This is a genomic window from Dysgonomonas sp. ZJ279 (assembly GCF_011039205.1).
Classification (GTDB): domain Bacteria; phylum Bacteroidota; class Bacteroidia; order Bacteroidales; family Dysgonomonadaceae; genus Dysgonomonas.
The window spans coordinates 1-45,152 of the sequence record NZ_JAAKEL010000024.1; the positions used below are offsets into that span (position 1 = coordinate 1).

A 45,152-nucleotide genomic window follows, 5' to 3' on the forward strand; every position below is an offset into this window, starting at 1 on the left:
GTATTGAACGAATCAATACATAATTCCCTTGTACTACTTTTTATTGTTTATTGTTATCATTTAGTCAAAGATCGCTTCTTTTTTTATCAACTTCAGGCGCTGCGTTCAGCGGTGAAGCGGGTGCAAAAGTAGAAAACTATTTGTTATGCTCCAAATGTTTTTATGACTTATTTTGAATTTTTTTTGAGGAGAATATCTAAATACCTAGTATGAAAGGTGTTGGGAAATACAGAAATCAATACATATTAAGAAAATCAGGTCTGATAACGATACCTAAACGGATTCTTTGTCGGTACTCATTGTAAAATAACAAAGACTCACCATACCCATCATAATACTCAAGGAAGAGGTATTGATTATCATCACTAAATAATCTAATCGAAAAATTGAGTATAATATTGGCATTTAAATTGGCACCCCCACGTTTTACAACAACACAGCTCGCATTATATTTCTTTTTAGCGCTCGAATATTCCATTCCCATTTGACCCCATCCGGCATAATGAACGATATCTTTATTATTTTCACTGTCTACGATAGGTACCCATGCTTTAGAATGAAATGTCCAGCGATCATCCAAATTGAAGGTTGCTCCAAATGTCACTTTATTCCAGCTTCGAGAATCAAGACCATCTTTCCCATTCGATTCATGTTCGAATTGGAAAGAGAGAAGGCCTAAAAGCCTGTTATTATACACAAGGGCTTTACCCAAACCAAGCGAAGGATTAAAATTAAGATCCTGAAAGGGGAATGATTCCTGAAAAACACCCCAAAAAGCCTTTTGTGTGTAAGTCAGAAAGAAATAAGTCTTAAATGGTAATGTACTATTCGTTAATCGATGTCGGATACTAACTTGAAATTTAGCATCTGAATTGTATTCCGTAGGTTTCTGAAACAGTTCTGTCCCCACGACTATATAGTTATCTTTATATATACCAAAAGATGGCATTGCGTCCAATTGATTAATGATACTATCTGCATTGTTCAGTTTTCTCGATTCACCAAAAATGGAACTAACAAGCACTTGTGTTCCATGCTGTATAAAAGAGGGCTTAATGGAATCTTTATTACAATATAAATGCGAAATAGAATCCTCGCTATGTCTATATGGAGAAATAGAATCAAAATGACATTTTAAACTATCTTGAGAGTAAAGAATATTGCTCACTGCTACTGATAGCATCAACAAAAAAAATACTTTTTTCATTATTTATTTTACTTACTTATTAGCTGTGTCAACACTTCGAAAGCGATGGGGCATGTTGACGTATTTTTTACTGTTAGCTTATATATCTGGCTAAACTTTTTCCTGTCGGTATGAGGATATTCCCGACAAGCCTTTGGTCGAGATTCATATATCGAACAATAATTGTCCGGCATTAAAAATGGACAAGGCATAGTTTTAAAAACATAATCTCCATCTTCATCTATTCTCAAATAAGATGATACAACATCAGAAGGTTTTATTCTCAAAGCTTTTGCTATACGATCGATATCTTTATCGTAAATAGCGGGACCCAACGATTTACAACAATTGGCACATGAAAGACAGTCAATTGCAGATGATACCTCATCATGTAATTGATGGACAACATTATCCATTTTATCCAATCGTTTTTTGTTCTTTTTATAAAAAAGCAAAAAATCAGGCTTGGATTTCTCTGCTAATATTTGCAGATTATCATATTTTTTCATTCGCTCTATCTTCCGGTCGGGTTATTTCGCCTGCTAAAGGCACTCTCATTCTTACCTTGATTTCTTCTTTTCCGTAGTGATGACCAATAAGGAACATCAATTTTGTTATGGCCGCCTCTATTGTGGAGTCATAACCGCTGATAACACCAGCACGCAATAATTCTTGTCCGGTTTCGTAGATTTGCATATCAACACAGCCGATTTCACATTGGGTAATATTTAAAATAATTACTCCTCGCTTTACGGTCTCCCGTATCAAATCGAGAAACCATGCTGATAAAGGAGCGTTTCCGGAACCGTAAGTCTCGATTATAACGGCTTTTATTCCTTTAATATTTAAAATTGTTTCGACAGTCTGGCGATCAATTCCGGGGAATAATTTCAGTATTGCAATACGCCCATCTAAACGATAGTGGAAATATACTTTCTTTTCGTAATTAGGTTGCAATATGACTTTACGATCATATCTGATCTGAATTCCTGATTTCCCTAAATTAGGATAATTGTATGACTTAAAAGCGTTAAAGTTATCTGCATTTACTTTGGTCGATCTGTTGCCTCTAATTAAATCGTTCTGAAAGAATATGCAAACCTCAGGCACAATCGGATTACCTATCGCATCTTTATCTGCAGCAATTTCAAGAGCTGTTATTAAATTTTCTTTTGCATCCGTACGAAGTTTACCAATAGGTAATTGGGCTCCTGTTAACACAATAGGTTTAGACAGATTCTCTATCATAAAACTTAGGGCAGAAGCGGTATACGACATAGTGTCTGTACCATGGAGAATTACAAATCCATCATAATCGTCATATTTGTCTTCAATGATTCTCACCATCTTGCGCCAATGATCGGGTGTTATCTCCGAAGAGTCTATTGCAGGAGAAAAAACAATATGATCTACCTGAAATTTAAATCTCTGTAGTTCAGGCAAGTTACTATTTAGGTGATCGAAATCGAAGGACTCAAGCGAGCCTGTCCCCGGATTCTCAACCATCCCGATTGTCCCCCCTGTATAGATCAATAAAATATGTGCATTTGCATCAATCATGTCTTATCTCTATTTACAACACGTAAAATTAATAAAATATACTTTACCTAAAAGTGCATTTTACATTATGCGCTATTATTGTTGACAATTTGTCAACAGTTATATTCAAAACTTCTGCTACCCTTTGATAGACTCCGTATATAGAAATTACTGATGTATCTGTCTCACAGAATAGAGAATCAGAAGGGATACTCTTTATTGTTTCGTCACTACACATCTCTCCTACCGACAGTTTAAATCCCAAAGCCGCCAATTGCTTAGCTTGCTCAGGTTTTCCTCTATACCCATGAATAATCCAAGGAATAGTTGTTGTATATTCTTTATATAATGCAATTAACTCGTCCCAAGCTTTTACGCAATGTATTATTATGGGCTTATGTGTTCGCATAGCTAACTCTATTTGTCTACGGAACACATCCGTCTGAATAACTAAATCTGGCCCTTGCAATTTATCTAAACCAGCCTCACCAATAGCAATGACTCGCTTATCTTGTGCAATTTCAGTCAAAAGTTGCAAATCAGATTCAGTATTCAAAGAATACCAGGGGTGTACACCACAAGAAAAAAGACTATCTACATCCTTCTCTGCATTCTTGAAATCTTCTGGATATATATTCAATATATACCTAATCTCATAGCCGTTGGCTACAGCTAAAGGCTTTTTATGTGTATGTACATCGAATAATTCCATCCCAATTGCAATTTTTATTAAACCAAAAAACGAGGAAACCTCTTTATCCGGACACCTCGTTTCAACTAAAACTCGATTTTGCCTTTAATATTATCGGATAAGATTAATAAATTCTTCTCTTGTTTTAGCCTGATTAAAAACACCTGTAAAATCGGATGTTGTAGTTGTTGAATTTTGTTTTTCTACACCACGCATCTGCATACACATATGCTGAGCTTCTATGACAACCATCACTCCTAAAGGGTTTAGGGTATTTTGTATACACTCTTTTATTTGCAAAGTAAGACGTTCCTGCACTTGTAAACGACGGGCAAAAACATCTACTACTCGTGGAATTTTACTCAAACCTGTTATATAACCATTAGGAATGTAAGCTATATGCGCCTTACCCCAAAACGGAAGCATATGATGTTCGCACAGTGAGTAGAAATCTATATCTTTTACTATAACCATCTGGCTATAGTCTTCTTTGAATAAGGCTTTTCTCAAAATATCCTCAGGACTTTCATTATAGCCTTTTGTCAAAAACTGCATTGCTTTTGCAACTCTTACCGGAGTATCCAATAAACCTTCACGATTGGCATCTTCGCCTAAAAGATCTATGATTTTTTTATAATGTACCGCCAGTAAGTCTATATTTTTTTCTTCTTGCATTTATGAAGATTATTGAGGTCGGAGACCTATTTATTACTTTTCCTAGTCAATATCGTAATAAACGATTGAAAGCAGGAAAGTCGTATTAAGTACTTTACTTAATCTATCCTAATAATTTTGTGATTATTCTGTGGGCCGTTTTACAACATCCTGAACTACATATAACTCGCGTCCAAGAGATGGAAGTGTTTTTTTCATCTCGCTAAGAGTTGCTTCCGCATCCTCTCTGCTTAGAAAATTCCCCACACGGAGACGCCAAACAGGAGCATTATATGTAATTACAGTTTCCAGTTCTGGATAAGCAGCTCTTATCTGAGCCTGTTTTGATTCAGCCTCTTGCTTCGATCTCTTCTGGTTGTTACCTGAATAAGCCTGAATTTTAAAACCTCTGACTCTCACGAAGTTTGTAGACGAACCTAAGCTACCGCTATTGTCAGAACTTGTGCTGGCAATAGCAATATGATGTACGCCAACTAACTTCTGAATAGATTCATCCTGTAATACTTTAACATTCCCTTGTCCACTCTTAGATGTATTCAAATCATCAATAATAGTTTTTTGACCATTCTGAGCCAAAACTATTCCCGATAAGAAGAAAAGGGCGAAGAAAATATAAAGATTTTTTTTCATGTTATTTATCTCTAAATAATAAAAACGTAGCGGGTATGTATTAAATACCCGCAACATTAATATCTGATATTTTTAATTAGAATCCTTCAATAACAGGGATAAATTTGTCAACTTCGAGAGAAGCGCCACCAATCAATCCACCATCGATATCAGGACAGCTGAATAGTTCTTTAGCATTACCACCATTAGCGCTACCACCATAAAGGATAGATGTATTATCTGCAACTTCCTGGCTGTATTTATCAGCTATAGTTTTACGGATATATGCATGAATTTCTTGTGCTTGAGCAGATGTAGCTGTTAAACCGGTACCAATAGCCCAAACAGGTTCGTATGCGATTACGATTTTAGAAAACTCATCGGCTGAAAGATCGAATAATGCTGCTACGATTTGTTTTTTAACAACATCGAAGTGTACATTGCTTTCTCTTTCTTCTTTAGTTTCGCCAATACAAAAAATTGGAGTAAGACCATTTGCAAGAGCCAATAAAACTTTTTCTTTCAAAATAGCATCTGTCTCACCATAATAAGCACGACGTTCAGAATGGCCTAGTATTACATATTTAGCTCCTGTAGAAGCAATCATAGCAGCCGATGTTTCGCCTGTATATGCACCCGATGCTTTGTCTGCACAGTTTTGAGCTGCAATACCGATTTTTGTAGTATCAATAGCAGAAGCTACGCTAGCCAAATGAATAAAAGGAGTACTGATAACAACATCGCAATTGATAGTTTTTCCAGCTAGAGCAGCTTGTAAATCTTTAGCAAAAGCAACACCTTCTTGAAGGTTTTTATTCATTTTCCAGTTTCCTGCAACGATATTCTTTCTCATAATTTTAATATTATTTTATTGTAAAAAATTAATTAATTTCATCTTCATGCGATTCATCCACTTCTTTTTCTTTTCTTCTTCTGAAAAATAGCAGATCCATACCCTTTAGTCCCAACAAAGGTAATACAAATAGGGCACTTATATAAATCCAATTCTTTTTATCTTCATTTTTAGTATTTATTGGCTGACCATAGGACAATTGATCTATAGGTGCAGTCAAATCTTCTTCGGCAGGAACATTTATATCTGCCCATTTATTTATGATTACGCCATTCTTCAATAAAAGCAATCCCGGATTAGAACGTATTATAGTCTTCAGAGTTCGTTCGTCTGTATTACAGAAATTAAAATCTATAACGTTTGTCTTCGCCCAAATCATAATATCATCAGGACCGGATGCCGTTAGACAGTAAAATTTGTACTGATGATCGTGGGCGTAATTCTCTACATCCTCAAAATTACTAAGGTAAGATTCATTCATTTCTGTCAGGGAAGGAGAGATCATGAGAAAAACATAGTCACTATCAGATAACACATCAGCTGTTATATCCGACTGGTCTACCAATTCTGTTTTACCCTGATTAAAAAACAATCTACTTATTGTAAAGTCTTTTATTAACGGAATTTCGCCTTCCGAAATAAGTTTCGTCTCCAGCCTCACATATGTCCATGTACTATCTTTCCATGGAGCATTTTGGTCAGTAAACTTTTCCTCCACGCCATTTTTAGCATATACCAAAATCATTTCTTCCTGGTGACCCTTACCCTCATCAACGCTCATCAGTTCGGGTATATTTGCGCCAATCTTGTATGGTCGAAAATCAAATATAGGGTCGAATAAATAGTTACGGAAAACAAATATGCTTATAAAAATAAGGATGTATAAGAAAGCCAGCCAATAAGTTTTACCCGTAAAAAAATTAGATATTCGCTCACGATGAAATATTATAAATATAGCACATGCCAGAAGTACTATATTCTTAAAGAACGTTTGCCAGTTCGTTATTATCAATGCATCTCCAAAACAGCCACAATCTTCTACGGGATTAGCAATAGCCAAATAGAGAGTAAGTGGAGTCATAAAGCACATAGTGAGTAGTACCAAGCGCGAATTCCAACGACGATAAATACCAAATAGCATAAAAGCTCCCATCGCAAATTCGAATGCGCAAAGAAAAGCAGATGTGGGTAATGCCAGAAATGAAAGTGAAGAAAGATGGAATGAAGACAAGTAGTCCTCTATTTTATAAGCTGTACCAAATGGGTCTACAGCTTTAACAAACCCGGAGAAAATGAATGTAACCCCAATTATAATGCGGGAAACCTCTACAAGGACTTTTGTTACAATATCTTTTTTACTCATAGACATAATTCTGTTAATCCTTAGTGTCGGGATACTCAAGCTTAATAAGCCCAAATAGTGAATAATTAATCATATCCATATAGTTGGCATCAACACCTTCTGATACGATAGTATGCCCATTATTCTCTTCTATCTGTTTTGTACGATAAATTTTTGTTAGAATAAGATCTGTATATGAGCTAACACGCATCGAACGCCATGCCTCATCATAGTCATGATTCTTAGCAAACATCAATTCTTTAGTTTGCGTCATGTGCTTATCATATAAAGTAAGCACTTGCTCTTCATTAAGATCTACTGTATCCGAAAAGCCTAATTCTAATTGTATCAGTCCAATGATACCATAATTGACGATAGCTATAAATTCGGGCATAATACCCTCGTCTATAAGACTAACTCCTTTTTCTTCGATACTTCTTATACGCTTAGCTTTTATCAGAATCTGATCTGTAACAGATTGTGGACGAAGTATACGCCACGATGCACCGTAGTCTTTTAGTTTTTTCGCAAAAAGGCTGCGACAAATGCCGATTACATGTTCAAATTGTTGCTTTGTATCTAACATAACTAAGTATCTCTATTTTTGAAATACAAAGGTAGGAAAAAAAATAATATGCCAATTGTTTAATCGATTGATATACTAAGTAAAATATGAAACCTAAAGACCTTAGATAATACCTTTCGCAAAATCTACACACCCAGAAGGATAAATTATAATAATATCATTACTCAATCAAGTGATTAATCAATAAATTACATTTGAAATAGACATAAACACAATTTAATTGTTAATTAATCTTTAATTTAAACATTAATTAATTAATTTAAACACAAAAACAGTACTTTTGTGAACTATATAGACAATTATTTTATTAACAAAAACAAAACTACTTATGAAAAAACTATTTTTTTCTCTTTTTTCTGCAGTAATGCTTTTATCATGTAGCAGTAATTCTGAAGATGAATTAGTTCCCGGCGGTGGAAATCAAAAAAGCTACCCTGTTACCTTGAATATTTCAGGTTTCAAAGCCGAATCGACACCTCTTAAATCTATTGATCCAGGCAGTGAGACTATCCCAACTACTAATTATTGCCAATATATTATCTACAAAGCAGATGGCAGTGTTTTAACAAGCCAAAGAATACTCCCTGAAGATATTGACAATAACAGAATTACAATAACAGAAGAACTGCCTGCCGGAACATATAACATAGCAGTATTATCTGCACCGTATGTGCCTGTACTTGGACAACCTCTTTCGTATCATACACACATAGTTCCTTCAAATTTCAACACAGACTATTGTGATAATAATAGTAGTATAACAGGACTAAGAAATAATACAAATATCTTTTTCGAAACAATCGGATGCACAATAGATAGCAATTCGGGAGCAAATATATCTGTGGATATAGTATTGAAACCGATGTGGTCTTTGATAGATATTAACGTTACGGATGCCGCTAAATGTTATCTTCCTACAGGAACTACTCATGTCATGCTCTCGGTAACACCATTGACATCTGGATTTTATCTGAAAACAAGAAAATCATATAATAACCACCATCCTTACGGTCTTGATCTAATTATACCTGTAGCCGATTTCAGAGCCAACACCGGATTTGTGAACTTACCTATATGCCAAACCAGTGATGCTACAATCGTTTTATGGTATATGGATGCCCCAATGTATGGCAATATGTTAGGTATGAAAACAATTTATACCGGAGATATTGAAGGATCAACACACACTATATTTAAAGGTGAAATTGGTAGTGAGAAAAACCAAAATCAATCTTTCGGAATGTCTGTTGCAAAACTTGAAACTGTTGAAATTCCATTTGCAGAATAATAAACGGAAAGTTTAATAATAAAAAAGCGAGCTAAATAAGATTAGCTCGCTTTTTTTATTCAATATATAAGAATCTTTTATATCATAAAATGCAAACGGTTTTGTAAATTAACCTCTGCAATACCACCATCTATATCGAGATACAAGATATTCATATTCGGATAGATTTCTTTGATCCGTTTTTCCACTCCTTTAGCCACAATGTGATTGGCAATACAGCCAAACGGTTGAAGACACACCACTTTATTCACACCTTTACGCGCATAATGGGCTATCTCGCCGGGTATGAGCCATCCTTCACCAAACTGGTTAGATAAATTCAAGACTTCTGCCGCCGCTTCTGCTTTAGAGTAAATAGATTCGGATGCCTCATAGAATTTAAAATCCTTCAGAATTTTTTCCGACTTCTTCACTTTACTATTTATATACATCCAGATAAGCGGTTTCAATGATTTCTCAAAAATAGTAGGTTCTTCCAATCCTATTTTTGCATTCACCTTGCTATTGACAAAGAATTGAAGCAGGAAATCCAACAAGGGAGGAGTAGATACTTCTACATCTTTCGATCGAAGCCACTCGGTTATATTCGATTGAGCATAATTGTTATACTTCACAAATATCTCGCCTATAAGCCCAACCTTAGAATATATTTTATCAAAGATAGGCACACTATTAAAGTCGGCGACAGCCTCTTTCAACAGGCGCATCAATGTTTTGGGATTATTTGCCCTTACAGCATCGATACCCCGCTCAATATAAAAATCGAATACGCCCAGCGACGAACCTTCTTTCTTTTCTCTTACCGAAATAGCACCGTGCATTTGCTGTAAGCCATCGCCATAGAGAACCAAAGGAATAGCGATTTTAGCAATCTTTTTCCAATCGAAGAAAAATTCACTCTCTCCATTCTGATATGTCTCTCCGGCACTTAGAGCAATGACAGGTATGTCATTAAATCCGGCATTAAACAATCCTGATTTAATCTGAGCAATGTAATTTGTCGCACGGCATTGTCCGCCCGTTTGTGTAATAGCCAGTACTACATCTTTGACATCGTACTGCCCCGATTGAAGCGTATTTATTATATCGCCTAATATGAGTGTGGATGGGTAGCAAACTTCGTTATTACCATACATCAGACCCAAATCGGCAGATATTTTATTCGATTTTGGTAAATTCTGAACTTTCAACCCAAGTAAATCTCCCAATGCAGGTGCAAATGGTGATAAAAAGTCAGCCAACCAAGGAATCAGAATCGTTTTACACTTGTCTGATTTCTTATAAGGAACAGTATATGCTTCGTAAGAAGCCGAAGCTATTTGCGATGTAAATTTCGTAGCATTGAGCGATTCTACCAACGAGCGAAGACGCAAACGTATGGAACCCGGACTTGCAATCTCATCGATACGAAGAACTGTAATATTTTTGCCTACCGCTTTCAGTATATCACGTGTTTCGTCCATAAAGAATGAGTCGGGACCACAACCGAATGAGTTTAGTTGTACCAGTTGTACATTTTGAGGGAGTTTAGCAACTTCCATCGCAGCTTGTACTACACGGTTGGGGTACGACCATTGCGATACGATGTTCAGTTTGCCGAAACCCTTACTCTCAGGTTTGCGGAATACATCATCAGTCAATACAATTACACCCAGATCGGATAAAATCTGTCCTACCTTTTGGTGAATCAATGGGTCTGCATGATAAGGACGTCCGGCCACAACAAATACCAGTTCGCCACTCTCTACGGCTTTATCTAATAACTCTTGTTGGTAACTTAGCAATTCCTGTTTCAACCCATCTTTCACTACGACTGCCTTTTTGTAAGCAGCATCGAACACCGATTTAGAGACCCCTAATTCAGATATATAATTAAAACAGCCTTTATATAAAGCCTTATCACTACTAAAATTAATAACAGGATTATCAAACGCTATATCATATTTTGTCTGAGGATCGATCGAGCTTTTTATAACATCGGGATAGCCACTCACTACAGGGCAGTTAAACGAGTTGGAAGCTCCACCGAATTCATTCTCTTCTTTCGGCACAAGCGGATAGAATATCCGATCTACCTTTTGTTCTATCAATGCCAGAACATGCCCATGCACCAACTTAGCAGGGAAACAGATATTGTCCGACATTACCCCTCCTACTCCTTTTTGATAAAGAGGAAAAGTAGATTCGGGCGACAAACGTACATTGTAACCACATTCTGACAATAATGTATGCCAGAAAGGGTAATTGTCGAACATGTTTAACACACGAGGGATACCAATAGTACGCCCTCGCTCTATATTTTCAGCTTTTACAGGACGATCGAATAAGATGTCGTTCTTCTTGTCAAAAGCATTATAACCTTCTTTACGTGCAATATTCTTGTTGAAGAAAATCTTTTCGCATTTATTTCCGGCGTAACAGATATTCCCATTATCAAATTTGAAGCGTAGTACCGAACAAACATTTGTACAGCCTTTACACGTCAACTCTCTGCTATTGATAGTAGCAACATCAAACAAAGCCTCTTTTCCTAAAAATGACGATTCGTTTTGCTTCTTATCCCATAGTCGCTGACCATAAAGAGCAGCACCTACGGCACCCATCAACTCAGGATGATCTGTCGAACTTACCGTCTTTCCCGATAGCATTTCCAAAGCACGATACACAGCATCGTTGCGGAAAGTACCACCTTGAACAACAATATGATCGCCTAACATATTCAGATTAGAAATCTTAAGTACTTTGAACAGGCAGTTTTTAACTACCGAATAAGCTAATCCCGCCGCAATATCGTCGTTCCCTGCATTTTCACGAAGCGATTGTTTAACTTTCGAGTTCATAAATACTGTACAGCGAGAACCCAGATCGCTTGGATATTTAGCTAAACAAGCCGCACGCACAAATTCAGATAATGGCATATTCAGCATCGATGCAAAGTTCTGTAAGAAAGATCCGCATCCTGCCGAACAAGCTTCATTCAATTCTATGTTCGAGATAAGTCCGTTATTGATAAATATCGATTTGATATCCTGACCGCCAATATCCAATACAAACGAAACATTGGGGTTTACATATTGTGCACCCGAAAGATGGGCGATAGTCTCAACGATACCATAATCTAAGCCTAATGCCGATTTTATTAAATCTTCGCCATAGCCTGTTGCTGCCGAAGAAAGGAATTTTACTTTTACACCCTTTTCTTCCGCTTCTTTATAAAATAGAGATACCCCTTCTATTACTTTCTTAAGAGGATTACCTTCGTTATTACCATAAAACTTGTAGATAATGTTTGTATCTGCATCCATTACCACAATCTTGGTTGTAGTAGAACCCGAATCGATACCGAGGAAACAATTTATTTCCTTTTCTTCACCCAGATCCTTAAATTTGAGTTGCTTAATCTTACGATTGGCACTCCATTCTATATAATCTAATTCATCTTTAAATAAAGGATCAAGAGCATCACCTTGATTTGAAGTTGTAACAACTGATAGACGTTCTATTAAGTCGTTTAGATCGAAAACATTCGCTTCCTCATCTTTATACAGAGCAGCACCCCATGCCGGAAAGAATTCTCCGTTTTGAGGTACAATGAAATCTGAATCAGCTAATTTCAGTGTATTTTTAAATGCATCACGCAGCGCCGGGATAAAAGTCAGCGGTCCGCCGATGCATAATATCTTAGGCGTAATTTCGCAGCCACGTGCCAAAGTAGTAACCGACTGTAAAGCAACTGCGTGCAATATGGATGCCGATATATCTGAAACAGGAATATTGCGGCTTATAAGATTCTGAACATCTGTTTTGGCAAAAACACCGCAGCGGGATGCTATTGGATAAATCTTGTCAAAAGTCAAGGCTTTTTCGCCCAATTCGTTTATTGATATATTCATCAGACTAGCCATCTGATCGATAAAAGCACCTGTACCACCGGCACAACTACCATTCATACGAATATCAGGATGTCTGCCTTCGGCAAAGAATACCATTTTAGCATCCTCTCCTCCTAAATCGACAAGTGTATGTGTATCTGCATAGGCATTTTTCACAACTTCTACGGCAGCTACAACTTCCTGAACGAAAGATATACCAACACGTTCTCCGATACCCATACCAGCCGAACCGGTTATATTCACACCAAAAGTAGCATCAGAAAATTGTTCGATAACCTCACGCAGGCCGTCTATTAGAGTCTGCTGAATGTTAGCTTGATGTCTGCGATAGGTTTTGTAGATTATTTGTAAATCGCTATCTAAAACTACAATTTTTACAGTTGTCGACCCGACATCAACTCCCATTTTATATTGTATCTTATTCTGCATATAGTCTGTTTTAACCCATGTCCTTAGTATAAATAACTAAAGAACAGAAAGTTTTGATATTATTAATATAGTTTAATCTGCAAATTTACGAAATTAACTTAGAATAAATCCGCATCAGTCATAGATAAAATTGATATTAAGATTAAATGAAACAACTCACAAAGTTACAACAACATGAATTTCAAAGCGTTGAATAAATCATCAGGAGTATCTATTCCAATTGTTTCTTCATAAGTATACCCAACACGTATACGATAACCAGCTTCTATCCAGCGCAGTTGCTCCAACGATTCTGCTTTTTCGAGGGAAGAAGGTGGCAATTGTGTAATTTCTTTCAACACATCCGAACGATAGGCATACATCCCGATATGTTTATAAAACGTATGCTTATCCAACCATTCGGTATGATGTACATCTCTTATATAAGGAATAATGGAACGGCTGAAATAAATTGCCTCATTATTGCTATTGATTGTTACTTTTGGCGAATTAGGATTAAATAAAGCATCAAACCCATCTTCTTTTTTGAAAGGCTTAACTAATGTAGCCAATTCGACATCTTTACTATCGAAACAGGCTTTAAGGCTTTCTATTTGCTGTGGTTGTATAAAAGGCTCATCACCCTGTACATTGATAACCACATCGAAACCCTCTCCTACCTTGGCATAAGCTTCATATATACGATCGGTACCACTACGATGCTCTGTAGATGTCATTACCGCTTTTCCGCCAAATGCCTCTACTGCATCAAATATGCGAATATCGTCTGTAGCGACCCAAACCTCATCTGTTGCTTTCTTCACCTGTTCGTAGACACGTTGTATCATAGGCTTACCCGCCATGTCAGCCAATGGCTTTCCCGGAAAACGAGTAGAAGCATATCTTGCCGGAATGATTACTATAAATTTCATATCAATTACCTAATTAAAAAGATAAAACAAAGATAACTCTTATTTGAAAAATAGAGATAACCACAAATGTATATTTACTATCCATTTTTTGAATTTATAATTTAGCAGACCAGAAAAAACAAGAGAATAGATAGCTTTATTTCAATCTGAATATTCTTATTCGATACATATCAATTTTATTTATATCCTTTGCCTTGATGCTCTGTTTTATAAAATATAATTACCTTTATAGAATATTCCTTTCGTAGAATTCTCCGTTTAGGAATTGAAATGTTAACTACGACCTATTACCATTTATGAAAAAAGCACGTATTGGATCTTTATTATCCATGCTATTTGTCAGTTTATCTATTCTAGCATCATCCGGTCCCAGAATTAAAGGACGATTAATAGAATCAGGGAAAAATACCCCTATCGAATTTGCCGATGTTGTACTCTCGAAGAAAGGGAAAACAACCGCTATTGCACACGCATATTCAGAAGAAAATGGCCAATTCATATTGTCTGATATAGAAGATGGCGAATATACACTGATGATCAGAGTAGTTGGTTATGATATATATACTAAAACACCTGTCACATTAACACCTGCAATTACAATATTAGACCTTGGTGTTGTAGAGTTAAAACCTCTGGAAAACGAATTATCGGAAGTTGTAGTAGAAGCAGATAAAAGACAAGTCATATACAAACTGGACAAAAGAATTATTGATGCATCAGCTAATCTGATGGGAGCTGGAGGGTCTGCAGTCGATATACTCGAAAACACGCCATCGATAAGAATAGATGCAGAGGGCGAAGTAACATTTCGGGGTAGTAGTGGATTTGCTGTATTTGTCAATGGGAAAATAAGTATGCTATCCGGTACACAAGCACTACAACAGATACCGGCAGGGATGATAGAAAATATAGAAATAATTACAAATCCTTCGGCTCGACACGATACAGGTGGCGATGTCGGTATTATCAATATTATTACGAAGAAAAATTATCAGCAGGGATTTAATGGTATGGTAAATGTATTTGGAAGCACGGCTTTATCTAATGGTCTGGACTTCATGCTCGCCAAACAAAATAAAAATCTCCAATGGTCTCTATCGGGAAGCTGGAATGAGCCTATTCGCAAAAGCCACTTCGATCAGGATAAAACAACAATTGTAGATGGCATCACAACGATATCTCATTCTAAAGGACCTCGTAAAAGTATAACATACAATACTTTTATCAGAAACGGCTGGATCTACTCACTACCAAAAACAGCTCTAAATCTTGATCTGGAAATAGGATATAACAAAAAGACCCGCAAAGGGAATCTTGATTATACAGAGGTACGATCGGAGAATGGTAATATATTTGAAACAGGTGACGCCAACAGTAGAGATTATTACGATCTACACGCAACATATTATCAAGGTAATGCCGGATTTGATCATAGATTCAATGAAGATGGTCATAAGCTATCGGGGAGCTTTCTTCTAAGATACGAAGGTGATGCATTGGAATATTTCCAAAGCGACTTATTTGATAAGAACAACGAACGGTTGCAAGGACATAGGGCATGGGAAGACGAACACAGATGGACTGTACAGGCAAATGCCGATTATATTCTACCTTATAGCAAAACCGGAAAATTCGAGGGAGGCTATCAATACTTCTCTTATCTGGAGGATGGAGATTATAGCATGCAATTCTGGGATCCTGAGAAAAAAGAATTTTATTGGAGAGACGATATCTATAATACGTTCTATTTCCAACGCGGCATTCATTCCATATACGCGATGGGTTCAGACAGCTATAAAGCATTCGATCTTCAACTTGGCTTAAGAGGCGAACATACCCATCAGGTATTACGTAGTTCGATAGAAGGTTCGAACCGAACAGTCAATCGCTTCGAAGTATTCCCTTCTGTACATTTAGGGTATAACTTACCTAATAATCATAAGCTGATTTTTTCATATTCGTATCGCACCACGCGGCCTCAGCTATTTTACATGGAGCCATACATTACATACCGAGACTATTATACGGCTGAAATCGGTAATCCTGATATTCGTCCCGAATATATCCATTCGTACGAGCTCAATTATAAGAAGAACATTAATGAACACATCATATCATCGAGCTTGTTTTATCGATACCGAAAGGACAAAATAGAACGTCTGCGTGTGCCCTACTCAGCCGGTGTAACTTTAGACTCGATGGCCAATGTTGGCAACGATCGCTCTATGGGGATCGAATTAAACGGACAACTTAAAGCTACAAACAAATGGAATATCAATATCAATGGAAATATATACTACTATAAAGTTGAAAATAAATTTAAACTGGATGGCAAAAATGAAACCAGTACGAACTACGATATTACAATCAATAATTTAATTGATGTGCATAAAAATACACGTATCCAATTCGATGGAAATTTTGTAGGTCCTTCGGTTACCACTCAAGGGCGCTCTGACTCTTTTTGGTTTATGAATTTTGCTATCCGTCAACAGCTATTTCAACGTAAATTATTGTCAACCCTTTCTTTCAGGGATGTATTCAATACAGCCCGGTATAAGAGCGATATCAGAACAGCCAATCTGGAATCCGTTACGCATATACGTCCTCAATATCCCGTAATTATGCTTACTCTCAGCTATACTTTTAATAACTTCAAAAAGAAATCAGTTGATTCACGGGACAACCGTGATCTCTTTGAAGGAACCAATCATTAATATTATAAATCATAATTATGCCTATATCTCGTCGTAATTTCCTGAAAGCTGCCATGTGCGGCATTATAACACCCTCTGTACTATCATTAGCTGCAAACAACAGAATTCCGCACGAAGCATTTATAGACAAATTGCTTCCGGCTCCGGTAGGTGGCGGATTTTCAATGTCCGATTATTGGGTATGGGGTTCATCAGTCATCAAAGGAGAAGATGGTAAATACCACATGTTTGCCGACCGATGGGCTAAAGATTTAGGGTTTCAAGCATGGGTTACCAATTCGCAAGTGGCTCATGCAGTATCAGATACCCCCGAAGGTCCGTATACATTTGCCGATGTAGCCTTACCTGTAAGAGGTGCCGGATATTTCGATGGATTGGTAACGCATAATCCGAGAGTGATATTCTATAAAGGATTATATTATATTTATTACTTTGGTACTACATACGACTTTCCTGTACCAGAAGCAGGTGTAGCATGGGAAGACAGCTGGTTTGAACGAGCATGGATGAATAAGCGCATAGGTGTGGCATGGTCTAAATCGCTCTATGGCCCATGGAATAGATATAATAGTCCTGTCATAGAACCACGCCCCGGTAAATGGGATGCGACCATAACAACAAATCCATCACCCGTGGTGAATCCAAAAACAGGAAAGATTCTTTTAATGTATAAATCATCACCTATAAATTCCGCACCACCTTTATTACTAGGGGTTGCAGAAGCATCGGAACCGTATGGCGAATACAAACGACTTTCCGATAATCCGATATTTAGATTCGACACTGCTGCAAATAACGACAATGATGTGGAAGACCCTTTTGTATGGTATAATGGAAAAGGCTACGAACTGATAATGAAAGACCGCTTCGGTCACATCTGTGGAGAAGAAGGTGGTGGCGTACATGCCACATCAGCAAACGGGATAAACTGGAAACTGTCGTCTCCTGTGAAAGCATACTCGCGAACAGTAAGATGGGATAATGGACAGACTACCCTTCAGGCAAATTTTGAACGCCCGTTTTTATTAATTGAGAATGGGAAACCAACTCATTTATTCGCTGCCACCGGTGAAGGTTCTCAACAGTGGCAATTCGATCGAACTTGGAATATGGTTATTCCTCTGAAATAAAACAGAAAACAAATTAGTATAAGAGCACTAAGAATTAAACCAAGATTAGTCCTATTTCAAAAATGGGGTGTATATTTGCATCCGTTATGAATAAAGCACTTATTTCTATCGGGTCTAACGAAAATAAAGAGATTATTATAGTCTCCTGCCAGCTTTTACTAAAAGAAATATTTAGTAAAATTATTTATTCTAAAACGTGCATAACTGCACCTTATGGAACAAACTATAAAACTGATTTTATTAATCAGTTGGCTGTTGTATCTACCGACAAAACAAAGGACGAAGTTTCATCTTTATTAAAATCATTAGAAATTAAGATGGGTAGAACACCCGATGATAAAAAAAAGGGTAAGGTCATAATAGATATTGATCTTATCACATGGAACAATGATATATTAAAACCAGAAGAAATGAATCGCAATTATATAAAAAATATCATATCAGAACTAAATACTTATCTATAAATTCAGACCCATACCCGCACCCATCCACAAATAGAGAATAAAACAAATCGTCTTATTAAAATAAAATAACAGAATATTAAATTTAACATATATTTTGCAATTATAAAGAAAATGTTGTTACCTTTGGAATCATTCAAACACTTTTTCTTATCATATTGATTTAATTTTAATAAACAGAATGACAGTTAACCTCACAAATAATCTAGTATCAAACCTCTTTTTTCCATCTGAAAATTTGGAGATTAGCTATGTTTTATTAGAGAGAGAGAGAGAGAGAGAGAGAGAGAGAGAGAGAGAGAGAGAGAGAGAGAGAGAGAGAGAGTACACAAACACACGCACGTATAATATAAGAATTTCGCTTCACGAAGCAATTTTTCACAAAAGTTTTATTGGTAAGACAATATATACCTCAAATAGCATCATATGTTATTTGGGTTTTTCCTGTTGCCTTAAAATTCCTCCCAATCGTATGGATCATCATTCTATATGTTAATCGAACCACAACCTAAATCTATTTCTATCATGTAAAAAAGAAGCTGCTACTATTCGTATTACGATAGTGCAGGTTTGAAATCGACAGATTCTAATCCAATCTCATTGTTTTAATTAAATCTAATTTAATCTCAATCGAAAAACACAATAAAATATGGAAATGAAAAAACACTTATTTCATATGCGCAAAAACTGCTTGGGAAAAGTATGTCTCATATTATTTCTACTAGCGGGATCAGTTAACCTATATGCGCAAAACCAAAAAATAAATATTTCAGGTATTATTAAAGATGAAACAGGAGTACCTCTTATTGGGGCTAATGTTACAGAGAAAGGAACAACTAACGGAACGATGACTGATGTAGAAGGGAATTTCAGTCTAAGTGTTAATAACCGAGGAACTATACAAATATCGTTCGTAGGTTACATTGCGCAAGAAATGCCGGTAAACGGTAAATCGACGTTCGATATAATATTAAAAGAAGACAGTAGAATTCTCGACGAAGTAATAGTTGTAGGTTATGGTAGTACTGTGAAAAAAGATCTGACGACTGCTGTTACAAGTGTTAGCAGCAAGGACTTTTTACAGGGAGCGGTAAATAGCCCTATGCAGATGATAGATGGAAAAGTTGCAGGTCTATCTATCTCTAATCCTGCTGCAGCCGATCCCAATAAAAATGCAGACATTCAAATTCGTGGTGCTTCGTCAATGAAAGCAGGTAATAGTCCACTCATTGTTATTGATGGGATGCCGGGAGGAGACCTGCGAAATTTGGCTCAACAGGATATAGAATCAATCACCGTTCTTAAGGATGGATCAGCGGCAGCTATCTACGGTTCAAGAGCCGCTAATGGGGTAATTCTGGTACAAACCAAACAAGGAAAAGCCGGAAAAGTATCGATTACATACGACAGTTTTATAGAACATGATGCTGTAGCTAAACGCCCCGAAATACTATCTGCAGAAGAATTTGTCGCAAAAGGCAGAGCTAAAGACTGGGGAGCCAGAACAGACTGGTATAATGAACTACTTAATAAAAATAATTTCGGACAGAACCACAATATATCACTAGCAGGAGGTAGCGAAAGTTCTATATTTCGCATATCGGCCAATTACCGGACAAAAGAAGGGTTGGATATAGCTACAAACCGTGAGGAATACGGGCTAAGAGCGAGCTTTAAACAAACAACGCTGGAAGGTTTGCTTGAAGTAGGAGGAAACGTATCGTATCGTATTGCCGAGGAAGACTGGACGGACTATGCCGTATTTAAGCAGGCAGTCAAACTCAACCCAACAGTAGACAAAAATGAAATGAACTATTTTACAGGCCGCTACGACGAGTATAATCCGATAAAATGGCTTACAGAAAGAGAGAGGGGCGCCAGTTGGGAATACGCAACTATAGACTTCAATATAAAACTGAACCTTGCTAAAAATCTGAATACGGAGTTACAGCTAGGCCGCCAGGGAATAAACAAAAAGCAACGTGAATATTACACCAAGAATCATAAAGAATCTATTGATAATAACCGTGGAGGACGTGCGCGTTTCGAACATGAAAGTTGGGTAGACTGGACTTTAGAGTGGATAGCGAACTATGCTTTCAAAGTTAACCAACATGATTTCAAAATTATGGGAGGATATTCTTACCAAGAATTTAATCGTGAAAAACTTATTGCCGAAAATGCCGACTTCCCTAGCGATGCTTTTACATACAATCAACTGCAAGCAGGAGCATGGAACAAGATTGCCGGACGACTAGGTATGGAATCTGAAAAAGACAAAGAAAAAACAACTGCTTTTCTAGGTCGTGTTAATTACAACTTCGATAATCAGTTTCTTGTTACCGCATCTCTCCGATACGAGGGTAATTCCAAATTCGGCACTGATAATAAATGGGGATATTTCCCGGCCGCATCTGCTGCGTGGCGTTTTTCGAGATTGCCTGTCTTTGAGAATACTACATTTGTCGACGACTTGAAAGTTCGCTTTTCCTATGGACAGACCGGTCGTTCGGGATTTGATAAATATATAGCTTTATCGAAATATTCTCCTGCATCATATTCTTATGTCGATGGTAAATGGATACAAGTATATGGCCCCGGTAATAATCCGAATGCCAATCTGAAATGGGAGAAACAAATATCCTATAACTTAGGTCTGGATTACACACTATTCAATTCAAAATTAAGTGGTAGCATTGATGTCTTTATCAGAGATGGTCAAGATGTCATCGGAGACTATACATCCCCTGTACCACCTTATATATATTCAACTCTAGTAACAAATGTGGGGACCACACGCGACAAGGGAATTGAATTACAATTGAACTGGAATGCCGTTAAAACAAAAGATTTCTCATATTCAACCGCCCTTACAGCTTCATACATCAATTCTAAAATCAAATCCTTCTCCAGCGGAACATTTACCAAAGGATATGTTGATAGCGAGGGACTTCCTTCACCGGGAAATCCGGGTGCCCCCCAACGTCTTGCTGATGGAAAAGAAATAGGTTCATTCTATGGATATAGATATGCAGGTGTAGATGCCGATGGCAAGATTCTAATATATGAAGGGGGCAAGAAAAGTGGTAACACCGTATTAGCAGAACAAGCCAAAGATTCGGATAAAGCGTATCTTGGTAATGGATCGCCCGATTATGAACTAGCATGGTCTCATTCACTTGCATACAAAGAGTTTGATCTTAATTTCTTTTTCCGCGGTAAATTCGGTTTTCAAATACTGAATACTTATCAGATGTATTACGGTTTAGTTGCCGAACCGGAAGTGAATCTATTACAATCTGCCTATAATGATAACGCACACATAAAAGGAGGAAAAGTAATATGTGATTATTTTCTCGAAGATGGAAGTTATTTCAAACTAGATAATATCTCTCTCGGATGGACACCTAAAATTAAATCTAAATTTATATCTAATCTGAGACTTTATGGTACAGTAAGAAATGTATTTACAATTACTAAATATAGCGGACTCGATCCTACCACTGTTCCTACTGCCGGTCTATGGCCGGGAATAAGCTCGTTGGATGTATATCCGATTGCCCGAAACTTCTCTTTTGGTGTTCAGATAAGTTATTAATCGCCTTAAACTAATAATAGTATGAAAAAAATAAAAATATTATATCTGTTTTTAGTGTCGGTTGTACTAATGCCGTCATGTACAGATTTGACTGAAGAAGCATTTAGCGTAATTCCTACAGACAAATATTATACGGACAAGAACTCCGTTAATGCTGCCGTTATGCGTCCTTACGAACATGGCCATTGGTGTGGATGGGATGGTGATCGCTGGTATCTGCAAGAGCTTACAGCCGATCAATTTGTTTGGACACAGAAAGGTAAGCATGGATGGGACGACGGACAATGGGTGCGTCTACATAGTCATACATGGGATAACCTTCAAGGTCAGATATATGGAAGCTGGACAGGTCCATACCAAGGTATAGGCTATATCAATAACACTTTGAATGACTTCAAAACATTCGATTTTAATGCAATTGGGGTAACCGATCAGGAAATTGCAGCATATTCTGCGGAACTGAGAGCTTTACGGGTTTGGTACTATACATTCCTAATCGATTTTTTCAGACATGTACCCATCAGTGAAGACAATCTGACCATCAAGGGGCAATCATCTCCTCAAGAGGTCTTTACATACATGGAAAACGAAATCAAAGAAATTTTACCTACTCTAAGTAAAGAACCGGCTATCGGTCGATTTGGCCAAGCCAGTGCAGCATCGTTATTAGTAAGAATGTATCTGAATGCCAAGGTATGGATAGGGATTGATCGTTACAGTGATTGTGCTACAATGGCTCAGGAAATTATTGATGGCAAATATGGAGCCTATACAATTGATACAGATTACCGAGGCCCATTTCAATCGTTCTATAATGGAAGAAGATCACCCGAAAATATTTTCGAATGGCCGCATGCTAATAACATATATGATGCAGGCTGGCTATATGATGCTTTTCACCACTATAAGACCCAGTATATAATGGATACACAATCCAGAGGAACATGGAATGGTGTTCATCTTGCTCCATCCAGAGATCTTGACGGTAATATATATGACTATACATTGGGAAAACCATACGAAAAATTTGCAGATGGAGACTATCGTAAACAGAATTATGAGATTATAGACAAGGACGGAAATACTAAAGGTTTCTTCTTAATCGGACCTCAATACGAATTCGACCATACAAATGGATTTGGATATGACAAATCGAAACCCGTAGCAGGTGCCGAAGAATGGACCGGGCAACAACTGGTATTCGTTGATCAAGTAGGGCGTTTTTCGGAAAAGCCAGATGGAAGATGGAGCGAAGGTTCACATGTTACTACCGGCGAAGAGAATTCAGGGGTACGCTTAGCTAAATTCGGGCCACTATCTCTTACCGCAGGCAAGTATATGAATAACTCTATTGCTGAAATCAGATTAGCTGAAATATATTATTCATTAGCTGAATGTAAATATAGGGCAGGTGATAAAGCAGGAGCAGCAAAACTCCTGGACGCTGTCCGCAAGCGTAACTATCCCGACAGCGAATGGTCGAAATACAGCTATGTTACTAATTTATCGAAACTAACAGATCAGGAATTTATTGATGAGTTAGGACGCGAATTCCTTGGCGAACGCCATAGACGAACCGACCTGGTTCGTTGGGAACGTTTTAGTGATGCTTGGTGGGACAAGGGTATAGATAAAACAGACAAAGATTATGAAATATTTCCAATACCTTCTCGTGCTTTGAGTTCTAATCCTTTACTAAAACAAACAACTCGGGGCTGGGAATAAAATATAGCGTTTGTGATTAGTTAAAAAGGTAAAGAGGCTATTTCGATTTTTGTATTATCGGATAGTCTCTTTATTATATCTTTATCAGTGTTCAATATACTATATCTATAGGAGTTTCATAATATGCCGATATGGCAGGTGCCAAGAATTCGGTATCGCTTGTACCGAATTTTGATCGGCTTTCCAGATTTTCAAATATACAGGGTGTCTGAGATGCACTATTCTTTTCGATAATTTCTTTTCTCTCATTCCAGATATTATTGATTCTATTCACATCGAAAAAGCCTTCAATATAAAGTGCTGTAAACAATAATACAGAAAATAGAACTACAGATTGTTTAATCCGTCTCAATACAACTATCTGGCTATTTAAGCTATTAAAAATAATCCCTAAAGATATAATATTGAATGTCACTAAACCAAACCAAGCACGTGGTGGAAACTGCGGAGAAAAAATCATCACATAAACACTAACAAGTGCCCCAATTAAATATGTCAAATATAAAAATACAATCTTCTTATTAAGCACTTTGTCTTGAGAATTACTTAATAATAAGATAAGACATATTAATCCCAATAAATTCAGAGAACCTAATGTTTTTACCGTTTCTTTCGTATATGCTATAAAGTTGAGCATAACCCTCGACAAAGGCACTGGAAATTCGTCTCCAATGGTAGTGGAACGGACTATATTACCGGGAGCTTTTATCAATATTATATACCCTATAACCAATCCTATTAGTCCGATTATACTCCACAGAGGTATTTTCCACCTATTTGCTTTGTAATATAGAATAAACAAAATAACTATTATAATTAAACCTGTTACTGTATTCTCATTCGTCCAACCAGTAATAATACCTAGAATAAATATACCGATACATTTAGGGAAAGTATATCTAGCACCATTGTTATTGTACAAACGATAGAAAAGCAAAAAGAGGAGAATTATAACTGTACACCATAAATAATTAGCACTTCCTGTCAGCCAAAGGAGTGTTTCCCCTATATTAGGCTGAACTATCCAAACAAGACTGTTCACTAGAACCAATAATCCAATACTATGTTTACCACGGCCTATAATATGATAGTAAATAAGAAATGCATATAATACGTAGGCCAGCGAATTTAGAACATCGGCTATTAAAGGATTGACCCATAACAACAGTTGAGCTATTACATGAGCAATAGTTCTTCCACCCCACCCGAAATAGTGATTATATTGAAAATCGACTATATCCAGAACTGTTTGTAAAAAACCTGTATTATACCTCACTGCCGATGAATAAGCAAAGTCATCCAGCACCATTGGTGTTTTGAGATTGAGTATCAATGCACCACATCCGAATATAAAAGCCACTAGGGATAAAAAGAGAACAATTCTCTTTTTATCCCTAGTAAAGCTAGTAGTTATATCATCAAGAAAATATAATATTTTTCTTATAAAGTCAGAAAACTTATTTAACAATATAGAAAAATACATTTCAATATTTTTATTGGCGTAGAATATTATTTCTTTTTCTTATTAGCAGCTCCTTTTTTAGCATTTCCCTTCGCTTGTTGCTGTTGCAGACGTTGTGCCTCTTCAAGACGAGCCATAAAACCCGATTTCTTTTTAGGCTTAGCTTTATTTGCTTCCAACTTAGCTAATACCTTATCTTCATTTATAGCGAAACGGAAAGCTAGAGTCAACAATATAGTAATCAACAATGATATGAAGTAATAGTATGTCAATCCTGAAGGATAATCGTTAAGTACAAAGAAGAATACTATCGGCATCAAATACATCATCCATTTCATACCCGGCATTTGTTGCTGTCCGGTATTCGTTGCCTCCATATTGAACTTCGTATACACAATGTTAGTTATAGTCATCAGTATACAGAACAAACTGATATGGTTACCTATAATCCAAATAGGATTAGACCATTCTATAATTGCATCATAAGTCGAAAGATCGGGTGCCCAAAGGAAACTTTGATGACGCAACTCAATCGCATTCGGGAAGAACTGGAATAAGGCAATCAAAATAGGCATTTGCAGCAACATAGGGATACATCCACTCATCGGGTTTGCCCCTGCCCTACTATATAAAGCCATTACAGCTTGTTGTTTTTCAGTTGCCTGTTCCGGCTTAGGATATTTAGCATTCAATTCCTCTACCTGCGGTCGTAAAACTCGCATTTTAGCAGAAGACATAAACGATTTGTATGTCAGAGGTGAAATAATCAATTTTACGATCAATGTTAGTAACAATATCACAATACCCATCGACAAACCTGTTGATTTCAACATATTAAACAATGGAATAACAAAATATTGATTTACCCAACGGAACAACGCCCATCCTAGTGGAACTAATTTATCCAAGTCTAACTGTTGATTAACATCTTTTATATTGGCATCGTATTCCTTAAGATGAGAGTACGACATTGGCCCTAAGTAGTAGGAAAATCCCGCATGCATTGTACCCGCATTAATATCTACAGTTGCAGGAACATATAATACTGCTTCGCAGGCTTTCAAGTAGTCTTCTGATGCTAATACCTTAGAATCAAGCTGTGCAACTTCAATTCGGTCATCGGCAATAAGGATTGAGGCGAAAAACTGATTTTTAAATGCAATCCATTTTGTTGGCTCTTTAACCTCCTTAGACTCATTCTTATCGGCACTTAGTTCCTCAACATCGCTAGCCATATATTTGTAATAAATATGCGAATAACGTTGCTCGTTCTTTAAACTTTTTTCTTGTCTACGCATTTTTTGAGACCAGCGTAGTTCGAATAGGTCAGCTTTTTCTCTGGCTAACATAGGTTGCAACCCGACTACATTTATATCATATTTCATCATATAATCATCTTCGGAAAGCATGTATATGAAGTCAATATATTGGTCGTCAGCATATGCATAACGCATTATCAACGATTCCTTATCTTTTGCAGGAACAGGTGTAAATATAAGGTCACCCGTTCTCAATACCTTACCGTTCTTGTTAGTAAGTAATAAGTCCAGATTCGAATCCTGATTAAATAGGTATAGTGAATCATTGTCAAAACGATTATAGCCTTTTAATTGAGCTTTAACCATCTGCCCACCTTTAGTTGAGAAGCTTACTTTCACCTTCTCATTCTCTAAAGTTATAATTTGTTCTACTAAGGTAGTATCAACTACAGTATTCAATGAATCAACATTGGCAGCAACCGCTACTGAATCATTTTGAACAGGAGCTGTAACTGCAAAAAAATCATCAGCACCCTTATCTTTTGCTTTAACACTGTTAGATGACGACGCATTCCGTTGCTCGGCATCGCGCGTTGTTTGTGCGTATTCTATTGAATCACGACGAATTTGTTCTCTTTCTTTTGCAAGCTCCTCTGCCGATGGCTTGCTCAACACTGAAAATCCTATAAGGACAGCAGCGATAAGGGCAAACCCTATAATCGTATTCTTATCCATTTACTAGTTTCTGTTTATAATATATTCTTTGTTTATCACTTCTTTTTATTTGCGACCACAGCTTTTATAAAGCTAATGAACAAAGGATTAGGGGATAAAACGGTACTGTTGTATTCAGGATGAAATTGCACACCCAAAAACCATTTTTTCGTTGGCACTTCTACCACTTCCACTAAGCCTGTTTCAGGGTTAATTCCTGTACTCTTCATTCCGCTATTTTCAAAATCGTCTTTGAAATCGTTATTAAATTCGAAACGATGACGGTGACGCTCTTCTACCATAGGCTTACCATATGCCTTATATACAAGGGATCCTTTTGTCAGAGCACATTTGTAAGCACCCAGACGCATTGATCCGCCCATATTGGTAATATTTTTTTGTTCCTCCATCAAGTCAATCACTTTAAATGGACTATTAGGATTCATTTCGGTCGAATTAGCATCTTCTAGCCCTAATACATTCCGAGCGTATTCTATTACCATGCATTGCATACCTAAACATATACCAAATGTAGGGACATCATTTACACGCGCATATTTTATCGCAGCAAATTTACCTTCGATACCACGTTGTCCAAATCCGGGAGCAATAACCAAGCCATCCATAGATGACAGCATTTTTTCCACATTCTCATCTGTCAGTTTGTCAGATTGGATAAATTGAAGGTCTAGTTTGTGATCACTATATATAGCAGCTTGCAATAGTGATTCGTTTATCGATTTATAGGCATCAGGCAGTTCTACGTATTTGCCGACTAAGCCAATACGTATAGTTTCTTTTGCTTGTTTCTTTTTGTCCAAGAAATCACGCCAAGGTTTCATTTCCGGTTTTTCGCCAATTTCCATTCCAAATTTACGAAGTATTATTTCATCCATTTTTTGCTCTTGCATCTTCAATGGAACTTCATAAATAGTAGGAACGTCTACCGATTGCATTACGGCATCAACCTCAACGTTACAGAACAAAGCAACCTTGCGAAGTATCTCTTTATTCAATGGATGCTCGGTTCGTAGCACTAACATATCAGGCTGAATACCTTCCGATTGAAGTTCTTTTACTGAATGCTGAGTCGGCTTTGTCTTTACTTCCTTTGCAGCAGCAATATATGGCACATAAGTAAGGTGTACACAAAGACAATTCTTTCCTAGTTCCCAACGTAATTGACGTACGCTTTCAATAAATGGTAATGATTCGATATCACCAACTGTACCACCAATCTCCGTGATTACAAAATCGTAATTATATTTTGAGCCCAACATTTTGATGTTGCGCTTAATTTCATCTGTAATATGAGGTACAATTTGAACTGTCTTCCCCAGATAATCACCTTTACGTTCTTTACTTATCACGTTCTGATAAATGCGTCCCGTGGTGATATTATTATCCTTGTGGGTGGGTTGATTAAGAAATCGTTCGTAATGTCCCAAGTCGAGGTCTGCTTCATGACCGTCAACTGTTACATAACATTCTCCATGTTCGTATGGATTTAATGTACCGGGATCGATGTTGATGTAAGGATCTAATTTTTGGATAGTAACTTTATAACCCCTTGCTTGTAATAACTTACCTAACGAAGAGGCAATAATGCCTTTGCCTAAGGAAGAAATAACTCCTCCTGTAACAAAAATATACTTTGTATTAGCCACTGCTTTTGCGTTTTATATATTTTACTCTTAAGAAAGCACAAAAGTATAAAAATTATTTAGATTGTGCGTTGTAAAATGCGAGTTATCCGCCTCCTAAAAATAAAATAGTTGTTAACGTTTTATTGCATCCACTCAATTATAGCAAGCCAGTTATACATTTTTTTATAAAAACGATTAGAAACTTATGTTTTCAATATTTTTATATTAAATTTGCACACTAAACAGAATTATGTGCATCTTTGTTTATCTATGGCTATAAGTAAAACTCGAAATACATTAATTGATGTTGCCCGGCAACTATTTGCGAGACTGGGCGTAGAAAATACGACGATGAATGACATCGCCGTTGCTTCTCATAAGGGGCGTCGAACATTATATACATACTTCAACAATAAAAATGAAGTATATCAGGCAGTTCTCGAAAACGAACTGGAGCAGATGTACCATTCATTACAAAACGTAGCCAACAAAAATCTTCCGGCAGACGAAAAACTTCTCCTCTTCTTCTTTACTCGATTCGACACCATTAAAAATGTTGTTGCAAGAAACGGGACACTTAAAGCAGATTTCTTCAGAGATATCTGGCGTGTACAAAATGTGCGCAAGTCATTCGACAGAAAAGAGATACAGATACTCAAAGACATATTGAACAAAGGGGTCGAAGAAGGAACTTTCGAAATGCCAAGCACTGATGTCACCGCAGAAATACTCCATCACGCACTTAAAGGATTGGAAGTTCCATATATACGTGGACAGATAAACCCGATGAATCCGGCAAGCGAATCGAACAGAGAAAATATATCTTATCTCATATTTCAGGGAATAAAGAAAAAATAAATATAGAAAATCAAAATTAATTTTAATTGATATTTTAAATTATGAAATTACTAGAAGGTAAAACTGCTGTTGTAACAGGTGCAGCTCGCGGAATTGGAAAAGCAATAGCTCTTAAATTTGCACAAGAAGGTGCTAATATTGCATTCACAGATCTAGCTGTAGATGAAAATGCTAAAGCTACTGAAGCCGAGATTGCAAAATTTGGTGTAAAAGTAAAAGCTTACGCTTCTAATGCAGCGAATTTCGACGATACACACAAAGTGGTAGAAGAAATTCTTAACGATTTCGGAAAAATAGATATACTTGTTAACAATGCAGGTATCACTCGCGATGGCTTAATGATGCGTATGAGCGAACAACAATGGGATATGGTTATCAACATCAACCTAAAATCTGCATTTAATTTTGTACACGCTATCACTCCTATCATGATGAAACAAAAAGGAGGTAGCATCATCAATATGAGCTCTGTTGTTGGTATTTCAGGTAATGCCGGTCAAACTAATTATTCGGCATCTAAAGCAGGTATGATTGGTTTAGCTAAATCAATTGCTAAAGAAGTTGGCTCTAGAGGCATTCGTGCAAACTGTATCTGCCCCGGATTCATCATTACTGAAATGACAGGCGCTTTATCTGACGAAGTGAAACAAAAATGGGCTGAGCAAATACCTCTTCGCCGTGGCGGTACACCCGAAGATGTTGCTAATGTAGCAGTATTCCTTGCTTCCGACCTTTCTTCATACGTTAGCGGACAAATAATCCCTGTGTGTGGTGGCATGAATATGTAATATTCGAACATATAAATAATATATTGATTTAATAAATTCAGTATATAATAAAAAAAGGCTTTTGAGAATGATTACTCAAAAGCCTTTTTTTTCATAATTATATATAATATCCTCCTTTAACTAACTAGAGGAACCAAAGAACTCAACGATCTATAAAACAGAACAATAACTAATAATAAAAAGAACATATGAGCAAATAACTTCTAACATTCATATGCTTTAAAACATAAAATACAAACAAAACTCAAACTCAAACCCCAATATAAAATATAATCCACTAAACTTTTACAACTAACAAATGTTATTTTAAAAATGCTAAATTAATAAATAAATATTTAAATAATATTTTATATAAAAAATCAATTTAAAATTAAACATGTCATGAGAAGAGTTACTTTATCCTTATTTGCTGTGTTCAGTTTATTTCTTATAGGTTGTAGTGATGATGACGGCACAGAAACAGATCTAGGTCGAAGCAGAGACCCCAGTTCGAGTATAATAAGCCTGAAAGCCGAAGTGCAATCGAGCACTGAAGTAAAAGCCGGACCTATAAATAGCAGTTTCAGCACTGACTTCCCTATAGGTATTTATGCCTACAAGAGTGCGTGGCTGGCAGGTAGCGTCAATGTCATCAATAATGACTCAGCCACTGTAGCAGGGGCTGCAGGCCACAATATCACATTTGCCCACGGACCATATTATTATCCTGCAGATGGAACCACATTGAACTTTTTCGCCTTTTCACCTCAAGCCGCAGAATCTACAGCCGCAGGTGCAGGAACGAGCCCTGTAGTGACACATACTATAACAGGCCAAGAAGATGTTATGTGGACTTCATCAACCGGAAGCAAGGTTGGTTCTGCCCCAGCAACTGCGCCTGTGCTCAATTTTGCACATAAACTTACACAGTTGCAATTTACCTTCCAATCAGACACAACATATCCTGCATCGGGCAATAGTGTAACTTCATTAACCGTGAATGCACAACCCAATACCGTGCTGATGAATGTAGAAACAGGTGTTTGTACCTTTAGTGGCAGTATGGCTATGCAAGCTCTTTCTACAGCCAATCAATCATCCGGTATTGGCATCACAACTGCTGGTGCTAATGCCAATTCACCGGTTATGACTAATGCAGGAACTTCATATTCTCTTACAATTATAGTTAAACCTGCCGGATCACCCGCTGTTACCTATACCAATGTACCGGTTACGTTGACAACCACCGCCGGTAGCGCACATATGATAACTCTGAAATTTACAGAAACAGCAGTTACAGCTACAGCTACAGTTGCTGCTTGGGTAACAGGAACAGGTGGTAATGTGACTGTACTATAATAATACATATAGAGGAGTATCTGAATTTATACTAAACACTACACTACCAATCCGGTATTCCTCTATTCTATTTCGCAATAACTAAGAGACAAGTTTACTATTAAAATATTCGATAAGAAATATTGTGAAGAATCTGCATTTAATAATATTCTTATTTTTAATATCGATAGCTGTGTTCACCGGTTGCACTACCGATAGTATATATTCAATCGAAGAGACCGAAACTTACGACCAGACACCTGTCATGTTTTCATTAAATCATCATACACAGGATGGAAAAAACAGACGGTCTAACAGCAATATGGCTTTACCTAAAGACGGCAGTTCGGTTGCCGTATCAATGGAAGAAGAAAAATGGGAAGATAAAGAATTTTCGGAAACAAAAACGTCATGGGCCACTTCAGGCACTGCTGTAACATGGACAGCAGGAGATAAAGTAGGAATTTTCATGCGTGATGCATCCGCTATGCCTGTAACCTACTTCAACCGTGACAATGTACAATATAATATTAATACAGCGGGAACAGCATCAAGCCTATTATCACCAAATACCCCCTCATCAGCAATATATTTTCCAAACCCGTCAAGCAAAAATGTAAAATTCCTTGCATATTATCCATATTCTGCATCGAATAATTCTTTAGTACTGAATTATACTCTACCAACAGATCAATCAACAGCAACAGCATTGAGCAGTGCAGACCTGATGAATGCCACATCTACAGCAAATGGAGCATCTCCTAACATCACTTTGGCTTTCAATCACCGTATGACCTTACTATCTTTTAAAATAAACACGTTATTGTTATCGGGAACATTAAATAAAGTTTCAGTCAGCGGAACAGCAATAACAAATACAGGCACATTAGATTTAAGCAGTTCCGTACTAACACCTAATACATCCACAACTTTTTCGCCATATAAAACTATAGGACAAACTGTTGGACCCTCTACTTATGCATATGTAGATATAATAATAAACCCCTGTGTATTGACAAGCAATAGTGGCTCTTCCCAACTGAAAGTTACATTAGAGTTTAACGGACTACTCGGAACTCATACTACAAACCTGAATCTCAGTAGTTTTACTTTTGCACAAGGCACACGCTACATTTATAACTTAACCGTTACATTGTCTATCTAAGAATCACTATTATAGAGACAAGTCGAAATTTCGCAGTCTATCCAAGCACCAAAGATAATCTCAATCGATTGTATATTATTAATCAAACCAGATATTAAGACATCACTTTTTTCTATACCTTTGTCATAACATATGGAAGAAACATTTGATATACACAGAGGTAATATAAACGAGAACGAAAAGGATTTCGAAAATGCTTTGCGTCCACTCTCTTTTAATAGCTTTAGCGGTCAGATAAAAGTTGTAGAGAACCTTCAGGTTTTTGTTACTGCTGCCAAAATGAGAGGCGAATCGTTAGATCATACATTACTGCACGGTCCTCCCGGATTAGGTAAGACTACTCTATCGAATATCATCGCGAACGAATTGGGTGTAGGATTTAAAGTAACCTCCGGTCCTGTATTGGATAAACCGGGCGACCTGGCAGGATTACTAACATCGCTCGAACCTAATGACGTACTTTTCATAGACGAGATACACCGTCTTTCTCCTGTGGTGGAGGAATATCTATACAGTGCGATGGAAGACTATCGTATCGATATCATGATAGATAAAGGCCCCAGCGCCCGATCGGTGCAAATAGAACTAAATCCATTTACACTTGTTGGTGCAACTACCCGTAGCGGCTTATTGACAAGTCCTTTGAGAGCCCGTTTCGGTATCAATATGCACTTAGAGTACTATGATATGGAGACACTTACAAATATTATCATTCGTTCGGCTAATATACTAGACGTACCTTGTAGCAAAGATGCTGCGGTTGAGATATCGTCGCGAAGCAGAGGAACTCCCCGTGTAGCAAATGCGCTATTGCGTCGTGTACGGGATTTTGCACAAGTGAAAGGATCGGGTAAAATAGATAAAGAAATTGCCTCTTATTCGCTTGAAGCATTAAACATCGATAAATATGGACTTGATGAGATTGACAATAAGATATTATTGACTATTATCGATAAGTTTCAAGGTGGTCCTGTTGGAATATCTACTATTGCTACGGCATTGGGTGAGGATACGGGTACAATAGAAGAGGTTTACGAACCATTCCTTATCAAAGAAGGTTTTATGAAGCGCACACCACGCGGACGTGAGGCTACAGAATTAGCATATAGGCATCTGGGCCGAAAAAAAGAAAGCGAACAAGGCTTCTTGTTTTGAATATAAACTATGGGTCATAAGGAATATAACAACTTATAACCAGCTATATATTACAATTTGAATTTAGAATTATTTATAGCCAAACGAATCCATTTTAGCAGCAAGGAAGATCAGAAAAGAGTTTCTTCGCCAGCTATAAAAATAGCGATAGCCGGTATTGCTATCGGTTTGGCAGCTATTATACTGGCTGTATCGATAGTCGTCGGTTTTAAAAAAGAAGTTCGTAATAAGGTTGTTGGTTTTGGTTCTCATATCCAAATTACAAATTTCGATAATAGTACATCTTACGACACAAATCCAATCTGCGTAGACCAACAACTTACTGATAGGTTGAAAAACATGAATGGTATAAAACATGTTGAAACCTATGCTACCAAGCCCGGCATAATAAAAACAGACGATGCGTTTCAAGGTATTGTACTTAAAGGAGTAGGTGAAGATTACGACTGGGATTTCTTCAAACAAAACATAATAGAAGGTTCTATCCTCAATAAAGAAGACACAACCTCTGTCAACCAAACTATAATATCTCAGAATATTGCTGACAAACTCAACTTAAAAGTCGGTGATAGCTTTGTAACTTACTTTGTACAGGAACCGATTCGTGCCCGTAAGTTTACGATATCAGGTATCTACAGCACTAATTTCGAAGATTATGATAAATTATTTATCATTACCGATATCAAACTCATACAAAGGCTCAATGAATGGGAAAGCGATCAGGTAAGTGGCATTGAATTACTGGTTAATGATTACGATAAACTGGATGAAATAAAACAAGACGTATTTCTTGATATGATGCCATATCGGGATCGGGACGATAACACATTCTTCACTCGCTCGATCAAAGATATGAATCCTATGATATTCAGCTGGCTGGACTTGTTAGACATGAATGTGTGGGTTATCATAATCCTGATGCTTGCCATCTCTATATTTACAATGATCTCAGGCCTACTCATCATTATTCTCGAACGCACCAGTATGATAGGAACGCTCAAAACACTAGGTGCCCGCAATTACAGTATCCGCAAAACATTCTTGTATGTTTCGTCGTTTCTTGTGCTTAAAGGAATGTTCTGGGGCAATATTATTGCTTTCATTATTATGCTTGGGCAAAAATATTTCGGATTCATAAAGCTGGAAGCTGAAACATATTATGTATCGGAAATGCCAGTAGATATAAATATATTATACATCCTACTTATCAATATCGGTACATTAGCTATTTCTATGCTTATGATGGTAGGTCCATCTTATCTGATAGCTAAAATATCTCCTGCTAAAACTATCAGATACGAATAATTATTCGTGGTGGTAGGGTTCGTTATTCAATATAGTCATCGCCCTGTACAACTGTTCAACAAATATCAGGCGTATCATCTGATGAGAAAAAGTCATACGTGACAATGTCAGTTTCTCACTGGCTCTATCATATACCGATTGTGAAAAGCCATAAGGCCCTCCGATAACAAAAACCAAACGCTTACTTACAGTATGAGTTTTCTTTTCGATATACGACGCAAATTGCACAGACGAATACTCTTTGCCTCGTTCATCTAACAAAACCAGATAATCACCCGCCTGCAATCCTTTGAGAATAAGCTCCCCCTCTTTTTCTTTTTGCTGATCTATCGTGAGACTTTTTGTATTCTTCAAATCAGGAATTATCTGCATTTCGAAAGGGATATAGTGCTCCAAACGTTTCTGATATTCGTAGGTAGCTTCTATAAAATAACTGGCATCTGTTTTGCCTATAACGAGTAAAGTAATTTTCATAAATAAGAATTTGAGATACAAAGGTAAGACTTTTACTGTTTTAAGAAACTATTCTATATCTTTGTAGTTAATTATTAAAAAAGAATGCATTATGAGAATTATTCCAGAATCTGAGTTAATTATTAACAGTGATGGTAGTATATTCCATCTAAATATAAGACCTGAACAGTTGGCTGATAACATTATCCTGATGGGTGATCCCGAAAGAGTGAATCTGACCGCTTCGTTTTTCGAGAGTGTAGAGCACGATATACAAAATCGCGAGTTCCACTCCATTACTGGTGCTTACAAAGGAAAACGTATTACGGCCCTATCGCATGGCATCGGTCCCGACAATATGGATATTGTTGTTACTGAACTTGATGCTCTTGCCAATATCGATTTTAATACCCGCCAGGTAAAGAGTGAATTTAAGCAACTTACAATGGTACGTGTAGGCACATCGGGTGGATTACAACCCAACTGTCCTATCGGATCTTATGTTGTTGCTGATAAATCTATTGGTTTCGATGGTGTCCTCAATTATTATGAAGGCAGAGATGATATTGCAGAATTAGAATTTGAGAAAGCATTCAAAAAACATGTAAATTGGTCGCCACTGCACTGCTCGCCTTATGTAGTGAAAGCTGATGACGAGCTGGTTCAACGTATTGGAGAAGGTATGATAAAGGGGGTTACAATCTCTGCAATCGGATTCTATGGCCCGCAAGGTCGTTATGTACGTATCCCTCTTGCTAACCCTGATCTTAATTCTAAGATAGAAACTTTTGATTACAAAGGTGATGTCATAACTAATTACGAAATGGAGAGCGCCCCATTAGCAGGATTGAGTAAATTGATGGGACATAAAGCTATGACTGTATGTACTATTATAGCCAATAGACAGGCAGGCGAATCGAACTCAAATTACAAGGGATCAATAGAAGACCTGATAAAAACAGTTCTTGACCGTATCTAACTAAAAGCTTTTAGCATTTAAATTATAGATGAAAATTCGGACTAAGAGAATTTTAAAACGTATCTGTGGAATAATTTTTATTGGTATAATAATGATACTTGCTATTATAATATATGCCAATTGGAAAATACCTCACGATACTAAAAATTATATATATAATAATGTAGATAGTATTCCTGCCCAAAAAGCAGCTTTAGTACTTGGTACAGCTAAAAGTATTGGCAATCGCCCCAATATCTACTTCACGAATCGAATACAAGCCGCGAAAGAATTGTATGAAGCAGGGAAAGTAGATATTTTCGTAGTGAGTGGTGATAATAGTCGTGAGACTTATAACGAACCCCAAGATATGCGTGATGCATTAATTGAGGTTGGTGTACCCGATAGCATAATCTATATGGATTATGCGGGTTTTCGCACACTCGATTCAGTCGTAAGAATGAATAAGATATTTCAACAGGATGCGTTTATTGTTGTGTCACAAGAGTTTCATAACGAAAGAGCGATATTCCTTGCTCAGTACTACGGACTGACCGCCTATGGATATAATGCTGACGACCCAACTCTTAATCGTTATTCATTCAAGACAAAAGTACGTGAAAAATTTGCTCGCGTAAAAGTATTTGTAGATATATTGACAGGCAAAGAACCTAAATTTTTAGGAGAGCCTATAGACATTAATTAAACCTAGACAATTATATTATAAACTATCCGCATTGCGATTTATGAAAAAATCATTTTTCATGCTATTATTAAGCATGTTATGCACATTAAGTTATGGACAAGATACAAACAGTGAACTCTTAAAAAAGTTAGTAGAAAAAGAAATTCTGACACAAGACGAAGCGGACGAGATCCAGCGAGAATCGACTCTGGAAAAGCAAGAGGATACATTTACGAAAACTACCGAAAAAATAAAAGAAACATTTAACTCGCCCTATGCTCAATTCGGCGGTTACGGATTATTTTTATATAAATATAATGATATAGCCAAAGTTAAGCATACTGCTGAACCGAGAGTTATATTCTTATCGCTAAGTGGTGAATTAGGCAGTAATATCAGATATTATATACTGGGAGAAGTTGTAGACCCGATGCTCTTTGAATTTTATGGTGAATGGACACCAGTAAAGGCTTTTGGCTTAAAAGCAGGACAGATGAAGACTCCACTATCAATGGAGAATCAAATTTCGTTGACTGGCTTAGAAACAGTATCTTATACCCGATCGGTTTCTAACTTAACAGGTATGGCTGGGGATGTGTTGGTAGGTAGATTGACAAATAATAATGCAGGACGGGACATTGGTATCCGTGTTGCAGGATCGACTAAAAACGATCTTTTGTGCTATGCACTTGGGTTGTATCAAGGGACAGGGATCAATACAGCCGAGAATAATAATTCTAAAGACCTTGCCGGAAGCCTTATATTTCAACCAATCAAAGGTTTTCGCATAGGAGGAAGTGCTTATTGGGGCGAAGCTCATTATACCAAACCGGGCGACACTGAAATAGGCGACCATGTGCGAAATCGCTGGGTACTAAGCTCTGAATACAAATCGGATAAATTTTACGCGAGAACTGAATGGATTACGGGCAATGACGGAGGAACAGATAAAGAGGGTCTTTATGGTACTGCACTTTGGTATTTTATACCTAAAAAGTTCAATACAGTGGCTAAAGTAGATTATTACAATAGGAATAAAGATGTTAATAGCGAAGTTATGGATTACACTTTGGCGGTTAATTATTATTTTTACAAACAGTGCCGTCTGCAACTTAACTATGTTTATTCTGACTATTCGAAAGATTGGGAGACAAGAAACACAAATCTTGTTTTAGGTCAGCTACAGGTAGTATTCTGATATTCCATAACTAAATTTGAAAATGAAATATGCACAACAATAATATAATTGCCGCAATATCTACCCCTCCGGGCATTGGAGGAATTGCCATTATACGCCTATCAGGAAAAGGCTGTATAGAATTTGTAGATAGCGTATTTAAATCACCCGTCAATAAAAGGCTGGCTGATCAAAAAGCGAATACTATACACTTAGGATCTATTATAAGAGATGGTGTGGTATTGGACGAAGTGCTAGTCAGTGTTTTCAAAGCCCCCCACTCTTTCACCGGAGAAGATAGTGTGGAAATATCGTGTCATGGCTCTGTTTATATACAGCAAAATATATTGCAATTATTAGTCGCTCAAGGTGCTTCATTGGCTCAACCGGGAGAGTTTACCCAACGTGCCTTTCTCAATGGCAAGATGGATTTATCTCAAGCCGAATCGGTGGCTGACCTAATCGCTTCTACTTCTGCTGCAACACATCGTTTAGCAATGAATCAGATGCGGGGAGGTTTCAGTAATAAATTGATGGAACTTCGACTTGATCTTCTTAATTTCACTTCTTTAATTGAGTTAGAATTAGATTTTTCGGAAGAAGATGTAGAATTTGCGAATCGGGATAATCTGAAAATATCAGCACTACAAATTGAATCGCTTATAAATAAACTAGCCAAGTCTTTTAGTCTTGGTAATGCAGTGAAAACAGGTATTCCTGTTGCTATAATAGGCGAAACAAACGCAGGGAAATCGACATTATTGAATCTGTTATTAAATGAGGAGAAAGCTATTGTGTCTGACATTCACGGCACAACTCGTGATGTAATAGAAGATACGATCAATATACAGGGGCTGACATTCCGATTGATAGATACTGCCGGGATACGTGATACTCTCGACCATATAGAAAGTATTGGGATAGAACGCACATTCAAGAAGTTAGAACAGGCTAGCATTATTCTATGGGTTATAGATAGTGAAACTGCCGATGTACACATCGAAGAATTAGCTGAAAATATTTTACCGGCTGCCGAAGGAAAAAAACTGATTCTTGTATTCAATAAGGTAGATATCATTTCACCTGATAGAAAAATTCAGAAAGAACAGTTGTTGATAGCTAAAATAGCTGATCGTATCTTTATTTCTGCTAAATACGAACAGGGCACAAGCCAACTCGAAAGCATGCTTGTAAAAGCAGCTAATATTCCTGAAATAGGTGAACAAGACGTAATTGTGACCAACATAAGACATTATGAAGCATTGGAGAAAGCATCGAACGCTATCCATCGTGTTATTGAGGGTTTAGAGCTAAATATTTCGGGCGATTTTCTTTCGCAAGATATACGTGAATGCATGCATTATTTAGGCGAAATAACAGGACAAATATCTACAGATGAAATATTGGGAAATATTTTTGGTAAGTTCTGTATCGGCAAATAAGACTAGATAATAAGAGAAAATATTATCCTATAATAGGAAACTAATAGATTGTTTTTCATATATTTGTATGATTAATAATCTATTTTTATTTTCTCATGATAGTACTTTGTTAGTACATCTTATACATCTAAAGTACACCTTAAGAGTATAATTATTATAAAGATGGACTTATAGTACACCTAATTTTAAATATATGAAAATTACACTTAAGAAAAAGAAAATCAGTAATGGAAGGCTATCTATTTTCATCGAATATTATAAAGGAAAAGTGATTGATCTGGAAGGAAAAGCAAAACACAATCGAGATTTTGAGTACCTCAAAGAGTTTATATACGAAAATCCTAAAAATGGACAAGAAAAGCAACATAATAAGGAGAAATTAGCATTTGCAGAGAATATCTTATCTATCCGTAAAGCAGAGTATGCTCAAGGTAAATATGGACTAAAAAATGATCGTAGAGGTAAAATTAACTTTCTAGAATATTACAATAAAAAGAAAGATGAACATTACGAATCCAAAGGTAATTATGACAACTGGGGTGCAGCTCAGATACATTTAGAAAAATTCTGCAAACACTCTATTACATTTGAAGAGGTAAATCAAGATTTTGTGAAAGCTTATAAAAAATATCTAGATAAAGAGGCTCTTACCAAAAGTGGACAGCCATTAAGTGCTAATACAAAATACACCTACTACAATAAATTTAAAGCGTGTATTAATGCTGCTTTCGAAGAAGGTTATCTATCTGAGAATCCAATTAGAGGCGTTAAAAGCTTTGAAATGGCAGATAGCCAAAGAGAATATCTGACATTTAATGAATTACAGGCATTATATAAAGCCGAATGTAAATACGATGTATTGAAACGTGCTTTTATATTTTCATGTTTAACCGGTCTAAGATGGAGTGATATTAATACTCTTTTATGGTCAGAAGTTAGGGATGAAGATAATGGAAGTAGAGTAATTTTTAGACAAGAAAAAACGGATGGATTGGAATACTTAGATATATCGAATCAAGCACGTTCTCTACTTGGAGAAAGGAAAGACCCCAATGAAAGAGCCTTTAAGGGACTAAAGTATGGAGCACACTTCAATTCAGAAATACTTCGTTGGTGTATGCGTGCAGGTTTAACTAAACATATAACATTCCATAGTGGCAGGCATACTAATGCAGTTCTTATGCTCGAGAATAATGCAGATATATATACTGTTTCCAAACGTCTAGGACATAAAGAACTTAGAACTACAGAAATTTATGCCAAAATCATTGATAAAAAAATGAAGGAGGCGGCTAATATAATACCGGAACTTAAATTATAAAAAAATGGAAGTGAATGAATTCAACAGAAAAATCAATAAGCAAATAGGATTTAAAATATTAAACCTCTCCTATTACATGCTTATTTTATGTATAGCTATCATAATTTGTAATTTTGAACTAAAAAATGAAAGTCTAAATTATGATAATTATTTATATTTAATAATCAGCATAAGTATTTTATACCCTATACTTACCATTATTCGCAGATATGCTAAATATTTTTTTTATTATATCTTTTGCTTTGACGGAAACTGGTGGAGAAAAGAAATCGAGAGACCTAGAATATTTATACTTATCCTATCCATAATTACATTAGTATTATCATATCAAACATTAATCGATAATACTATAAAAATAGATAATATTTCTGCTGTTTATTTTTTCAACAGCCTTATTTACATTCTGATTTTCGTTTTTATCACTCTTTTGTATTATATAAATACTCAATCATTTGAAAGAGATTTTATAAGAATAATAAAAGAAAAGTTCTTATATGATAATACAATTGATCTAAAATGTACTATAAATGAACAAGACTATGATCTAGTAAAAATATTATCTGATTTGAAAAATATTGATTGTTCAATATCAGTGTTTAAAGATATGACCAACTTATACAAAATAGATCTTTCTGATCGAATAAAATGCAATTTAACTAAAGCAGAGATTTTAAGGTATGTACATATATTTTTTGACATAAACCAACATATGTCTCCTAAAACAATTAAAAATTTACTCAAAACTTATTTTGTTGATCAAGATGGCAATGATTTTATTATACAAGATAAAGCTTCTGAAATTTCAAATATAAAAAGGGAAATTATAAATAAAGAAAATATTTTCATGAATACAAAAAACACATTACAGTCTATATTCCAGAATAATAAGATACAATGAACCAAAGTTCTGAATTAGTTTCGTCTTAAAAATTTGATTATTATCTACTGATGTTTTCCTTTGTTTCATCGATAACAAATAAAAACAAGTGCACTTGTTCATTTATTAATTATAAAATTAAATATTATGAACTCATTAAAATTAGATGAACGTTTGGAACGTATAGAAAAGCTCTTAATAGGAAATAAAAGAGTATTAACCTTTGATGAAGCTTGTGATTATACAGGCTTATCAAAAAGCTATCTTTATAAGTTAACCGCTGCTGCTATGGTACCACATAGTAAACCAAATGGAAAGGTATTGTATTTTGATAAAGAAAAACTAGATTCTTGGTTACTTGAAAATCAGGTTAAAACAAAGAATGAAATAGAAAAGGAAGCTACATCTCATATTCTTAGAAAACAAAAAGCATAAAGACTTCCCTCTTTATGCTCTAAACAATAATCCGTAAACAAGTCTAAACTTGTATAATTTGCTTTGATGCAAATATACATAAAATTAAATTGTATATGAGTGAAATACCATATATCAGGGTTGGTACATCCTATTTTAAGATAGTCAAAGCCCCGACCATAAGCGGTGAATACATTGAAATACTGATCATTTGGAATATTGATACCATCAAACAAGACGAAAGTAAAGACTATATCAGTCAGATACCCAAATACGATGGATTCACCTGTATTCCCAACCATATCAACTATCAAAAAGAATACGGAACATTCTTCAATACCTATTTCCCATTATCCAATGTTCCCAAAGAAGGCAAGGTAGACAATACCCTAAATTTTCTAAAGCACATCTTCGGCAAACAAATAGAACTAGGCTTGGACTATCTGCAACTGCTTTATTTGAAACCGATTCAGATACTGCCAATTCTATGTCTGGTATCCAAACAAAGAGCTACAGGAAAATCGACCTTTCTAAAATGGCTCAAACAAGTATTTGATGGAAATATGACCTATTTAACAAATGACAGTTTCTCCAGTCAGTTTAATGCCGACTGGGCGAATAAACTACTTATCTGTATCGATGAAGTCTTATTCAACAAAGAAGAACTTACAGAGCGCATCAAGTACCTGAGCACAACTAATATCAATAAGATGGAAGCTAAGGGAAAAGATAAAAGAGAAGTTGAGTTTTTCGGGAAATTCGTATTGTGCAGCAACAATGAAGATAGCTTTATCAAGATCGATGCCGATGAAATTCGATTTTGGGTTATCAAAGTACCTAAACTGACTAGTGAAGATACAAACCTCTTACAAAAGCTGGTCAAAGAAATTCCTGCATTCCTTTTCTTTCTTCAAAATAGAGAACTGAAAACAAAGACTCCCTTGTCTCGCATGTGGTTTACTCCCGAACAAATAAAGACATCCGCTTTACTAAAGCTTGTTCGCCATAATCGCAGTCGGGTTGAAAAAGAACTTGCAAGCCTTCTTATCAGTGTAATGGAAAAGTTTGATCTGGAACAGATAAATGTATGCTCCAACGATGTATTAAATGCACTTAGCAGAACCAGAGTAAAAACCGATCTGACAGAAGTAAAGAAAATCTTTAAACAGAACTGGAGTCTGGAGCCTCAAAGCAACTCGAACAAATATGAAAAGTTTGTAATCGGTTACGATGGAGATTACCTGATGAATGATGCAAAAGGTCGGTACTTCACAATAAAAAAGGAATTCTTATTACAAAATTTTGATGATTTGATGACAGAGTGATATTTGAATACATAGTATTCTGTAAATCAATAAAATATACTGTCATCAAAACAGCATCAAACTGTCATCAAAATAACGAATGATGACAACGGCTAATGAAAAAAGAATAGAATTGATGCTGTGATGACAAAATGATGACGACCGAAACCGTTTCCAGATAAAGGATACAGATACATTGTCATCAAGTCATCAAAAATATCATAAAATAATATCAGCTTATGAAAAGAGAACATTTTAATATAAAAGCAGCTCGGAATATCCCCATTGATGAAGTCCTAAATGATATGGGATATTCACCTATCAAGATAGCTAATAACAACCGTTGGTATTTGTCTCCCTTTCGAAAAGAAACACACCCCTCATTCAAAGTAAATATGGCTTTAAACAGGTGGTATGATTTCGGAGAACAAATAGGCGGTAATATAATTGACCTGATTATTCAAATCTATGGATTATCCTGTAAAGAAGCCTTAGAGCACTTATCCAAATATGTGTCACTAGATACTTTTTCTTTTCAACGGCCAATAATAGAAGAATCAGGTATAACACTTCTGAAAGTACAACCAATCGAACATCCGGCTATAATAGAATATTTAGAATCAAGGAAGATAAAGCCATTTGCATATAATGCCTATTGCAAAGAAGTCTATTATTCTATCAATGGCAAAAAATACTTTGCAGTAGGATTTGAAAATGAATCCAAAGGCTATGAACTACGCAGCAAGTTCTTCAAAGGTTGCATCATAAAAAAGGATATAACCCATATAAAGAATAACAGCACCCGACTATTGATATTCGAAGGATTTACCGATTTCCTTTCTTTCCTCTCTATCGGTAACGAGCATTCGATAAAAAGCTACGACACAATAATCTTAAATAGTGTTGGCAACGCAAAAAAAGTATATTCTTTACTAAAATCATACCAAACGATTTACTCCTATCTCGATAATGATAAAGCAGGTGATAGATGCACAGATGAATTAATTAAGGAAGCTAATAATATCGTGGATTGCCGAGAGGCGTATACTGAATTTAAAGACTTTAACGAATATCTTATAAATCAATAAAATAAAAAATTATGAAAACAACAAAGCAAATCAATCAGCAAAAAAGAGCATATACACTAATATTAGCAATGATCTTTTCTTTACCATTCCTCTATGCCCAAGGAGAGATAGATGCATATAAGTTATCCGGC

At 36.3% G+C, this 45,152-nt stretch carries 36 protein-coding genes; 21 read left to right on the forward strand and 15 right to left on the reverse strand.

The annotated features are described in order from the left end of the window. Positions 1–235 precede the first annotated feature (235 nt). The 9 genes from G7Y57_RS15790 to G7Y57_RS15830 all read right to left on the reverse strand — a co-directional run bounded on the left by G7Y57_RS15790 (position 236) and on the right by G7Y57_RS15830 (position 7,481). The gene (locus tag G7Y57_RS15790; RefSeq protein WP_255491483.1) at positions 236–1,207 is read right to left on the reverse strand and encodes a phospholipase A; all 972 of its coding nucleotides are present in this window, start codon (positions 1,205–1,207) and stop codon (positions 236–238) included. An 8-nt stretch (positions 1,208–1,215) separates the two neighbouring features. Next, positions 1,216–1,695, reverse strand: coding sequence for a YkgJ family cysteine cluster protein (locus tag G7Y57_RS15795; RefSeq protein ID WP_165026337.1), 480 nt, complete (start codon positions 1,693–1,695; stop codon positions 1,216–1,218). Continuing rightward, positions 1,682–2,746, reverse strand: a complete 1,065-nt coding sequence (locus tag G7Y57_RS15800) for an asparaginase (protein WP_165026339.1) — start codon at positions 2,744–2,746, stop codon at positions 1,682–1,684. The genes G7Y57_RS15795 and G7Y57_RS15800 overlap by 14 nt, the downstream gene beginning before the upstream one ends. A 43-nt stretch (positions 2,747–2,789) precedes the next feature. Then, positions 2,790–3,437, reverse strand: coding sequence for a TatD family hydrolase (locus G7Y57_RS15805; protein WP_165026342.1), 648 nt, complete (start codon positions 3,435–3,437; stop codon positions 2,790–2,792). Between the two features lie 90 nt (positions 3,438–3,527). Continuing rightward, positions 3,528–4,091 carry a GTP cyclohydrolase I FolE gene (gene folE / locus G7Y57_RS15810; RefSeq protein WP_165026345.1) on the reverse strand — a complete coding sequence of 188 codons (564 nt, stop codon included), beginning with the start codon at positions 4,089–4,091 and terminating at the stop codon, positions 3,528–3,530. A 123-nt stretch (positions 4,092–4,214) separates the two neighbouring features. Then, positions 4,215–4,721, reverse strand: a complete 507-nt coding sequence (locus tag G7Y57_RS15815; RefSeq protein WP_165026348.1) for an SPOR domain-containing protein — start codon at positions 4,719–4,721, stop codon at positions 4,215–4,217. A 76-nt stretch (positions 4,722–4,797) separates the two neighbouring features. Next, positions 4,798–5,553 carry a triose-phosphate isomerase gene (tpiA, locus tag G7Y57_RS15820; RefSeq protein WP_165026350.1) on the reverse strand — a complete coding sequence of 252 codons (756 nt, stop codon included), beginning with the start codon at positions 5,551–5,553 and terminating at the stop codon, positions 4,798–4,800. A gap of 28 nt (positions 5,554–5,581) precedes the next feature. After that, positions 5,582–6,916 (reverse strand): BT_3928 family protein, encoded by a 1,335-nt coding sequence (locus G7Y57_RS15825; protein ID WP_165026353.1) that lies wholly within the window; start codon positions 6,914–6,916, stop codon positions 5,582–5,584. 13 nt (positions 6,917–6,929) lie between these two features. Then, a complete protein-coding gene (locus G7Y57_RS15830) occupies positions 6,930–7,481 on the reverse strand; it encodes a DUF1599 domain-containing protein (RefSeq protein ID WP_165026356.1) in 552 nt (183 codons plus the stop codon). A 328-nt stretch (positions 7,482–7,809) separates the two neighbouring features. Between G7Y57_RS15830 and G7Y57_RS15835 the strand changes: the two genes are divergently transcribed. Beyond that, positions 7,810–8,769: a hypothetical protein gene (locus G7Y57_RS15835; protein WP_165026359.1), complete on the forward strand. Its 960-nt coding sequence runs from the start codon at positions 7,810–7,812 to the stop codon at positions 8,767–8,769. 77 nt (positions 8,770–8,846) lie between these two features. Here G7Y57_RS15835 and G7Y57_RS15840 read toward each other — a convergent pair whose 3' ends face one another. Both G7Y57_RS15840 and kdsB read right to left on the reverse strand, forming a co-directional pair. Next, positions 8,847–13,091: an acyl-CoA dehydratase activase gene (locus G7Y57_RS15840; RefSeq protein WP_165026361.1), complete on the reverse strand. Its 4,245-nt coding sequence runs from the start codon at positions 13,089–13,091 to the stop codon at positions 8,847–8,849. A gap of 164 nt (positions 13,092–13,255) precedes the next feature. Next, positions 13,256–14,002, reverse strand: coding sequence for a 3-deoxy-manno-octulosonate cytidylyltransferase (kdsB, locus tag G7Y57_RS15845; RefSeq protein ID WP_165026364.1), 747 nt, complete (start codon positions 14,000–14,002; stop codon positions 13,256–13,258). Positions 14,003–14,298: 296 nt separating this feature from the next. On the opposite strand from kdsB, the gene G7Y57_RS15850 reads away from it, so the two are divergent. From G7Y57_RS15850 to G7Y57_RS15870, 5 genes are all read left to right on the forward strand, one after another. Beyond that, the gene (locus G7Y57_RS15850) at positions 14,299–16,719 is read left to right on the forward strand and encodes a TonB-dependent receptor domain-containing protein (protein WP_165026367.1); all 2,421 of its coding nucleotides are present in this window, start codon (positions 14,299–14,301) and stop codon (positions 16,717–16,719) included. 17 nt (positions 16,720–16,736) lie between these two features. Then, complete coding sequence (locus G7Y57_RS15855; RefSeq protein ID WP_221412143.1) at positions 16,737–17,849, forward strand: glycoside hydrolase family protein; 1,113 nt, start codon at positions 16,737–16,739, stop codon at positions 17,847–17,849. A gap of 62 nt (positions 17,850–17,911) precedes the next feature. Continuing rightward, positions 17,912–18,313 carry a 2-amino-4-hydroxy-6-hydroxymethyldihydropteridine diphosphokinase gene (locus G7Y57_RS15860; protein WP_255491484.1) on the forward strand — a complete coding sequence of 134 codons (402 nt, stop codon included), beginning with the start codon at positions 17,912–17,914 and terminating at the stop codon, positions 18,311–18,313. 646 nt (positions 18,314–18,959) lie between these two features. Then, entirely contained in the window at positions 18,960–21,908 is a 2,949-nt protein-coding gene (locus G7Y57_RS15865; RefSeq protein ID WP_165026370.1) for a SusC/RagA family TonB-linked outer membrane protein, read from the forward strand. 21 nt (positions 21,909–21,929) lie between these two features. Continuing rightward, positions 21,930–23,633 carry a RagB/SusD family nutrient uptake outer membrane protein gene (locus tag G7Y57_RS15870; RefSeq protein WP_165026373.1) on the forward strand — a complete coding sequence of 568 codons (1,704 nt, stop codon included), beginning with the start codon at positions 21,930–21,932 and terminating at the stop codon, positions 23,631–23,633. A 91-nt stretch (positions 23,634–23,724) separates the two neighbouring features. Here G7Y57_RS15870 and G7Y57_RS15875 read toward each other — a convergent pair whose 3' ends face one another. From G7Y57_RS15875 to G7Y57_RS15885, 3 genes are read right to left on the reverse strand one after another with little or no spacing between them, the layout of a single operon-like run. Further along, on the reverse strand, positions 23,725–25,116 hold the full coding sequence (locus G7Y57_RS15875) for a DUF6056 family protein (RefSeq protein WP_255491485.1): 1,392 nt from the start codon (positions 25,114–25,116) through the stop codon (positions 23,725–23,727). A gap of 26 nt (positions 25,117–25,142) precedes the next feature. Further along, positions 25,143–27,089 carry a membrane protein insertase YidC gene (gene yidC, locus G7Y57_RS15880; RefSeq protein ID WP_165026379.1) on the reverse strand — a complete coding sequence of 649 codons (1,947 nt, stop codon included), beginning with the start codon at positions 27,087–27,089 and terminating at the stop codon, positions 25,143–25,145. 35 nt (positions 27,090–27,124) lie between these two features. Continuing rightward, complete coding sequence (locus tag G7Y57_RS15885; RefSeq protein ID WP_165026382.1) at positions 27,125–28,735, reverse strand: CTP synthase; 1,611 nt, start codon at positions 28,733–28,735, stop codon at positions 27,125–27,127. A gap of 249 nt (positions 28,736–28,984) precedes the next feature. Here G7Y57_RS15885 and G7Y57_RS15890 point away from each other — a divergent pair, with 249 nt between their 5' ends. From G7Y57_RS15890 to G7Y57_RS15915, 6 genes are all read left to right on the forward strand, one after another. Further along, the gene (locus G7Y57_RS15890; protein ID WP_165026384.1) at positions 28,985–29,572 is read left to right on the forward strand and encodes a TetR/AcrR family transcriptional regulator; all 588 of its coding nucleotides are present in this window, start codon (positions 28,985–28,987) and stop codon (positions 29,570–29,572) included. Between the two features lie 41 nt (positions 29,573–29,613). After that, positions 29,614–30,360, forward strand: a complete 747-nt coding sequence (gene fabG, locus G7Y57_RS15895; RefSeq protein WP_165026387.1) for a 3-oxoacyl-[acyl-carrier-protein] reductase — start codon at positions 29,614–29,616, stop codon at positions 30,358–30,360. Positions 30,361–30,741: 381 nt separating this feature from the next. After that, the gene (locus G7Y57_RS15900; RefSeq protein WP_165026389.1) at positions 30,742–31,698 is read left to right on the forward strand and encodes a fimbrillin family protein; all 957 of its coding nucleotides are present in this window, start codon (positions 30,742–30,744) and stop codon (positions 31,696–31,698) included. A 124-nt stretch (positions 31,699–31,822) separates the two neighbouring features. Further along, positions 31,823–32,842: a fimbrillin family protein gene (locus G7Y57_RS15905; RefSeq protein WP_165026392.1), complete on the forward strand. Its 1,020-nt coding sequence runs from the start codon at positions 31,823–31,825 to the stop codon at positions 32,840–32,842. Positions 32,843–32,974: 132 nt separating this feature from the next. After that, positions 32,975–33,997, forward strand: coding sequence for a Holliday junction branch migration DNA helicase RuvB (ruvB, locus tag G7Y57_RS15910; protein WP_165026394.1), 1,023 nt, complete (start codon positions 32,975–32,977; stop codon positions 33,995–33,997). A 57-nt stretch (positions 33,998–34,054) separates the two neighbouring features. Beyond that, positions 34,055–35,302, forward strand: a complete 1,248-nt coding sequence (locus G7Y57_RS15915) for an ABC transporter permease (protein ID WP_165026397.1) — start codon at positions 34,055–34,057, stop codon at positions 35,300–35,302. On the opposite strand, the gene rlmH is transcribed toward G7Y57_RS15915, so the two are convergent. Continuing rightward, positions 35,303–35,776 (reverse strand): 23S rRNA (pseudouridine(1915)-N(3))-methyltransferase RlmH, encoded by a 474-nt coding sequence (gene rlmH / locus G7Y57_RS15920; RefSeq protein WP_165026400.1) that lies wholly within the window; start codon positions 35,774–35,776, stop codon positions 35,303–35,305. A gap of 91 nt (positions 35,777–35,867) precedes the next feature. Here rlmH and G7Y57_RS15925 point away from each other — a divergent pair, with 91 nt between their 5' ends. The 9 genes from G7Y57_RS15925 (at position 35,868) to G7Y57_RS15965 (ending at position 45,021) form a co-directional block, all read left to right on the forward strand. Then, the gene (locus G7Y57_RS15925; RefSeq protein WP_165026403.1) at positions 35,868–36,734 is read left to right on the forward strand and encodes a nucleoside phosphorylase; all 867 of its coding nucleotides are present in this window, start codon (positions 35,868–35,870) and stop codon (positions 36,732–36,734) included. A gap of 28 nt (positions 36,735–36,762) precedes the next feature. Next, positions 36,763–37,419: a vancomycin high temperature exclusion protein gene (locus G7Y57_RS15930; protein WP_165026406.1), complete on the forward strand. Its 657-nt coding sequence runs from the start codon at positions 36,763–36,765 to the stop codon at positions 37,417–37,419. Positions 37,420–37,459: 40 nt separating this feature from the next. Beyond that, entirely contained in the window at positions 37,460–38,596 is a 1,137-nt protein-coding gene (locus G7Y57_RS15935; protein ID WP_165026409.1) for a porin, read from the forward strand. Between the two features lie 29 nt (positions 38,597–38,625). Further along, entirely contained in the window at positions 38,626–40,017 is a 1,392-nt protein-coding gene (gene mnmE / locus G7Y57_RS15940; RefSeq protein ID WP_165026412.1) for a tRNA uridine-5-carboxymethylaminomethyl(34) synthesis GTPase MnmE, read from the forward strand. Between the two features lie 193 nt (positions 40,018–40,210). After that, positions 40,211–41,338, forward strand: coding sequence for a tyrosine-type recombinase/integrase (locus G7Y57_RS15945; protein ID WP_165026415.1), 1,128 nt, complete (start codon positions 40,211–40,213; stop codon positions 41,336–41,338). A 4-nt stretch (positions 41,339–41,342) separates the two neighbouring features. After that, positions 41,343–42,236: a hypothetical protein gene (locus tag G7Y57_RS15950; protein ID WP_165026418.1), complete on the forward strand. Its 894-nt coding sequence runs from the start codon at positions 41,343–41,345 to the stop codon at positions 42,234–42,236. Positions 42,237–42,362: 126 nt separating this feature from the next. Next, a complete protein-coding gene (locus G7Y57_RS15955) occupies positions 42,363–42,650 on the forward strand; it encodes a helix-turn-helix transcriptional regulator (RefSeq protein ID WP_165026421.1) in 288 nt (95 codons plus the stop codon). 95 nt (positions 42,651–42,745) lie between these two features. Next, positions 42,746–43,954, forward strand: a complete 1,209-nt coding sequence (locus G7Y57_RS15960; RefSeq protein WP_165026424.1) for a primase-helicase family protein — start codon at positions 42,746–42,748, stop codon at positions 43,952–43,954. Positions 43,955–44,172: 218 nt separating this feature from the next. Then, positions 44,173–45,021, forward strand: coding sequence for a toprim domain-containing protein (locus G7Y57_RS15965; protein ID WP_165026427.1), 849 nt, complete (start codon positions 44,173–44,175; stop codon positions 45,019–45,021). Positions 45,022–45,152: the final 131 nt, after the last annotated feature.

What these genes read in the sequence shown, in the direction of transcription:
- G7Y57_RS15790 (WP_255491483.1), bottom strand. Translation starts at nt 1,207, where the DNA reads ATGAAAAAAGTATTTTTTTTGTTGATGCTATCAGTAGCAGTGAGCAAT.
- G7Y57_RS15795 (WP_165026337.1), bottom strand. Translation starts at nt 1,695, where the DNA reads ATGAAAAAATATGATAATCTGCAAATATTAGCAGAGAAATCCAAGCCT.
- G7Y57_RS15800 (WP_165026339.1), bottom strand. Translation starts at nt 2,746, where the DNA reads ATGATTGATGCAAATGCACATATTTTATTGATCTATACAGGGGGGACA.
- G7Y57_RS15805 (WP_165026342.1), bottom strand. Translation starts at nt 3,437, where the DNA reads ATGGAATTATTCGATGTACATACACATAAAAAGCCTTTAGCTGTAGCC.
- folE (WP_165026345.1), bottom strand. Translation starts at nt 4,091, where the DNA reads ATGCAAGAAGAAAAAAATATAGACTTACTGGCGGTACATTATAAAAAA.
- G7Y57_RS15815 (WP_165026348.1), bottom strand. Translation starts at nt 4,721, where the DNA reads ATGAAAAAAAATCTTTATATTTTCTTCGCCCTTTTCTTCTTATCGGGA.
- tpiA (WP_165026350.1), bottom strand. Translation starts at nt 5,553, where the DNA reads ATGAGAAAGAATATCGTTGCAGGAAACTGGAAAATGAATAAAAACCTT.
- G7Y57_RS15825 (WP_165026353.1), bottom strand. Translation starts at nt 6,916, where the DNA reads ATGAGTAAAAAAGATATTGTAACAAAAGTCCTTGTAGAGGTTTCCCGC.
- G7Y57_RS15830 (WP_165026356.1), bottom strand. Translation starts at nt 7,481, where the DNA reads ATGTTAGATACAAAGCAACAATTTGAACATGTAATCGGCATTTGTCGC.
- G7Y57_RS15835 (WP_165026359.1), top strand. Translation starts at nt 7,810, where the DNA reads ATGAAAAAACTATTTTTTTCTCTTTTTTCTGCAGTAATGCTTTTATCA.
- G7Y57_RS15840 (WP_165026361.1), bottom strand. Translation starts at nt 13,091, where the DNA reads ATGCAGAATAAGATACAATATAAAATGGGAGTTGATGTCGGGTCGACA.
- kdsB (WP_165026364.1), bottom strand. Translation starts at nt 14,002, where the DNA reads ATGAAATTTATAGTAATCATTCCGGCAAGATATGCTTCTACTCGTTTT.
- G7Y57_RS15850 (WP_165026367.1), top strand. Translation starts at nt 14,299, where the DNA reads ATGAAAAAAGCACGTATTGGATCTTTATTATCCATGCTATTTGTCAGT.
- G7Y57_RS15855 (WP_221412143.1), top strand. Translation starts at nt 16,737, where the DNA reads ATGCCTATATCTCGTCGTAATTTCCTGAAAGCTGCCATGTGCGGCATT.
- G7Y57_RS15860 (WP_255491484.1), top strand. Translation starts at nt 17,912, where the DNA reads ATGGGGTGTATATTTGCATCCGTTATGAATAAAGCACTTATTTCTATC.
- G7Y57_RS15865 (WP_165026370.1), top strand. Translation starts at nt 18,960, where the DNA reads ATGGAAATGAAAAAACACTTATTTCATATGCGCAAAAACTGCTTGGGA.
- G7Y57_RS15870 (WP_165026373.1), top strand. Translation starts at nt 21,930, where the DNA reads ATGAAAAAAATAAAAATATTATATCTGTTTTTAGTGTCGGTTGTACTA.
- G7Y57_RS15875 (WP_255491485.1), bottom strand. Translation starts at nt 25,116, where the DNA reads ATGTATTTTTCTATATTGTTAAATAAGTTTTCTGACTTTATAAGAAAA.
- yidC (WP_165026379.1), bottom strand. Translation starts at nt 27,089, where the DNA reads ATGGATAAGAATACGATTATAGGGTTTGCCCTTATCGCTGCTGTCCTT.
- G7Y57_RS15890 (WP_165026384.1), top strand. Translation starts at nt 28,985, where the DNA reads ATGGCTATAAGTAAAACTCGAAATACATTAATTGATGTTGCCCGGCAA.
- fabG (WP_165026387.1), top strand. Translation starts at nt 29,614, where the DNA reads ATGAAATTACTAGAAGGTAAAACTGCTGTTGTAACAGGTGCAGCTCGC.
- G7Y57_RS15900 (WP_165026389.1), top strand. Translation starts at nt 30,742, where the DNA reads ATGAGAAGAGTTACTTTATCCTTATTTGCTGTGTTCAGTTTATTTCTT.
- ruvB (WP_165026394.1), top strand. Translation starts at nt 32,975, where the DNA reads ATGGAAGAAACATTTGATATACACAGAGGTAATATAAACGAGAACGAA.
- rlmH (WP_165026400.1), bottom strand. Translation starts at nt 35,776, where the DNA reads ATGAAAATTACTTTACTCGTTATAGGCAAAACAGATGCCAGTTATTTT.
- G7Y57_RS15925 (WP_165026403.1), top strand. Translation starts at nt 35,868, where the DNA reads ATGAGAATTATTCCAGAATCTGAGTTAATTATTAACAGTGATGGTAGT.
- G7Y57_RS15930 (WP_165026406.1), top strand. Translation starts at nt 36,763, where the DNA reads ATGAAAATTCGGACTAAGAGAATTTTAAAACGTATCTGTGGAATAATT.
- G7Y57_RS15935 (WP_165026409.1), top strand. Translation starts at nt 37,460, where the DNA reads ATGAAAAAATCATTTTTCATGCTATTATTAAGCATGTTATGCACATTA.
- mnmE (WP_165026412.1), top strand. Translation starts at nt 38,626, where the DNA reads ATGCACAACAATAATATAATTGCCGCAATATCTACCCCTCCGGGCATT.
- G7Y57_RS15945 (WP_165026415.1), top strand. Translation starts at nt 40,211, where the DNA reads ATGAAAATTACACTTAAGAAAAAGAAAATCAGTAATGGAAGGCTATCT.
- G7Y57_RS15950 (WP_165026418.1), top strand. Translation starts at nt 41,343, where the DNA reads ATGGAAGTGAATGAATTCAACAGAAAAATCAATAAGCAAATAGGATTT.
- G7Y57_RS15955 (WP_165026421.1), top strand. Translation starts at nt 42,363, where the DNA reads ATGAACTCATTAAAATTAGATGAACGTTTGGAACGTATAGAAAAGCTC.
- G7Y57_RS15960 (WP_165026424.1), top strand. Translation starts at nt 42,746, where the DNA reads ATGAGTGAAATACCATATATCAGGGTTGGTACATCCTATTTTAAGATA.
- G7Y57_RS15965 (WP_165026427.1), top strand. Translation starts at nt 44,173, where the DNA reads ATGAAAAGAGAACATTTTAATATAAAAGCAGCTCGGAATATCCCCATT.